Genomic DNA, 57,671 nt, shown 5'->3' with positions numbered 1-57,671 from the left:
GGCTAATAGGCATTAATTCGCCACAAATTTGCGCCGCAAGAGCTTCAGCGGCGAGTGGCCCAGAGCTTAATCCTCGTGAGCCTAATCCACCTAGTACATACAGACCTTGGTGAACAGGGGCGTTATGATTTTGCCAGTAATTACGGCTCTGCGGTGTTAGCTGATGCTGTTGATATAAATCCATGATCGAGTCGAGATCCGGAGCTGGGCCCATCATAGGCGCGTGATCGCGGGTCACCATACGTACGCCAACACGAGCGCTATGGCCTGATACATCAATGTCTTCCACCCAGTCTTGGCCAACATAACTATGCTGAATCTTATGTAAGTTCTCGACCTGCTCATTCGGGCAATAATCGGTATTACCTGCATTTTTAACGTAGCTTGCGCCTAGGCAATGTAAGGCATTATTGCTAGGTGTCATATAGCCGTGGGCGCATAAAACACTGCTGAGTTTTGACAATTTTGTTCGCGAAGGAACATGACTAACCTGACCCCTAAAGCCTGTCGCTTGTAAATATTGTGTCTGTGGAAATTGCGTAATCGATTTGCCGTTTGCAACGACAAGCGCCTTAAAAGGGCCAAATGTCTCAGTGTTGCTATCGAGATACCAGCTACCATCTTTGTAGTGTATGTCGGTAATTTGAGTGTTGAGCTTTAGTGTGGCATCGCTAATCGTCTTAGCCTGATTAAAAGCCGCCTGGGTAAAGTCTTGTGGTGACACCCAGCCACCCATAGGGTAAAAAATACCGCCGTCAGCCACTTTTACACCAGCAATGTTAGTCGCCTGTTCGGCCGTAATCGCTTGAGCGATACTCGGCTGCCAGCTGTGGCCATTAATAATCTTCGCCACTCGCTTACGGCTGCGCTCATCGTGCCCTGTGTGCACTACGCCGCACAGGTCAAAATCAATGGCGTGTCCTTGCGCGGCTAGGCTCTTGAGTCTTTGTAAGCTAAACAGATAAGCTTGCTGAAAATACTGACTTAGGGTGTTGTTATCTGGGGTGAGCAACGGATAGATAGCCCCTTGCTTATTGCCAGAAGCAGCTTGCGCCAAGGCATGATCTTCACAGAAAAGCGTGACGTGTTGTCCTCGTTCGGCTAATGATAAGGCTAAACAAGCACTGGCTACGCCGCCGCCAATGATAGCAATGCTTTGGCTTACATGTGCAGCACTTGCAGTAGAACATATCGGATAAGGAGCTTGTAAGGCTTGGCTTTGCGAACGCATAGCGGCTCTTTCTTGAAAACAGATATCATCGCGGCTCTGTGTATTCTCTACAACGCTGCCGGCAAAGCGTAAAAAACCTACTTGTTTAGCCTGAGAGTAGAGTGATTGGCATTGTTCGGCGCTAAGAACTTCATCCAGGCTCAATAGGGCATCATTTTTACTTAACTTTGCCAACTGCCAAAACAGTGGTTGGGTAATCTGAGTTTGCTCTGCATCACTGTTGATGTGCCAGCCATCAACAAAACCATCGCTAACCATAGGCAAAGCTTGCAGTTGCGTTAGGTATGGCCCTAGATAAAAATCGATAGTGAGTTTGCCATTATTAACGATGACTCGCTGACAGCCTTCAATTGCAGCTAAAGTTACGCTTCCTTGAGGACATAGCAATTCAGATAACTCTTTATCTGTCAGTAGGGTAAGTGATGCCTCGTTTATATCGGCAAATATCTTTAACGTAAGCTTCTCTTGCTGGTGAGCGAGTAGAGTTACCCATTCTTTAAGCTTGGCAATGCTACCTAAACCTATCTGGCCAATGACCAGATTTTTAGTGGTTTTACTGTCGATGATCTGCTTGAGAATTTTACTTACTGTCATGGTTACGTCTTTAATGTTAAATTAAGCACACACAAATATGCTTTATAATCGGTTTTACTTGCGGAAATTGTACATTTTTATGGGCACATTTTGGCAAAGTTTATACGTAAGGTCTCATAATGAGCATTATTTTTGTGTTCCTTATGGAAAGCTGACCACTTAAATGGATGAAAAGCGATACCATTGGTGCAGCAAAATTGGTACTAGATGTACAAAATGGAAAGTTAATAATGAAAAGAGTCGTGATCACTGGACTTGGTGTCGTATCAAGTATCGGTAACAACAAGCAAGAAGTCACTGAATCATTAAAAGCGGGTCGTAGTGGTATTACCCACTCAGATCAGTTTGAAGAAATGAAGCTGCGTAGTCATGTTTGGGGCGACATTAAGATTGACCCATCAGAATATATTGACCGTAAAGCACTGCGCTTTATGGGTAATGCAGCAGCTTATGCACATATCGCAATGCAAGAAGCGATTAAAGATGCTGATTTGACTGAAGAGCAGTATTCAGACCCACGTGTCGGTATTATCGTAGGCACCGGCGGCGCATCTTCAGCAAACCAAGTTCAAGCTGCTGACACACTACGTGAAAAAGGCGTTAAGCGCGTTGGCCCGTATATTGTGCCGCGTATCATGTCGAGCACTGCTAGCGCATGTTTGGCTACGCCGTTTAAGATTAAAGGCATGAACTACTCAATTAGTTCTGCTTGTGCAACCAGTGCACACTGTATCGGCCATGCGGCTGAACTTATCCAAATGGGTAAGCAAGATATGGTATTTGCTGGTGGTTCAGAAGAAGTCGATTGGACGCTAACCATGGGCTTCGATGCTATGGGCGCACTATCGACTAAGTATAACGATGAGCCAACCAAAGCATCACGTACTTATGATGCAGACCGTGATGGTTTTGTTATCTCTGGCGGCGGCGGTATCGTTGTTGTTGAAGAGTTAGAACACGCACTAGCACGTGGCGCAAAAATCTACGCTGAGATCATTGGTTATGGCGCGTCATCTGACGGTTATGATATGGTTGCTCCATCGGGTGAAGGTGCTGTACGTTGTATGCAGATGGCTCTTGCCGATGTCGATACACCTATCGATTACATCAATACTCACGGCACATCAACGCCAGTAGGCGACATGCGCGAGCTTGAAGCACTGCGTGAAACCTTTGGTGATAATCTGCCAGCAATCGCATCGACTAAGTCTTTGACTGGTCACGCGTTAGGCGCTGCAGGTGCTCATGAAGCGATTTACAGCTTGATCATGATGGAAAGCAGTTTTATCGCACCAAGCATCAACATCGATAATGTCGATGAAAAAGCTGCAGGTATGCCGATTGTGACTGAAATGACCGAGAAAGAGCTTAACACTGTGATGAGCAACAGCTTCGGTTTTGGTGGCACAAACGCAACTTTGGTTATGCGTAAGTACAAGTAATACTTACAGCCACTAAAGATAGTATTAAAAAGGAAGCTTAGGCTTCCTTTTTTTGTGCCTGAAGCCTGACGAAGTAGTACACCTAATACCAATCAGTATAAGAAGTTGATCTACTCAGAGCGTTTTTGGCAAACTAATTCAAGACGAATAACTGAAAGAATGGTTGCTCCCTGGTGAAGTTATTTAACGCAGAAGTAGGCAGCCAAAAATGCTCCAGAATGGCGAGTTTTAGTGGCTCTGATACTGCGTTAACAAGCTTAAACGTAGAATAACTATGCTCTGCACTCGTTGCCTTGTCTCAGAGCCGCTAAACTCTCGCTGAGCGACCAAATCTTTATACTAATTGGTATAAAGTTTGTTATATCGTTATCTATTACTTCCAGGGAAGCGGATTGAGCCGTTCTTTTAGTAGTTGAATAAAGCCAGAAATACGCGCCGAACGTTCTTTTTCTGGGCTTGATAATAGCGCGACGATATTAGCGTTTGGCAGAGAATAATCGGCTAATATGCGCACTAGTTCACCGCTGTTGAGCTGCGGCTGCACATCCCACTCTGAGCGCATAATGACGCCTAACCCTGCCATAGCCCAATCTTTAATCACCCGCCCCTCGTTACTTGCCAGTGTCGGCGTGATCCTAACCATTTCAAGATTTTCACTTGCGAGCTTCTCATGTGAAAGCTTCTCAGGTGACAACTTGGTAAACGGCCACAAGGTAACATCCTCGTTGTTTTCCCTTAATGCAATGCAGCGGTGTTTGAGTAGATCTTGGGGCTCTTTTGGCTCGCCCATTTGCTGAAGGTAGGCTGGAGAAGCGCATATAAATCTTTGATTACTTGCCAAAGTGATCATCTTTAGCGAAGAGTCATTGAGCGCACCGATATAAATAATGATGTCCCATTTATGATGACTAGACCAATTGGGGTTATCTGATAATTCAAGTTCTATATCAAGCTGAGGATGCAAGAGCTTGTATTCGCCAAGCAAGGGCGCGATATAATCATTACCAAAACCTAAAGGTGCCAAAACTCTGAGTTTGCCGCAGACATGTTCCCTGAGTTCATCAAGCTGTTCTTGTAGCTCATCAAGCCCTCTTAAAATAGGCAGGCCTTTATCCAATAAAAGTTGTCCTTCTTCGGTAAGGCTTACAACTCTAGAGGGACGTTGGATAAGTTTAATCGATAGCTTTTTTTCAATATGTTGCAATCTAAGTGTCACCGATGGTGGGGTGATATTTAAGGATCTAGCGGCATCGGCTAAGGTTCTATGGCTTGCGATTGTGGTGATAAATCTTAGATCTTCAGTGGTGATCATTTGGTTTGGACTTAATCTATACCTTAATAAGTATTAATGTAAAACAAAACATACTTCTTGGATACTGTTGTTCTACTCACTGGTTTGATCTCGTTCAGTTGCATCAATCCAGAAATGATTTTATAGATGGAACAGGAAAATGTTCATGTTGCTTAGTGAAACCCATAACCCAGAGCTATTAAGTAAGTACCAGAGTCTTGATACACCTTTTTTATCAGTAGATAAGCAAACTGTACTGAAAAACTTAGCCCGGTTACGTAATAAGACAGATGGATTAGGGGCTGAATTAAGACCTCACTTTAAAACGGTAAGAGCAATCGAAGCAGTTGAGCATCTATTACCGCTAAAAACATCTCCAATTACGGTGTCGACGGTAAAAGAAGCCGAGGCGTTGGTAGAAGAGGGCTATAGCAATATCGTTTATGCAGTGGGTATTTCTGAGGGAAAATTACCAAGAATATCTCAGCTTATCGCCAAAGGAGCAGAAGTTCGAGTCCTGCTAGATACCATAGAGCAAGCACAGTTTGTGAGCCTATATAGTGAGCAACATAGCTGCGTGATCCCTGCAATGATAGAGGTTGATTGTGACGGCCATCGAGGCGGTATTCATCCAGATGATCCATTGCTGATTGAAATTGCCAACATATTGCACCAAGGCGCAGCGAGTTTTCATGGCGTACTTGCCCATGCGGGTGAATCTTATCTTTGTTTCGATCCTAAGTCCTTAGCTGAAGCGGCCAAAAATGAAGTTAAAATGACGTTAAAAGCAGCTAATAACCTTCGCGCTGCTGCCGTGCCGTGTGACATTGTTAGTATTGGCTCGACACCAACGGCCCACAGTTATCAAGATCTTACAGGGATCACTGAAGTTAGAGCCGGGGTTTACGGTTTCTTCGATTTAGTGATGGCAGGGATCGGCGTCTGTCAGCTTGAGGACATTGCTGCAAGCGTGGTGACAACGGTTATTGGCCATAACAGAGAAAAGGGCTGGATATTTATTGATGCGGGCTGGATGGCGCTGTCTTTAGATCGCGGCACAGCAGGTCAACCTACAGATTGTGGCTATGGTTTGGTCACACAGAGCGGTGGAATAGTGCTTGATGGGCTACAGGTCATCTCTGTAAACCAAGAGCATGGTATTATTGGCGCGGTAGATAATAGTGACTTGAATCTAGATAACTTCCCAGTGGGCAGTCGATTACATATTTTGCCTAACCATGCCTGCGCCACAGCCTCTATGCATCAACACTACCATGTGTTTGATACAGAGAATGAAACCTATGAGATCTGGAACCGAATCCAAGGCTGGTAACATGCAATATTTAAATGAAACGCAAACCGCAAAACTTATCACTCATCAACTGGCCTATACAGCTGTTAAAGAAGCGTTTATCGCGGCCACTACCGATGAAGCGACACTGTTTCCAGTGGTGAATGCAGCAGGGCCACAAACGGACTCGATGTTTTCAATGAAATCGGCTTCAACTGCGACGCTCGTTGGTTGGAAGACGGGAAGTTACTGGCCGGGTAATCAAGCCAAAAACATGCCGTGCCATGGCACTAATGTATTTCTGTTAAGCCCTGAAACCGGTGAGCTGGTTGCAGTCGTTGCGGCAACACAAGTTAATGCTTTCCGCACCGCGGCTGCAGACGCTGTAGCAGTTAATTATTTAGCACGAAAAGATGCCACCGTATTGGCAGTATTTGGCAGCGGGCATCAAGCTGAATACGAAGTACTCGCTATCGCAGAAGTACGCGACATTTCTAAGGTGATTGTGGTTGGCCGAGATAGGAATCGCTGCGAAGCCTTTATCAAGCGACTAGTGGATAAAGGATTACAAGCAGAGTGTACTGTCGGCAGCGCCCAATATGGCTGTGAAAATGCAGATATTATCGTGACCGCCACCACAGCTACTGCGCCGCTATTTGAGGCTCGCTGGGTTAAAGCGGGAACCCATATCTCAGCCATGGGAGCAGATAAAGTCGGCAAGCAGGAGCTACCAGTGGAGCTGTACCAAGGTGCAAGTTTATTTTGTGACTATCAGGCGCAGTCGTTGGTGATTGGCGAATTTCAGCATTCAGAAAATGTACCAGTGACAGAGATAGGTCACGTTATAACATGCCAATCAGCAGGGCGGTCTAATCATGATGAGATTACTATTTTTGATAGTTCAGGCATCGCTATTCAAGACTTATTTGTTGCAGCTAAACTGCTAGAACTAAGCAATGAGTCTTAGTGAAAAGTCCAAGTAAGAAGTCTAAGTAAGAAGTCTAAGTAAGAAGTCTAAGTAAGAAGTCTAGCTAAAGAGCTAAATGAAGAGCGAAGAGCCAGTAGCAACCGCTGCTGGCTTTTTATTGTTTATGCGCTTAACGTACATCGTTAGCCTTGTCCTTGGATAAGGTGGGGGCATCATCTTTTTTTGCGTTAACAGCCTTTTCCAGTTCGATAACTCTTTCTTCAAGTAAATCAATTCTATCGCTTGACTGCTTGAGAGACCGAATGTCTTCTATTAATTTCTTTGGGTCCATCCAATAATGCATGATTAGCATGAAAACACCGAAAGCTAACATGAATGAGATTAATTCCCACATTGATACTCTCCTATTATCTGATCTTTTGTTATTCGCAGTGAGGTGCTAACTCTTTCTTTAGCCAACAGCGACTATGTTCTTTAGAGTAATTTTCAAGCTTGCCGAATATTTCATAACCTTGTTTTATGTAAAAGTCAGCCGCTTGGTAACTAAAGCTGGTTAAATGAGAGTTGTTACAGCCATTATCGACAGCAGCACTTTCTATTTCATTTAATAGCTGTATGCCAAACCCTTGGCCTCTGACACTTTTTGATACCCATAATGAATCAATCCAAAGCCAACCAAAATTGTCATAATTTCCTTGAACTCCGCCGACAAGTTCACCTTCTTCACCATGTATTAAAAAACATAATTCATGACGACCTGTATCACCAACGATAGGCTGCGTGAAACTTTCAATGCCATCCCAAAGAGCCTGTTGCTCTTCATCTGACAATTTATCCCTACGAACAATATTCAACTTCAAGTGTAGATATCCTTTTGTTTAAAGCTTGTGCCGATGGCTCTTATTGATAGCCCTTGTTGGTTGCTCTTATTAAGGACCTTTTTTGATAGAGTTTGCTTAAAACTGAGCCTTGGTGCGAATTCTAATGACACCTCACTAAATAGGATGCAAAAAGAGGGGTAATCTAATGTCACAAATGATTAACAACTTAGCATTAGGCACTTGGATGAACAACTTAAAGCTGTCACGGTAAGCTTAAAATTAATGACTAATTACAAGTGCGGTGTGTTTTTTGTGGTTATGTAAAACAGACAGGTGACAGGCTTTACTTTGAAAGCTGCTTTAAAGCAGATTACAAGCGAGAATGAGCTTCTATTTTCAATCCTTTGTTTCTAATGGATAGTTCATCTTGCTAGAATGCAGCTCATAATATTCAGTACAATTTCGAGAACTTTGATGAAGATCCTTGCCGATGAGAATATGCCTTATGTTCAGCAGTTATTTGGTGATTTGGGCACGATTGAAACCGTAAACGGCAGGGAGCTAACGTCTGAGCAAGTTAACGATGCCGATGTGTTACTCGTCCGTTCAGTGACTAAGGTTAACCAAGCATTGTTAGCTCAGAATAACCAACTTAAATTTGTTGGTAGCGCCACCATAGGCACAGATCATATCGATTTAGATTACCTCGCAAGTCGCAACATTCCTTTTTCTAACGCCCCGGGTTGTAACGCCACAGCTGTGGGGGAGTTCACCTTTATCGCCATGCTTGAGTTGGCGCAGCGTTATAACAGTCCACTAAAAGGTAAGATGGTGGGGATTGTTGGCGCGGGTAATACGGGCACCGCAGTGGCTAAATGTCTTGAGGCTTATGGGATTGAGTTTGTTTTAAATGATCCTTTGTTAGAGGAAAGTGGCGATCCTCGGGATTTTGTGTCGTTAGAAACCTTAATCGAAAAGTGTGATGTGATTAGCCTACATGTGCCAATTACTAAAACAGGTAAATACAAAACTTGGTATTTGTTCGACCAGGCACGCTTAAATAGCCTAGGAGAGAATACTTGGCTGCTTAACTGTTGCCGTGGCGAGGTGATTGATAATCGCGCCTTAATTAAGTTCAAGCAACAACGTGATGACGTAAAAGTCGTGCTTGATGTATGGGAAGGTGAACCTCACCCTATGGCAGACTTAGTGCCCTATGTTGAGTTCTGCACGCCCCATATCGCTGGCTACTCTCTTGAAGGCAAAGCTCGTGGCACTTATATGCTGTACCAAAAATTGGCCGAGGTACTGGGTATCGAAGCGGATAAACAGATGGAGTCTTTACTGCCAGCCCTTTGGAGTGAGCGGGTTGACGTACAAGAATTCAGCGATGAAAGAGCACTATTACAGCTCGCCAGATTTGTATACGATTTACGCGATGATGACGAATTATTTAGAAAAATGTTTCTAAATAACCAGGGGTTTGATCATATGAGAAAAAATCACACCCATCGCCGCGAATTTAGTGCATTAAAGGTAGGCAATACGGGGCAAACTAATGTAAATTGGTTATCCAATTTAGGGTTTTCAGGAGTCGAGCTGTAATTATGTCGCAGGAATTTAATGTTGTCGTATTAGGTGCATCGGGCGCAGTGGGTCAAACAATGATTGAGATCCTCGAAGAGCGTAACTTTCCGGTTGCTAAATTATTTCCATTAGCCAGCAGTCGCAGCGCCGGTAATACGGTCAGCTTCCACGGTAAACAGGTCGAAATTTTAGATGTAGATACCTTTGACTGGTCACAGGCTCAAATCGGTTTCTTCTCTGCAGGTGGTGACGTATCGGCTAAATGGGCACCCATTGCTGCTGAAAACGGTTGTGTTGTTATTGATAACACCTCTCACTTCAGATACGACATCGACGTACCATTAGTGATCCCAGAGGTAAACCCTGAAGCGATTGCAGATTTCAGAAACCGTAACATCATCGCTAACCCTAACTGTTCAACTATTCAGATGTTGGTTGCGCTTAAGCCAATCTATGACGCATATGGTATTTCACGTATTAACGTGGCAACTTACCAGTCAGTTTCTGGTTCAGGTAAGCAAGCGATTGAAGAATTAGCAGGCCAGTGCGCTAAGCTGCTACAAGGCTTGCCAGTTGAGCCTAAAACTTATCCTAAGCAAATTGCGTTTAACGTATTGCCACAAATTGATAAGTTTATGGACAATGGCTACACCAAAGAAGAAATGAAGATGGTGTGGGAAACGCAAAAGATTTTTGGTGATGATAGCATCGTTGTTAACCCAACGGCTGTGCGCGTCCCTGTATTCTACGGTCACTCAGAAGCGATTCACCTAGAGACATTACAACCTGTTGATGCCGAAGATGTTAAATCGGTATTACGCGGTGCAGAGGGTGTAGAACTGTTCGAAGGTGACGAAGATTACCCTACTGCGATAACAGAAGGCGCAGGAACAGATCCTGTTTATGTTGGCCGTGTGAGAAAAGATATCTCCCATGACAATGGTATAAACCTCTGGGTTGTATCAGATAATATTCGTAAAGGCGCAGCACTTAACAGTGTGCAGATCGCCGAAGTTTTGATTAGAGATTATTATTAATTTTTAGTTAGAACTAAATTAAAGAACTTAAAAGCCCGCTAATTGCGGGCTTTTTATGTTTTAAAGATGTGAACAGTAGCAGGGCAACAGAATCTAGTTTATAGTAATCTCAATAAATACAATTGCCTAAAGCTCGTCACCAGGGTGGTGACTCCAGCGTGCTTTAAAGGGAAGGATTGATGAACTTTCGCACATCGCATCTTGTCGGCTTATTAGCCACGGGGTTAGTGGCTTTTGCTGCCCCTTCGATTAACCCAGTTGTTGCCGAGCCATTAAAAATTACAGGGCCTGATGGTCAGGTAAAGCAAAGCATTCGTCAATACGGCCCAACAACCTCGGCGGATACTTTCTGGAGTATTGCACAGGCTTTAAAGCCTGATAATAGTGTCACCGTTTACCAGGTGATGGCGGCGCTGTATGACGCTAATCCCCACGCATTTTCAAGTAAAAACTACAACAGCTTAGAGCGCGGCATGATTTTGTTAGTGCCGACTAAAGCTGTGATGCAACAGATCTCCAAAACGGATGCCAAAGCACGTGCAGAGCGTAACGATCGTAACTGGTCAACCGCTTCAGCTAAACCTAGCGTGGCAGCAACAAGCGTAGCGGCTAAACCGGTAACTCCAGAGCCTGTAGCGGTAAAGGTTGAAACGCCAAAAGCGACTGTTGCTAAATCGACCGTTGCTTCAAAGTCAAACCCATTGATTACAGAGTTATCAGCACAAGTTGATGCGTTAACGAAACAAGTGGAAGACATCCAAGCGCAAAACTTAGCGCTTACCGATGAACTTGCAAGGGCAAGCGATGAAATAGTGGTCGGCTCATCGGATACCGAGGCGTTTCAGCAAGAAATCGCGGAGCTTAAACAAGAAAACGCGCTTTTAAAGCAGGCATTGCAAGATACTAAATCTGAGAATCAAGCGCTAAACCAAGAAGTACAGCTTAAGCAGCAACAGCTTGGCGCCATCAGTGCCCCTAAGCAAGAGCCAACATCGGATCTTTGGCGAACCTTAATGGATAACCCATTGTTATTGGTGCTTGGTGCAGTTTTACCCGCTTTACTTGTGGTGGCTTTGTTCTGGTTATTTATTCGCCGCAGGAACGATGCTAATTCTGAGCAGGAGAGTGAACAGGCTGCTGAGAAAGAGCTAAGTGGCATGAAAGATGACACTTCCATCGATGAAAAGTCTGACGATGCCGATGGTTTAGCGGTTCATCTAGATACAGACGACGCTGCAGAGCAAGCCCCATTGAAGGAGCTCGCGGTTGTAGGCGCAGCAAGTCTCGCTGAACAAGAAGAGCAAGATATTGTCGTTGAAGACTCTAATGATGAAGGCCAGTCATTAGATGACCTATGGGCTGAAGCCATGGGTGAGCAAGATCAAAATGAAGCCAATGACTTTGATGCATTTGAAAAACAGTCTAAATCAGTTGAAGAAGATGATCTGGATTCATTGCTTGCAGGCTTTGATGATCCTGTCGGGCAAACAGACAATGATTTAACGATTAATGAAAAGCCTTTTGTTGAGCAAGAAACGACTCAAGACGACGATTTAGATACCTTACTCGCGGGTTTTGATGAGCCAGCAGAGCAAACTGAGCAAAACCTTTCATTCAATGAGCAGCCTTTTGTAGCTCAAGACAGCGAACAACAAAGCATTGCAGACGACGATCTTGATGCGCTACTAGCTGGCTTTGATGAGCAGTCGTTTGTTGCTCAAGACACCGACTTAGAAAGCACTCAAGACGAAGACTTAGATGCGTTACTAGCAAGTTTTGATGAACCTGCTGAGCAGACTGCAGAGGCCCCAGCAGATGATATTGATGCTTTGCTTGCAGATTTTGACAGTGCAAATCAGCAGCTAGAGCAAGCTGATGAGCCAGAAGTTAAGGCCGCCGAGGATGACTTAGATGCGTTGCTAGCTGAGCTTGATGATCAAACAGATAACCAAGCCAATACTGCAAAACATACCGTAAACAATACTGAAAGCGATGTTGATGCGCTTTCTGATGAAATGGCAGCAGAACTTGAGCTTGGTTTTGAAATCGCAGCCGAACTTGATTTATCTGACGATGACGCAGGACAAGAAAAGCTTGATAGTGAGCTAGACAGTGAACTTGATGCGCTTTTGGCAGATTTTGATACGCCGATAGATGCTAAAGAGAGCGTGCTGGAACTAGAGCCAGAACCGCAACTAGAGTCAGAGCCGCAAGATGCTATTGCAACTGAGCTTGCTCTAACTGAATCTGCTGCAATCGATGAGACGTTGGATGAACTAAAAGAGACTCCAAAGGTAAGCGCTAAGGATAGCAATAGTTTAGACTTTGATTTGAGTGATTTTGAGCCGAGCAGCGTTAAAGCTAACACTGATGCAGAGCCTAGTAACAATCATGATGAGGAGTTGCTTGAGTTTACACTGCCAGAGCCAGAGCTTGAACAAGAGTTATCTTCAGAGTTAGATCCTCAAGTAATCGAAAAGACTGATAAAGAAAGTGGTTTCTTCGATGACTTAAAAGGAAATAAGAAAGCAGAAGAAAACAGTTTAGACTGGGAAAGCATCGCCGCTCAAAGTGGTAATGACGCCCCTGCAGCACCCAATGCTGAACTTGCCACTGAGTTGGCTTTTTCAGAAGCTGATAAAGTTGAAGTGTCTGATGATGAGCTGTTAAGCGGGTTGGTCTCGAAAGGCTCGGCGCAAGATACAACACTTGACCTTGAAGATGAGACATTCTCACTCGACAATGATAGTAAAATGACCGTTGACGAGGCTCTAGCTGCCTTGGATGCAGAAGAGTTAGGTGGCAAAGAACCGAGTAAAAGCGCGGTTGCTATGCACGACTTAACCAGCTTCCAAAAAGATAACGGCTTTATTGATATCGATAGGTTGTTGAGCGAAGCCGATGAAGATAGCGGCGAAATCGATCTTTATAAAGAACTCGATGTCGACATGGGGGAATTAGACTCTCTAAAGGGCAATACTCCAATGGTTGATGTCGATGATGAAGAAAACTCGGTTAATGCTAAGTTAGATTTAGCTCGTGCCTATATTGAAATCGATGACAGTGACAGTGCACGAGCGCTACTAAAAGAGGTCGAACTTGACGGTAACGATCGTCAACAGGCCGAAGCCTTAGGCTTACTCAAAGAGTTAGTGTAAAAACCTCAACTAAAAACGGCGCCTATGGCGCCTTTTTTATACTTATCGTTTGCCTTGAGTATGCTAGAATCGCCGGCTATTAAAAGATTTTGTCTATCCGACTGCATTGCCTTGAAAACACTGGCAGTCGAATAACAGTTTAACTGAGTTATAGAGGTGTGGAATGCGGGTTGCGCTAGGTATAGAGTACGATGGTAGTCAATATTTCGGATGGCAACGTCAGGCGGAAGTTGACACAGTACAAGAGCGATTAGAGAAAGCGCTCTCTATAGTTGCCAACGAACCTATTGCTGTGCAATGTGCTGGCCGAACTGATGCTGGCGTTCACGCAACAGGACAAGTGGTTCATTTTGAGACCAATGCAGTGCGCAAAGATACAGCTTGGACACTTGGCGTGAATGTGAACCTGCCAGACAATATTGCTGTGCGCTGGGTTAAAGTTGTTGATGATGAATTTCACGCACGCTTTACAGCAACAGCAAGACGTTACCGCTACATGATTTACAACCATCAGCTTCGCCCTGGCATTTTGCGTAGTGGTGTGAGCCATTACCCTGGTGATATCGACGAAACTAAGATGCATCAAGCGGCACAGTCTCTCATTGGCGAACAAGACTTTACCAGTTTTAGAGCCATCCAATGCCAATCTAATACACCTTTTCGCTGTGTTCATGAAGTGAACGTGTCGCGTCAAGGCATGTATATTTGTGTTGATATTAAGGCGAATGCTTTCTTGCATCACATGGTGCGCAATATTGTTGGCTCGCTGCTAGAAGTAGGTTTAGGTAATCAACCGGTCGAGTGGATAGAGCATTTACTGGCACTTAAAGACAGAAATAAAGCTGCAGCAACTGCCAAACCTAACGGCTTGTATTTAGTCGACGTGACTTACCCTGAAAGCTATCAATTGCCTAAGTTGTCACTTGGACCGCTATTCATGTTGGACTAAGCCCAGTTTTATAGTGTTGCTAGATAATCAGCAAAGTTTCAGGTGGTTTAGCGCTTTTTCGGGATGATATTTTTAAGGAACCGTTTAATACGGTTTAAATGGATAACTTGTTTGTGATTGAAAATGACACATTAATGCAAGCAGCACCTGAGTCTGGTGCGGCTTTAAGCACTTGGTTAGAGTTCTTATTGGCGATTCACCCAACCGAAATTGATATGGGTCTTGGACGTGTATCACAGGTTGCTACGCGAATGGGGTTGAACCATTTAGACGCAACTAAAATCGTCACTGTAGCAGGTACTAATGGTAAAGGTACCACCTGCGCTATGCTTGAGGCTGCGTTGCAGTTATCAGGTAAAACGGTTGGTGTTTATAGTTCGCCACATCTTCTGAACTACAATGAGCGCGTGCGGATTAATGGTAATGATGCCACTGACGCTGCTTTAGTTGCTGCCTTCGAAGCCATTGAAGCTGCTCGGGCGGAAATCTCATTAACCTTCTTTGAGTACGCTACATTAGCAGGTCTCTACCTCTTTAAAGCAGCCAAGCTTGATGTGGTATTACTTGAGGTTGGTTTGGGAGGTCGCCTAGATGCAACCAACTTAATCGATGCCGATATCGCGGTAGTAACGTCTATCGATCTTGACCATCAAGAGTACCTTGGTGATACCAGAGAGTTAGTTGGTGCAGAAAAAGCGGGCATATTTAGACAAGGTCGCCCTGCAATTGTGGGAGAGCCTGACTGCCCAAGCTCTTTGATTGACTTGGCTAATGACATTGGAGCATCGCTTTACCGGGTCAATAGTGAGTTCAGCTACCAGTGTAATGACAAAGATTGGCATTATAAGGGTCATCATTTCGATTTATCTCATTTGCCGCTGCCATATCTTCCCCAGCCTAATGCTGCCACCGTTATTGCGGTACTCGAGCATCTTTGCCCGACTATCTCCACTGAGATTATTGCCAAAGCTGTTGGTAACACCCAGCTCGCAGGACGTTTAGAAACACTTAACCAGTCCCCTAGAGTGATAGTAGATGTGGCCCATAATCCTCATGCGGCGCGCTATTTAAAAACACGTTTGGCTGCTATGACAAAAGGGCGCTTGTTTGCACTTTGTGGCATGTTAAAAGATAAAGATGCTCGCTCTGTGCTACTGGAGCTATCCAGTGATGTTGATAAGTGGTTTTTATGTGATTTATCCGTGCCGCGTGGCGCATCTGCAGCTGAGTTAAATCTGTTAATGCCGCAAGGTGTAGCAGCGGCTAGTTATCAGCAGATGAGCGATGCTTGGCAAGCTGTTAAAGCGCAATTGCACAGCGATGATATCGTTATTGTATTTGGCTCATTTTACACAGTTGCCGGTTTTAAAGAGTTGTTTAAGGGAGAGAAACTTGTCTAATCAATTTCAAAACCGCCTTGTTGGTGTCATCGTTATTGTGGCATTAGGGGTGATTTTTTTACCCGATGTATTAGATGGTAAAAAGCAGCGCGAAGAAGAGCAGTTTGCTGAAATTCCTCTAAGACCAGAGATCCAAGATAGCACCTTGCCTGCTCAGAATATTGAAACGGTCGATCTTGGTGTTAATAATGGTTCATTATCTGCTGATAAGGTTTCATCGGCCGATGGTTCCGGTGATGGTGATCGTTCCGGTGATGGCGATCGATCCGGTGATGCCTCCTGGCATATTGCCGAAGAGGCGGGGCAGTCAACAAAACAGCAAGAGCCTAAGCTAGCCAGTTCGTCTAAACCTGTCGTTAAACCAGCAGCTAAACCTGCAGCAAAACAGAAGGGTGCTTGGACGATTCAACTTGGTAGTTTTAATAATGCTGCCAACGTTAGAGGTCTAGTTAAACGCCTTCGAGACAAAGGTTTCACTGCCTATACTTTGCCGACTAAACCTGTAGATGGTCAGTTAACAAAGGTATTTGTTGGTCCTAACGTTTCTAAAGATAAGCTGAGCCGTATGCAAGGCGATATCGAAAAATTGACTCAACTGAAAGGGCGTGTCATCGCCTATAATCCCGTTGAAAAATAATAAATTGTGATTGTCTTTGTTTGAGAAAAAGTTATTTCGCCGCGAAAGCGTGAGAAATAACTCTGTCTCTGTTAGAATCGCGCCGTCTTAAACCCTATGCTGGATTATTTCTTAAATGGTTTGGATTGATTACGCCATCATTATCGTTATCGGACTATCAACATTGATCAGTTTGGTCCGTGGTTTTGTAAAAGAAGCCATGTCTCTCGTCGTTTGGTTTGCCGCATTTTTTATTGCCAGCCAGTTTTATCTCAAGCTCGCTACGCATCTTACCCAGATGCAAGATGAAATGGTTCGAAATGGGGTCGCTATTGCCATTTTGTTCGTTTCAACACTTATCCTCGGCGCACTTGTTAATTACCTAATAGGTCAATTGGTTTCTAAAACCGGATTGTCAGGCACTGATAGAGTGCTCGGCTTGTGTTTTGGTGCGCTTAGAGGCGCATTAATCGTGAGCGCGTTATTGTTTTTTATGGATGCTTTTACCGGAGCACCCAACACAGATTGGTGGCAGGATTCTACACTCGTGCCCGAATTTGGAGTTGTGATCCAGTGGTTTTTTGACTACTTGGAAAACACCTCAAGCTTTGTACCCAAAATATAAAATGCACTAAAGCATTACTTGGCTTTAGACGAATATTTATATTCGTTTAAAGCAAAAATATTAAATAATAGAACATCTTACAATGAGGAAGCTTACCCATGTGTGGTATTGTCGGAATAGTTGGCCAGTCATCGGTTAATCAAACCATTTATGATGCACTGACTGTGCTCCAGCATCGTGGACAGGATGCTGCTGGCATTGTGACCGTCGATGGCAACGCGTTTAGACTGCGTAAAGCCAATGGTTTGGTGAAAGACGTTTTTGAACCAAAGCATATGCAACGTCTGCAAGGCAATGCGGGCATAGGTCACGTTCGTTACCCTACGGCAGGAAGCTCAAGCGCTTCTGAAGCTCAGCCGTTTTATGTTAACTCTCCTTTTGGTATCTCTCTAGCGCATAACGGTAACTTGACCAACACGGTTGAGCTGCACGAGCGTCTAGTGAAGCAGCGCCGTCATGTTAATACCACTTCAGATTCAGAAGTACTACTTAACCTGTTAGCAGATGAGCTTCAGCGTACGACTACTGATGATCTTAATGCTGATGACGTGTTTAATGCCGTTGGCAAGGTGCATGAAATTACTCGTGGTGCCTATGCGGTCGCGGCCATGATTATCGGTCAAGGTCTGGTTGCTTTTAGAGATCCATTTGGTATTCGTCCATTAGTGCTAGGTAAGCATGAAACGGCGACTGGTACTGAATACATGATTGCATCTGAAAGCGTTGCGCTAGATGCGGTAGGTTTCGAGTTTATGCGTGATGTTGCGCCAGGTGAAGCCGTTTATATCACCCTTGACGGCGAGCTTTATACTCGCCAATGTGCCCACTCGCCAAGCTACTCTCCATGTATCTTTGAATTCGTTTATTTTGCTCGTCCAGACTCAACCATAGATAACATTTCTGTTTATAGCAGCCGTGTAAATATGGGAACCATGTTGGGCGAAAAGATTAAGAGAGAATGGGAAGATCATGATATCGATGTGGTGATCCCGATCCCTGAAACCTCTTGTGATATTGCACTCGAAATCGCACGTCATATGGATCTTCCATACCGTCAGGGTTTCGTTAAAAACCGTTATATCGGTCGTACCTTTATCATGCCGGGTCAGCAAGAGCGTAAGAAGTCAGTACGCCGTAAACTCAATGCGATTGGTGCTGAGTTTAAAGGCAAGAACGTATTGCTTGTTGATGACTCTATCGTGCGTGGTACTACCTCTGAGCAGATCATTGAGATGGCACGTGATGCGGGCGCCAATAAAGTGTACTTTGCTTCAGCAGCACCAGAAATTCGTTTCCCGAATGTGTATGGTATTGATATGCCAACCACCAATGAGCTGATCGCTCATGGCCGTGATGTAGAAGAGATCAATGACTTGATTGGCGCTGACGGCATGATTTTCCAATCATTACCGGATTTAATTGAAGCGGTACGTCAAGAAAATCCAAGCATCAAGCGATTTGAAACCTCAGTATTTGATGGCAAGTACGTCACCAATGACGTAGACCAAGAGTATTTAGATTACATTACGCAATTGCGTAACGATGATGCTAAGGCCAATCGTAGCAAAGACATTGGCACTAACTTAGAGATGCATAACGTTTGTCATCCATAAGCCAGCTTTAAGTCTGTCTTGATGTTTTAAAGCCGAGCACTTGCTCGGCTTTTTTGTACGCAAAAATAAAAGCGACTGAGTATTACAGTAGGTGGATAAACCAAACCAGCATCCAGCTGGCAAATAACAAGCTATAAGATCTCTTGTTAAAGTCATGGCCTAACTTAAGACCGAATAAGGTACTGATACAAGTTAGAGGAACCAATACTCCGGCGAGTAACATCGGGGCGTTGATTATTGTTGATTGAATAAATGGAGCAATAATTAGTAGCCATGACGTGATAAGGAGTAAGTGAAAAAGCATGAGTTTATCGAGCCTAATACCTCGATGACTTAAGGTTGCAATCATCATTATTTCTCCACAGTTAAGATTGAAGAATTAAAACACTTAATGAGAATTGTTCTCAACAAAATTTACATTGTCTGAGCAAAACTTACTCATGCAACTAATCATGCTGCTAATTATGCCTTTTGAGTGACGGCTTTCATTTGCACCCTTTAGCGCTTCAATGTACAGTTACTGTTAATTTATACAGTAATCGCAATTTTTCTAAATGATCTTATATATTGCTGAAAAACCAAGTCTTGGTAGAGCCATTGCCGACGTGTTACCTAAACCCTTAAAGAAGGGGGATGGTTTTATTCGCGCCGCCAATGGCGATTGTGTCTCTTGGTGCGTGGGCCACTTACTCGAGCAGGCTGAGCCGGATGCATACTCTCCAGAGTACAAGTCATGGAAATTTGAGCATCTGCCCATAGTGCCAGAAACTTGGAAGATGAAGCCTAAATATAAGATGCGTGGCCAGATAGCGGTGCTTAGAGGCTTAGTCAAGGAGGCTAGTCAGCTTGTAAATGCTGGCGATCCAGACCGCGAAGGGCAGTTGCTGGTCGATGAAATTATTGCTCACCTAGGCGTAAAGGGCACTAAGTTACAACAGGCACAACGTCTACTTATTAGTGATTTAAATCCACAAGCGGTGAAAAGGGCGTTAGGGCAATTACGCTCGAACCGTGACTTTATTCCCTTGTCGACCTCAGCGTTAGCGCGCTCTCGCGCAGATTGGCTCTATGGTATGAACATGACTCGGGCTTACACCATTCAAGGGCGTAAAGTCGGTTATCAGGGCGTGTTATCTGTCGGGCGAGTTCAAACTCCTGTACTTGGGTTAGTGGTTCGTCGCGACGCCGAAATAGCCGGATTTAGCTCTAAGCCTTTCTATGAGGTGTTGGCTCATTTAGCCACCGATGATCAACAGCGATTTAGTGCCAAATGGCAACCTAGTGAGGCTTGCCAACCTTATATGGATGAAGAGGGACGAGTGCTCTCCAAAGGGTTAGCACAGAATGTGGTTGGACGAATTAATGGCCAAAACGGCACTGTAGAAAAGGTAACGGCACAAGATAAGAAACAAAACGCACCTTTGCCCTACAGCCTATCGGCACTACAGATTGATGCGGCTAAACGCTTTGGCATGAGTGCCAAGTCGGTACTCGATACCTGCCAGTCGTTATATGAAAAACATAAGCTTATCACTTACCCTCGTTCAGATAGCCGCTATCTACCTGCTGAACAACATGCTTTGGCTCCAAGTGTTATAGCTGCCGTGCTGAATGGTGCAAGTGAGTTAGTGGCAGGCATCGAGCAGCCTAATGCCAAGCTTAAATCTAAAGCTTGGAATGATAAAAAAGTCGAAGCTCACCACGCGATAGTGCCGACCGAGAAACCAGCTAATTTACAAAACTTGAGTCAGGCAGAAAAACAGTTGTATCTACAAGTTGCCCGGCAATATTTGATGCAGTTTTACCCTGCGTACCTTTATAAAGAAACTCAAGTTGAGATTATCATTGCGGGTGGTTTATTTAAGACGAAGGCTAAACAAGAGGTGGCATTGGGATGGAAGCAGCTTTTAAAGCAAAGCAAAGATAAAGCCAATACTTATGGAAGCAGCGGGCAAGTAACAGATGATGATGAGCACTTAGCTAATATCCCCGCTCTCAAAAAAGGCCAAGTATTACTTTGCGAGCAAGGCGAGTTACTCGAAAAGCAGACCCAGCCACCAAAACATTTTACCGATGCAACTTTGCTCAGCGCTATGACTGGGATCAGCCGTTATGTGACAGATAGCGAGATCCGCAAAATCTTAAAGGACACCGATGGGCTGGGGACTGAAGCAACACGCGCAGGGATCATCGAACTGCTGTTTAAGCGCAACTATTTAACGCGTCAGGGTAAATCAATTGTAGCGACTGAGGTCGGCAAGGGGTTGATAAACAGCTTACCCCAAAGTGCGACTACGCCGGATATGACGGCGCTATGGGAAAATAATCTTGATGCTATTAGCCGTAAAGAGGCGAAGTATCAGAGCTTTATGGAGCCGTTGTTAGCTTCTCTGCAGCAACTAATCGAGCAGGCGGGGGCGCAGTTGCCGACTTCATTGCAAGGTGTTAAATCACCAGATACTGGTTTTAAAAAGCGTCGTTACTCGGGTAAGAAGAGCACGGCTGCAACTAGAACGACATCTAAGACTACAAGCAAGACAACATCTAAAAAGCCCGCTCCAGTGCGAAAAAGTAAGAGCACATAAAGATTCCTAAAAACTCAACCTTAGTTCTTGTTTAGTAACTTTCATTTGTTTAGCTAAGACCTATGGGTTAGCTTGGGAGCTGATCAGTAATCATGGGATGAGACAGATGTTTGAATGGGTTGAGAAGATCTCCTTTAACGAAGCCAGTCCATTAGCGGTGCAAGCTCAAGATACTCAATTTGGCTTGCATCGTAAAAAGCCCGCTGTAATGGCCCATAGCCATTGGCATGGCCATATAGAGATCAATTACCTGTTTGATTGCTCCGCAGATTACCTGATAAATGGACAAGAGATCACTGTACCAGAGGGACGGATGATTATCTTTTGGGCCTCATTTCCCCATCAAATGGTCGCCTCTCGTGGTGACGGCGAGTTGGTTAATATCTATATCCCATTGCAATCTTTTTTAACCTGGATGCTGCCAAGTAGCTTTGTGAGCCAGTTGCTGCATGGTGAGGTTATTGTATCTGACAGCTTATATGCGTGCGATAAAGAGCTGACGCAGATCTGGGAAACTGATATTAAAAGAAATGATCCCTTACTAACCAGCCAGGTAATTAACGAGATCCGCGGCCGTATTCGACGCATGTCGATAGAAGATTACAGTACCTTCGAGCTAGCTAATCGTGTGACTAAACAGGAAGATAAACCTGTGTTTGGAGGCTTAAACCATATTCAAACCATGCTGCGTTATATTGCCGATAATTACGATCAAAAAATTACAATTGAAAATGTTTCAAGCTCAACAGGGCTACATAAAAACTACGCCATGAAGCTGTTTAATCGGGTGATGAAAGTGTCGATTAAGCAATATATCAACCAGCTTAGGCTACAACATGCCCAAGCACTCCTCATTGATACCCAAAGTCCTGTACTCAATATTGCATTAGAAGCGGGCTTTGGCTCGGTTAGTCGCTTCTATGATATTTTTCAGCGAGAGTTTGGTATGTCACCACTCGAGTTCAGACGAAAAGTAAATTGCTGAGGTGATTTTTTAGGAAGGCTTTAGGGCTTTCTAGTAAGAGCACTCATGACTGTTCGTGCTTCAATCAGTTTCAATAAATATATTAGTTTTAATGACCTGTATCGATTAGTCAGGATTATTAACTAACAAGCTGACTCGAATCACGCCAATAATAATGAGAGATCTATGAGAAATCTATTTGTCACCTCTGCCTGCGCCATCGCCATATTATCTGCCTGTTCTAATGACTCTCAATCAGTTGCTCAAGCCGAGCAAGAGCAAGCTAAACAGCTCAAAGCAGAACAAGCTAAGCAATTTTTGAATGGTTTATCCGATACTTTGACTGACCGCTGGCAGCAAACGGGTGCAGGTCTAGTGTGGGATGTTAAAGATAGCCATGAAGATCATATTGAAATGAGCGGTGAACAAACCTCAGCGATTATCTATTACGGCAGTGATGCTAATGGGGCCCTGTCCCTGAGTCGTAAGCTGGTATGGCCGATGCTGCGCACTATTCCAAACGACACTCACGCTAGCCTTATTCATGATTTTCCACTCTCAGTTTCACCTAGTATTAGCGTTAATGGTCAGCCAGTAGAACAAGAGCTGCTAACCCAGGCTCGAATCGATGGCCGACTCTCGCTTATTAGCCAAATTGGTGAGGGGCTCGAACTGACGCGCCTGTTATCGCCAAGCACCACGCAGCCAGTGATGATTGAAGCGCTAAGCTTTAAAAATAACAGTGGCAATAGCCTTGAGGTGACGCTTGGGGAGTTAGATTATCAAGTCGATACGCCTAAAGAGCAGGGCGTGTACGGCAGCTACAAAATTCAAGCAACAAGCGACAGAGCAGGAACCTTTAAATTAGCTCCGAATGAAGTCTTAACGGTTTATCTAGAATTTAAAGCCACCAAGGCGGGACAAGCTAACGAGTTTGATGCGGTTAAAGAGCTGGAGCTGCGTAAAGACTATGTGGCGAGCCTGAATAAAAACCTGCAGTTGGTCACTCCCGATGAGAACATCAACAAGATGTTTGAATTTGCAAAAATTCGTAGTGCGGAATCGATTTTTAGAACTAAGGGCGGTTTGATGCATGCACCTGGTGGCGGGCGCTATTACGCCGCTATTTGGGCAAACGATCAGGCAGAGTATATCAATCCGTTTTTTCCATTTTTAGGCAATGATGTCGGTAATGAGTCGGCAATTAATAGCTTTGAACATTTTGCTCGCTTTATGAATGATGAAGGAAAAGCGATACCGTCTTCAATTATTGCCGAGGGAGATGATATTTGGAACGGCGCGGGCGATAGAGGTGACTGCGCCATGATAGCCTACGGCGCTAGCCGCTTTTCATTGGCTTACGGCGATGAAGCGCAGGCGAAGGCGTTATTGCCTTTAATCGATTGGTGTATCGATTTTAGTTACGCTAAACAAACAGATGAAGGCGTGATTGCCTCTGACAGTGATGAACTAGAAGGTCGATTCCCTGCAGGCGATGTTAATTTAAGTACCAATATGCTGACCTACGGCGCGCTGGTTTCTGCCAGCCACTTGAATAATGAGCTCGGACGAACAGGTATCGCCGCTGAATACCAGCAACGTGCGACTAAGCTTGCTAAAGACATTGAGAGTTATTTTGGCGCCAATGTTCAAGGCTTTGATACTTACCAGTACTATCAAGGCAATGAAAAATTAAGAGCTTGGATTGCGCTGCCATTTTCATTTGGTATTTTTGACCGTAAAGATCAAACTCTTGCAGCGGTTCTATCAGAGCAATTGTGGAGCCCTGAAGGAATTTATAGCGAAGCCGGCAATAAGACCTTTTGGGATAGAGCGACGCTCTATGCGTTTAGAGGCATTTTTGCCGCTCAAGAGACAGATACGGCAATGCGCTACTTCAAGTATTACTCGCGTAAGCGTCTGCTTGGTGAACACGTGCCATACGCGGTGGAAGCTTGGCCAGAAGGTGACCAACGTCATCTATCGGCAGAGAGTGCACTCTATGCTCGAGTGGTTACAGAGGGGATTTTTGGTATCGAGCCAACAGGTTTTAAGCGTTTTGACGTTGCGCCGTATTTACCAACAGGCTGGGACAATATGTGCCTGAAGCATATTCGCGCGTTTGAGAGCAATTTCGATGTTTGTGTGAGCCGCGTACAAGGCGCCGATAAAGGTTTTAAAGTGACTATTGAGCAGGAGCAAGGGGAGCTGCAGCTGATCAACTGGGATGGCCTGTCTCCGATTAGCGTTAGTCTGTAAAGGTACTAAGCATAATAACTCAGAAGAATAACTCAGCAGAGTAGGTTAAGTCGCAACGGCTTAGCTTACTCGCCTGAATTACTCAGCTTAAGATTTAGAAGCCTACCTTTATGCTGTCTTTATGTTCAACGTCGACGCTATTAACTTAAGCTTGCTCGAGAGACCTCTATGAATAACCAAACCCTCAAATTATCGGTACTTTTTCGCTCACCGTTACTTTCATTATTGCGCTCACTATTGCCTTCACTTAGCTGTTTGCTACTGGTGCTATGTGCTCCTGCCCATGGGGCAAATTCGAATGCGGCTAATCTCGCTGCTCCCGCTGACAACACGGCGCTATACACCTTAGCCTCACCTAATGGCCAATTACAGTTAAGTGTTAGCAAAACGGTCGCTCAAGGCATCAACTACTCGTTAAGCGTGTCAGGTAAACAAGTTCTACATAACGCGGTAGCCGATATCACGCTTGAAGGAATGAAGGCGAGTCTGGCCAAAGCCAAGCTTATCGATATTAGTCGCCAGAGTATTGACCGAGAGTTACAGCCTCATGTGCAACAAAAATCTGAGCGCATAGTTGAGCATTATAACCAGCTGACATTGAGTTTTGATAATCAACTGACCTTAGCTTTTCGCCTCTTTGACCAAGGTTTAGCCTATCGCTTTATTACTGAGCAAAGTGGGGACATAGTGGTAAACAATGAAACCGTGGCGATAAACTTTACTGACGATCACTTGGTGTTATTTCCAGAGGAAACCAGTTTCATTAGCCACAATGAGCGGCTCTATTTGCCTAAAAAGCTTGCTGAGATCAGCGCTAAGCAGTTTGCGAGTTTGCCGCTGTTAGTTGATGTTGATGGTATTAAGCTGGTTATTACCGAAACAGGTTTAAGAGATTATCCCGGACTTTGGGTAGAGGGCAGTGACCAGTTGGGGCTTAATAGCCGATTTCCCGCAGTCGTGCTGGGCAGTGAGCTTAAGCAAGACTCAGACAGAAACGAGAATATTCTCAAACGTGCAGACTTTATCGCTCACAGGCCGGCGATAGAAGACGCGCCGCAATCGGGGCAGTTTCCGTGGCGAGTGTTTGCTATTGCTCAAAATGATGCAGAATTACTCACTAATGAATTGTCATACTTGTTAGCTGATGAGTTGGCTATCGATGCAACTTGGGTAAAGCCTGGGCAAGTAGCGTGGGATTGGTGGAACGCTAATAATGTTTTTGGGGTCGATTTTGAGGCTGGGGTCAATACGCAAACTTATAAGTACTACATCGACTTTGCGGCAAAATACGGCATCGAATACATAGTATTAGACGAGGGTTGGCACCATTTAGACAGCGTGCTAAATGTGGTCGATGACATCGATGTGAAAGAGATTATAGCTTACGGCAAAAGTAAAAATGTTGACGTGATCCTCTGGGTGATCTGGAAGACACTCGACAATGAGCTAGCGCAAGCCTTGGCACAATTCGAAGCCTGGGGCGCAGCAGGGATCAAGGTCGACTTTATGCAAAGAGACGATCAAGCCATGGTTAATTATTACTGGAAGATTGCCGAGCAAGCGGCCAAGCACAAGTTATTGGTGGACTTTCATGGCTCGTATAAGCCTGCGGGTTTGCGACGCACCTATCCTAATGTGATAACCCGTGAGGGCGTACGCGGCCTTGAGCACAATAAATGGGCTGACTACATTACCGCGGAGCATAACTTAACCTTACCGTTTATCCGCCAGCTTGCTGGCCCGATGGACTATACCCCTGGAGCTATGATCAACACCCAGCCTGATAACTTTAGGATTAACTTCAATCGTCCAATGAGCAAGACCACTCGGGTGCATCAGATAGCTATGTATGTGGTGTTTGAAAGCCCGCTGCAGATGCTTGCCGATACGCCGTCACATTATCTACGTGAGCATGAAAGCACCGTATTTATTACCAGCGTGCCAACTGTATGGGATGAAACACGGGTGTTATCAGCAAAAATAAGCGACCACATTATTATTGCGAGGCGCTCAGGTGATGACTGGTTTATTGGTGTGATGGGCAATTCTCAAGCTCGTGAATTTACTGTTGATTTGAGCTTTCTTGCTGAGAGTACAAGCAAGTCATATCAAATGGATAGCTTCGCCGATGGTATTAATGCCGATAAATATGCCAGTGATTATCAGACTAGAGCTGAGCAGGTGACATCGGCGGATAAAATCAACATAACCCTTGCTCCTAGTGGTGGTTGGGTGGCGCGCTTGAAGCCGATTTGAAAAGTTATACCAATCAGTATAAGGAGTTGATCTACTCAGAGCATTTTTGGCAAACTAATTCAAGGCGGGTAACTGAAAGAATGGTTGCTCCCTTGTGAGGTTATTCAACGCAGAAGTAGGCAGCCAAAAACGCTCCAGAATGGCGAGTTTTAGCGGCTCTGATACTGCGACTCTTAATAAACAAAGAGGGAGCTTAAACCTAGTTTAACTATGCTCTTCACTCGTTGCGAGCAGCATGGATGCTGCGAATGTCATTAAAGCAGGAGCACTTAATGACCTTGTCTCAGTGCCGCTAAACTCTCGCTGAGCGACCAAATCTTGATACTAATTGGTATTAGCTCTAGGTTTTCGAAGCCTTTAGCATTAACAAAAAAGGAAGCGTTAGTTGTGTCATCCACAAACTAGGCTTCCCTTTTTTATCACTCAGTTAGCTTTACAAGATAAAGGTCGCGACTTTTGAATTAAGGTTATCGGCCCTATCTTTTAGCGCTTGAGCTTGGTTTAAATGGTCCATCGCCGACTCGGTAATATCATCGGTGACATCTTTAATCGCGACGGTGTTTTGGGTGATCTCATTAGTTACCTGAGTTTGCTCTTCTGCAGCAGTCGCAATCTGCCCAGCCATATCTGAAATCACATTAACCGCTTGAGTGATCTCCTCAAGAGCTTTAGCTGCCGCATTGACATCGGTAACACTGTTACTGGCAAGTCCTTGGCTACTTTCCATCAAGTGCACAGCCTTCTTAGTAGTGCTTTGTAAGATCTCTATAGTGGTGTAGATCTCTTGTGTTGAGTCTTGAGTACGACGTGATAACACCCTCACTTCATCGGCAACAACCGCAAAGCCACGGCCCTGTTCACCGGCGCGAGCCGCTTCAATAGCTGCGTTTAATGCCAGCAGGTTAGTTTGTTCCGCGATACCTTGAATGGTGGTTAAAATCCCTGAGATTGCCTGTGCATGAAGATTGAGCTCGCCAATAACATCGGTTGCTTGACCCACTTCATCAGCAAGAGAATTAATAGTGTTACGGGTTTTATCGACTAAGTCTTTACCTTCTTCACTGCTAGCTGCCGATTGCTGGGCAGCGGTCGCTGTATTTTCTGCATTAGCGGCAATTTCATGGGTAGCGCTGGCCATTTCAGTGACGGCGGTAGCCACCATAGTGACCTCTTGCTGTTGACGCTGTAGTTCGTCAACAGTGGTTTGGTTGGTGACTAAGCTGTGTTGAGCATCGCTATCAAGCTCGCCGGCCAGCTGTCGAATATGGCTGATTAATTGGTGCTGGCTGGCCACAAAACGGTTAAAACTTGCTGCTAGCATAGCCACTTCATCTTGGGTGTCGACTTCGATACGTTGAGTTAGATCGCCATTGCCATCAGCAATGTGGGCTAAGGCTTGTGACACTCGGCTTAAAGGGGCAAGCAGGATATTTAAAAACCAGGATATAGCTAAGACACTAAAGACTAAGGCTAGTGCAGATAAGCCTAGCTGGGTAAGCAATAGTTTAGATAACGGGGCTTCTAAGGTTTCTTTATCGAGAACAAAGATAAGCTCCCAATCGGTATTTGGGATCTCTGAGCCCCAAAGTAATTTTTCACGGCCTTCACTTTCAAAATAAAGCGGTAATAGGCTATCTGTCTGACGGCTTCTTGAGGGGATTTGAGCATTAAGTTGGCGATCAATATTTTGTATTGGTCCCATGGATTTAGCATGGTCTTTATAAGCGATAACGGTGCCATCTTTGTGCATCATTATGGCATAGCCCTTAGCAGGTAATTTCATGTGGTTAACATTATCTACCAGGCTGGCAATCGACAAGTCGCCACCCACTACGCCGCCTTTAGCTGGTTGTGCCATCGTCACAACGAGAATATTGTAAGCAACATCAATATAAGGTTTGGTTAGAATTGGAGCTTGCTTGGCAATGGCTTGCTGATACCAGCCGCGACTACGAGGATCGTAACCTGTACGATCAATACTAGGATCAGAATCTAACATTTGCCCCGACTGAGAGCCGAAATAAGACAATTCAAAAGGGCCTGATAGTTGAGCCTGTTGTAGAACACTTTGGCTATCACCATCAACTTTCTCAGCCATTGCGGCTACGATGCGTTGTCGATCCGCCAACCATTCTTGGATCTGTTTTGCTTGTTGCTCACCTAGTTGGCGAACTTGATCGGCACTGCTGTCCATTAACAGTTGTTTTTGGCTCGAATAACTTTGCCATGATAGCAATCCGATGACGACAGAAAAGGCTAGCACAACGGATAGAAGGATCTTTGTCTTGAGCGAATATGAGTTCATTTAGGGTCTAATTTTGGCTTGTAGGTGAAAAGTAGGCTTGTAGCTATAAGGCGACAGAAATTTTTATTAACTTAATTATAAAGTTAATACCTAATTGGTAATATTCTGACATAAAGGCTATCTTCAACAAAGCGGAACGCAGCATTAATTGAGACTTTTATACGTTATTGGGCGCTACGTAGTAATTATTTTACATGTTAGTGGTATTTGTTAGCAAAAGTGAGTTTGTCTGTGCTTGCAGGTGAGTTAAAACTAATCAGTATAAGAAGCTTATCTAGTTAGAGCTTTTTTGGGCAGACTCATTCCACGCAGGATAGGCCGCCAAAATCGCTGCAGAATGGCGAATTTTAGCCACTTTGATGCTGTGTTAACGAGCCTAGCCTTAGATCAAATTCGCTTTCACTCCTCATTCTTACTCATAGTACACCGCAGGCGCTATTATTGAGGCTAATGCTGTAGTCGTTATCGAGAGTATCACAGCAGCCGTTACTGAGGAGCATTTCATTATTTTACCTCACAATCTTGCCTCATAACCGCTCCTCCTCGCTGAGCCACTACACCTTAATACTAATTGGTATAACGAACGACCAAAGTAAAGGGCTTGCAAGTTTAACGACTCGGCAGACAAGCTTTAAGACTTTTTTGTAAAACTTGATACCTTTCTGGCAGTTGACGGTTCCGTTTGCGTACCAGATATATTTGCTCGGTGACCTGACTTTTCGGTTGGTGGATATATAGATTCTTTTTATCTACGAAGCTATCAAACGCACTTTTAGGTAACACGGTAAAGCCAATACCAAGTGAAACAGGCAACAGAATCTGGCTTAGCTGATTGACGTAACTCGCAGTGGGTATTTTATCCACACTAACCTCTGTCAATTCTGCTTGGTTACATTGTTCCAAATATAATGATAAATAGTGAGTAAAATCAGGATGTTTGACCGCACCGGATTGGGTTAACGTTTGGCTAGTGACGACTTTGTCTTGATAGCTTTTATGCATAATAAGACATAAAGGTTCATAACCTATAGGTTCAACAATTAATTCACTCGCACTAGGCTTATGACTTACCAATCCAATATCAATGCTAGTGTCAGAAATATCCTTCAATATTTTATAGTTAGGCGCAGCTTCTAGATGGAAAGATAGTGAAGGGTGCTGCTGCTGTAGTTTAAGTAACTCTGGGTAATACAAAAGAGCTAAAGCGCCTGAACAAGATAAACGGCATTGACCTGAATAAGGATCATCAAAGCTGAGACTTTCTATTAGCTGGGTTTCTTGCACAGCCATCCGTTGAGCGTAACCGTAGACCTGCCTGCCTTGTTCGGTAATTTCAAATTGCTTATTAATACGCTTAATAAGCGAATGACCGCAGGCCTGCTCGAGCTTTTTGATATGCTGGCTCACACCCGGTTGAGTCATATGCAGCTTTTCTGCTGTTTGAGTGAAATGGCCAGTCTCGATAAGCGTTGTAAAGGTCTTTAACCAAATTGGGTTGAGCATAAAATTCTCTGGGCTTGCAGTCCTAAAATAGATAATAACAAAAAATTATTAATAAAATAGAATATCATAATTATTTATTCGTGTTCGTTTTTGTACCGAGTATAAAGTGCCATCGAAAGCAAACATCTTAGGCTAACGACAGGCTTGATCTGGCTAAAGTCAAACTTTACATCTGAACATTAGCCCCTAATGCCTTAGCAAAGCACATTTTGCATATTGGTATGTTGGTTTTTTCTATTTGGCATTGCTTGAGTGGTTTTGATGATAGTTTAGCGGGAGAGATTAGGATGAGAATTTAGGGTGGGAGTTTATGGTGAGAGTTTTATAGGAATTAAAAGCACCTTTTCAGGAATGACTGTTAGGCTCAACTAGCTGAGCATACGGGGTATTCATACTCAGCCTATCAATTATGGTCATGACGCAAATAACTGATGTAAATTTCGATCCCAGTGAGCACTCTCATCGACGCTATAACCCATTAACGTCTGAGTGGGTATTACTCGCTCCCCATAGGGCAAAGCGTCCGTGGCAGGGGCAGGTCGAAGCAGCAGACACCTCTCACTCACCTAGCCATGATAGCAGTTGTTTTTTATGTGCGGGTAACACGCGGGTAAACGGCGAGACTAATCCAGACTATCAATCCACTTTTGTATTTAAAAATGATTTCTCAGCTTTAGTTCCTGATACGCCAGTGTCGAGTGATGACGATCCATTATTTAGATTTAGTACCGAAAGAGGCGAAAGCCGAGTGATCTGCTTCTCCCCCGATCACTCCAAGACGTTACCTTTATTGTCTGTAGCTGAAATAGAGCAGGTGGTTAACACATGGCGAGAACAGAGTGCTGAGCTTGGACGTGATTATTCTTGGGTACAGATTTTTGAGAACAAAGGGGCGGCTATGGGGTGTTCTAACCCTCACCCCCATGGGCAGGTTTGGGCGCAGCAACAACTGCCAAGTTTAGTTGATATTAAGCAAGGTAACTTACTGGCTTACAGCCAAACCCACGGCAGTAACTTACTCGCAGATTACGTGGATAAAGAGCTGGAGCGCCAAGAGCGCATAGTTGTATGTAATGATGACTGGCTGGTGGTAGTACCTTACTGGGCTGCCTGGCCCTTTGAAACCTTGCTGCTACCCCGCTTTGAGATCCAGCGTATGACAGATTTAACTCAAGCAACTCAAAGGTCGTTAGCGGAGATCCTAAAGCAGCTAACGACCAGTTATGACAATTTATTTCAGTGCTCATTCCCTTACTCTATGGGCTGGCAAGGTGCGCCTTATGATGGGCTTAAGCACAGTGAATGGCGCTTACATGCTCATTTTTATCCACCATTACTACGTAGTGCTAGCGTTAAGAAGTTTATGGTCGGTTATGAAATGCTGGCTGAAACGCAGCGAGATATTACGCCGGAGCAGGCCGCTATGCGTCTGCGAGATGCCCGCGGTATTCATTACAAGTTGGAGCAAGAGTGATGGATGAACTGACAATATGTGAAAGGTTCAAGCAGCTCTATCAGCTTGAGGCTGACATAGTGGCCTATGCTCCAGGCCGGGTAAATATTATTGGTGATCATACCGATTATAATGATGGCTTTGTATTGCCCGCCGCCATTGATATGGGTACCTATGTTGTGGCACGAAAGCGTGATGATCTTTGTATTAATGTGATTGCCAGTGATCTCAATAACGCAAGAGTCAGCTTTAGCCTAGAGTCTATTAACTTCGATGAGCGAGTTGGTTGGAGCCACTACGTTAAAGGCGTCATACAATCCATATTAAGTCACTTTGATTCACTTGACGACTCTTCTAAGACACCTTTTGAAAACCCTTTTAACGAGTCAATTGATAGCGCCGACTCGATGCAAGGCTGCGATCTATTGATCAGCGGCAACATTCCACAGGGAGCAGGGTTAAGCTCATCGGCTTCTCTCGAAATCGCGCTGATTAAAGCCATTAGTCAGCTTTATAAGCTACCAATGGATGGTATTGGCGCAGCATTGATTGGTCAGCAAGCCGAGAACGTCTACGTAGGTTGTAACTGCGGCATTATGGATCAGCTTATTTCAGCATTGGGCCAAGATAAACAAGCCATGCTTCTCGATTGTAATGACTTAAGTTATCGCTACGTAACCTTAGATAAATCATTACAAGTGCTGGTGATTAATTCCAATGTGCAACGCCAACTAGTGGGGAGCGAATACAACGATAGGCGTGAGCAGTGTAGTCAAGCGGCGCAGTTTTTTAATCAATCTTCGCTACGTCATGTCAGCATGCAAGACCTAGAGGCGGCAAAAGGGGATCTACCAGAACTGTTATTTAAGCGTGCACGACATGTGATCCAAGAAAGCAGCCGAACCTTACAGGCATTTGAAGCGTTAACCTTAGGCGATATCGCTAAGATGAGTCAGTTAATGCATGACTCCCATGCTTCACTTAGAGATGATTTTGAGGTGACAACAGTAGAGGTCGATTATCTGGTTAACTGTGTATCTAAGGTTATTGGCAGCAATGGCGGGGTGAGAATGACAGGCGGCGGATTTGGCGGATGTATTATCGCTTTGGTACCCCATGGACTGGTTGATGCTGTAAAGACTGTGGTTGAGCGTGATTACCTGAGAGAAACCGGGCTTAAGGCAGATATATATACTTGCTCGGTTAAAGCGGGCGCCTTTAGTTTTTAGGGAATTAGTGCATAAAGCGTTAATGGGGTAAGTGTTTTTGTGTTAGCGAGGCTTATATTGGTTGCAGCTTGGATCATACTCAAATCCGCTAGCAGCCAATTTTTGCTCCAATAACTCACTTGAGATATCTAAATCATAGAACAACGCCTGTTGATCCTTACAGTTTAAACGCAGGTGCTCATTGGCAATGCCGACTAAAATTTCGCCGGGTAGACTGTCGAGTCGATTACTCTTCATCAATATCTCCTTAAGTTAATAATGCGTTCTAAGAATGACTAGCTTTAAGGGCAATGGCTTAAAGAGATTCTTTCAAAGCGGCTCTTTAAAAGCGACTCTTTAAAAACGATTATAAAAAGTATGAGTGGTAAATCGTGGAATTTCCAATACAGATATTGAGGGGGATTTTAGAGCAAAAAAAAGCAAGCCTTGATAAGGCTTGCGAAAGTGATACAGGTGAGGAACAGATTACATAATGTCCTATCAAGCTTAAGAGTTTATTAATTAACGCAGCTTTTCCCCGCGATTAATTGCAATTAATCTATCTAAAATATGCTCGCCATCCATGCGGATCCCGTTATGTTCATACTCGGAGGTTAACCAGTATTTGAGCTTGCCGACTTGTGCCACAGTTTCTAGGCTGTACTGCATCTCAACGAACATATCTTCACTGTATATTGCAGCAGCGACAGGCACCTGATTGTTGGCAAGTTTGTCGACTTGATATAGCTGAGGCCAGTCTTGTTTCTCCGCTAGTGTCTGTGCAGCTTGCTTTAGCGGTTTAAGGTTATTAAACTGCTCGAACATCCACGGGTAGACCATTTCACCGGTAAACAGGAATGGCTTATCGGCTTGATAGTTAAACTCAGAAAACTGCTGCCTAACGCGATGTGCAGCCCAGTTAGACGCCGATTGTTGGCAGTAGATAGACTCATGCAGCATGGCGAATATTGGGTTAGTATTGAAATCGAGCAGTTGGCAAAAGTGCGCCAAGAAAAGAGGGTTAACTTGAGTACCGGACGCCGTTTCGATTAGTGCTTGTTCTAGAAGGTAATAGACGCTTTCTGGACCTTGCTCCATACCTATATTGATCCCAAGCAGCTGTAGCATCTCAACGGTTAAGCGCTCGCCAGTGGCAAGTATCACTTCGTTGCTTTGGATATGGCTTGCTAATGCTTTAACTAAATCATGAGCATCACTAAAACGGTTAAAAAAGTCTTGGTTCTTTGCCAGTACACGTTGGTAAGTTGCTTGATATACATCATCGGCGCTGCGGGTTAGTGACGGAATGCCTCCGGTAATATAGGCTTCAGCAAGTCCTTCAGGCGCATCATTTAAGTATTTGAGTACGCAAAAACCACCAAAGCTTTGTCCAAGAATGGTCCACTTTTCATCGTTAGTGAGCTGTTTACGAATAGACTCGGCATCACGAATGATATTATCAGCTCTAAAGTGGCTTAGGTATTCGGCTTGCTTGCTGGCAGATAAGTGCGCCAAACTGGCAAAATTCACCGGCGTTGACAGTCCTGTGCCGCGTTGATCGAGTAGCAATACTCGATACTCTTTGAGGGCACGCTTTATCCAGCCCCCGTTTGCGGCAGGGCGGACCGCTCCAAATCCTGGGCCACCTTGAAAGAACACAATAAAAGGTAAGGCCTTATGTTGATTTTCAGGACTTGAGATCTCACGTGCTAATACCGAAATGTGCTCGCCATCTGGCTGTTGATAATCAAGGGGTAAACTAAATTGGTGCTTACGGGCAATCATGCCAGAAAAGGTGAGTGATGCAGAAAATTCAGAAGTCATAGAGTCGACCTTTTATTAGGAGTTCTTGTTAGGTTGCAACTTAAGGTTGCGACATCAAACGGGTAAATGCGTACCAGAATGACAGCAAATGAATAACGACGATTCTATAACAATTTTTATAAGCAATGCAGTGTTTATGCTGGTGGAAAGCTATCGCTACAAACCAAGATGGGGCTAGGCAAAAATATAATGCAGATTTTGTGAGCGTTAGATCAAATTATCCTAATTATAGATAGTCGAAGCGGCCAACATGGCGTAATCTTTATCCATTCACAGCGAAATATAGAGCCATAGGTGATTATCGATGAAGTATCAGTTAATACCCGTCACCCCATTCCAGCAAAATTGTAGTTTAATCTGGTGCGAACAAACCATGAAAGCGGCGGTAGTCGACCCAGGTGGTAATATCGAGCGTATTCTAGAAGAAGCTGCCAAAAATAACGTGGTGGTGGAAAAAGTATTACTGACGCACGGTCATATCGATCATGTTGGTGCGGCGAAATCATTAGCCGAGCAAGTCAATGTACCCATTGTAGGCCCTCATAAAGCCGATGAATATTGGCTCGTTAGCTTACCAAAGCAGAGTCAGCATTTTGGTTTTGTGCATTGTGACGCATTTGCGCCAACACAATACCTTGAAGATGGTGATGAAGTTACAGTCGGTAATCAAGTTTTGAAGGTGCTGCATTGCCCTGGTCATACTCCTGGCCACGTAGTGTTTTTTGCTCCATCGGCAAAGTTAGCTTGGGTAGGTGATGTGCTGTTTAGAGGCTCGATCGGTCGAACCGATTTCCCATTATCGAATCATCAAGATTTAATTGACTCTATCACCCAAAAGCTTTGGCCATTAGGCAGTGATGTTCAGTTTATCCCGGGTCACGGTCCACTATCGACCTTTGGCGATGAGCGAGTACAAAATCCTTTCGTAGCGGATCAACTTTTTAGCTAGTCAGTCGCTTATTTAAGCTCGCTGTAACAGCTTTTGTAAGGTTGGCTCTAAAAAAAAATACCTTTAACAGCCTTTTCGCAATGTGAAGAGGCTGTTTTATATTAAAGCGCCGGCTACTCATTACTTTTTAACCCTTTCATTTACACATACTGCACCAAGCTAAAGCTGCACCGCATACACAAAGCTATCGGCTAGGAATGAACGACACTCCCTTCGATTTCACTTTCTGTTAGCGATAATTCTGTTTTTTTACTACAAAAATAGCCGTTTTGTGCGATTTCTCGGCAATCGAGGCCGATAATTGGCTTTAGATCGTGTTTTTTTACATATAAAAAAGGTAATTTAGCTCTCCTGATACTAACTCACTTGCTGTAAGTGAGTTACCGGTAAAGAGGTAAGCTATGGAAAATCGTTGGCAGATTGCTATTTCAGCTGGATTACTCGCTGCAGTATGGGCCGGTGTTGCCGATGCACTTCATCTTGTGACATGGATAGGTTTTCTAAGCTGTAGCACTTTCTTTGCCCAAACCCATTCGGGTATAAAGGGCATGTTGATGGCGATGACGACTAACCTGTCAGGAGTGTTCTGGGGTTGGTTAATCATATCGGGTAGCAGCTTTTTTGTATCGCCAGTGATGGGGTATACCTTTACCGGTATTGCAACAGCAGCAATGTGCTTACAAGCGAGTTACCAGAAACTGGCATTTATTCCAGGTGCCTTTATTGGTTGCTGTATTACATTTGCAATGGGCGGTGATATCGTGGCGATCCTTCCGCCACTGTTAATTGGAGCCGTGCTTGGGTATAGCATGAGCTTACTGACGGGGCAGTTGATTAATCTTACTCAAAAAATGCAGGGAAATTTAGGATCTGAGGTTAAAGAGTCATAGTTTGTTTTATCACTCTTTATTTATATAACCGAGTTTTCAAATCAGTTTTTTAAACCGGTATTTTTAACTAAGTATAAGTTTAATCCGGTGTGTTTTTTATAATAAATAGTTACGCATGCCTGCTACACCTCTGCACTCAAGTTAGGGCTAACCTCAGGCTAATCCCTGATAAAAGTCTGAGCTAACTTATTCCTTAGGCCTAAGGAATAAGCTTAGGCTTTGGTGAGAGCCAAAGTAGTATGCGTAAGGCTAAGCCAAGGAAAAATAATAATGAAACAGATTAGTTTTCGTAAAGTCGATGCTGTACTAATCAAACTTAGCTTGAATGGAAAATTTTGGGTGATTTGTACCATGGTGACAATGATCACCGCCGCTATCGCCACGCTCAATTACAATCATACTCAATCGTTAATTGAATCCTCCTCTTTAAATCGTGCTCAGTCGAGTATTGATGCCTATGCCGCTATCGCTAGATCTCAAGCCTTGACTGGAAGCGCCCTGACCGAGTTTGCTCAACAAGCCGAATTGAGAGTTTCTGGCAGCTTGATTACCGAGCGCCGTAATGACTTACAAACTGTGAGTGCTCAAGTTGGTGATAATGCTTTAACAGCTCAAGTTGATGTAACGAGTTGGGAGCAAGAGGGGCTGGCTCATGCTAATAAAATGCTGTTGTTAGCCTTTGCCGGGTTATTGCCTTTGTTCTTGATAAGTTACTGGGTGTCGACTTCACTCGGTGGCGGCTTATGGGATATGTATATGGCCATTAAGCGTCTGGCTGACGGTGATTTAAGCCAAAGGCTTAACTTCTTTGGTAAAGACGATTTTAGCCTTATTGCCCGTGAAATTGACCGTAGCGCAGATAATATGAGTGAGATGGTGCAGGCGATAAATCGCAATGCACAGACCCTAAATGAGGCGGCGGATGAGTTTACTCAGCAAGCGGGACATAGCGTAGAACTCACCGATTATCAGCATCAATTTCTTGATACGGTTGCGGTCGCCATGGCGCAAATGACGGCAGCGGTGGAAGAAGTCTCACATAGCGCGTCTAATACCTCCGAGCAGACCCAGCAAAATGCGGCGCAGGCAGCCAATAGTCAGACATTAATTACTGAAGCAGTTGCGCGTATTGCGGTGCTAAGTACCAAAATCTCTGAAGCTTCAGTATCGGTGCAAGATCTTTCTCAAGCAGCGTCAGATATTGGCGCGGTAGTGACAACCATTAACAGTATTTCGGAGCAGACCAACTTGCTAGCCCTTAACGCAGCAATTGAGGCCGCTCGTGCAGGAGAGCAGGGCAGAGGCTTTGCCGTTGTCGCCGATGAGGTGAGAACGCTTGCGAGCCGAACCCAGCAAGCGACAGTTGAGATCCAATCTATGATTGAAGGGTTACAATTAGGCACTGGCAAGCTATCTGGCATAACTAATGAGATAGTATCTCAAGCAGACAAGGGCAGAGCGGCTATCGAGTCAGTCGGCCAAGATGTGGAGAGCATGTCAGAGTCTATTAGCATAGTGTTTGATATGAGCTCTCAGATAGCGGCATCATCGGAGGAGCAAAGTGCGGCTTCACGTGAAATTGCAACTCAGTTGAATGATATTCGTGCCCAGGCTGAAACGATTAAACAAACGGCTCAAAGCTCGAGGGATCTAGCGACTAATTTGACTGATTCTTCCAGAGGTTTAGAGCAGATCCTAGGCCAATATAAGCTCAGTTAGTTTAAGACTGTTTTCGACTTAGTCGATAATGAAAAAATGCCAGCAATTGCTGGCATTTTTTATAGCGGCTCGTTTTGAATGAGCTAACTCGAAATCAGCTTAACTAGCTGAATGTGCTCCAAATCGGCGCATGATCTGATGGCTTGTCGATGCCACGTAGATCATAATCAACATCCGACTCGACGAGCCTCTCAGCCAATGACTTGGTAGCCAAGACAACATCAATACGTAGGCCGCGGTTATCAACAAAGCCTTTGCTACGATAATCAAACCAAGAGTAGCGCTCAGTGCGCTCAGGGTGGAGTTCACGGAAAGTGTCGACTAGACCCCAGTCCATCAAGGTTTTTAGCCACTGCCGTTCTTCTGGCTGGAAGCTGCACTTGCCGGTCTTAAGCCAACGTTTAGCGTTAGGTTCACCAATACCTATATCTAAGTCCACTGGAGAGATGTTGATATCGCCGATGATTGCGATATCTTCGTCACTGCTGTGATACTCATTTAGGTAAAGCATCAAGTCTTTGTAGAACTTGCGCTTGGCTGGATACTTAGTCTCATGGCTGATGTTCTCACCTTGAGGGAAGTAGCCGTTAAGGACTGTCAGTGGGCGACCATTTGCCTGCATAAAGGTGCCCATGATCATCCGGCGCTGAGCGTCGTCTTCGTCAGTGGGGAAACCTTTTTGTACCTTAACAGGTTCAAGTTTAGACAGCATTGCAACGCCATAATGTGCCTTACCGCCATGGTAGTGCACCTTATAGCCCATAGCTTCTACATCAGCTAAAGGGAACGCTTCATCATGCACTTTTGTCTCTTGCAGGCCAATAACGTCTGGCTGATGACTATCGATAAGCGCTTGAAGCTGGTGCAATCTTGCTCGCAATCCATTGATATTAAATGAAACAATCTTCACTGCATGGTCCTTCTTAATTACGGTAATACTAGTTTGTAAGGCTTAACAATAACGCTTTCATATACGCCAGCAGCGATATAAGGGTCGGCATCAGCCCAGAGCTGTGCATCTTCAAGCGATGCGAAATCGGCAACAACTAATGAGCCTGTGAAGCCCGCTTCACCTGGGTTTTCACTGTCTATTGCTGGGTGAGGCCCGGCGATGAGCAGTCTGCCTTCATCGGCTAAAAGCTGTAGACGTGCTAAGTGATCGGCACGAACTGATAGACGTTTCTCTAGGCTATTTTCGATATCTTGCGATGAAATCATGTACCACATTATTTGAGTTCCTTACGATCTTCTTCAGACATGTTTTTAAACAGGTAAAGTACGGTTAAAACTGTGTTGATAAGCGTCAAGGCGGTTAAACCAAATACCTTAAAGTTAACCCAAGTTTCTTGAGATAAGCTAAAAGCGACGTAAATGTTGACTAGGCCGCAAACCACGAAAAAGCTGACCCAGTACCAAGTGACGCGTGCCCATATCTTATCTTCTACGACAAGTTCTTTGCCAAGCATGCTCTTGAGTATAGGTTTGTTCATTAATTGGCTAACACCTAGTGCGATGGCAAACAATGCATAAACGATGGTGACCTTCCATTTGATGAATGAGTCATCGTGTAGCACTAAGGTTAATGTGCCAAATACTGTCACCATTACGAATGTAATTAGGTGCATTTTCTCAAGCTTCTTATACAGCAGGTAACTGATGACAAGTTGCAGCGCTGTTGCTGCGATTAACGCACCGCTGGCAACGTAAATATCAAAGAATTTATAGACAGCAAAGAAGATAATAAGCGGTAAAAAGTCGAGCAACTGTTTCATAGGAGAATATTCAGTTTCAGAATTCAAAAAGTGGCACTGAGTGTAGCACGCAAGTATACATGGAAAAAGTGTAAGCCAATGGTAGCGGCTTAGATGAAAACAGGCGTTATTCGCTTTGTCATTTCGTTAAACTGAAATCTTGATTCCAATGATCTGTTTACATGATATCTGTTTACATTATACCTGTTTACATAAGAGCTAGACTGAAGGGGGGGGCTTGGAGGCCCGAAGCGATTAATTGTTGATGGCACAGTCTGTTACCGCTGTGCCTCTGTGCCTCTGTGCCTCTGTGCGATAGTGATTACTCGGCTAACCAATCATCAACCAGTTTTCGTTTCTTCTTTTTTAGATCATGTGAAACTTTGTCAGCAATTTCATCCCTAGGGTCAAGTTTGTCTTTTGCCACCTTTAGTTTATCTGAAGCCTTGTCTTCAATTTTATGTAACTGTTTCTCAGCATAATCCCCCTTTTTTACTGTACTGATATTTGCTTGTACCTTATCCAGTTTACGTTCAGCTTTTTTTACCTGCTTTTTATATTGTTTTTTGGTTTTATTGATATCTCTATTTAGATGCACCGCTTGCTTGACAATATTCTGGGCAAAAACAGGCGTGGTTGTGGCGAGCAACGTCGAGAGTAGGCTCAGGGTAATAATGAAGGTTATATACATAAGATTATTCAGTTATGGGAGTGAAGGGCATTATCTAAGCTGCAGCACAAAGTTTGAATACTGCAATAAGCATAGTGGTTATAAGCAGGGGTAATTAAACGAATAGGCTTATTATATTGTTACTATAAGTGCAAAATTCGTTTTGCTTAAGCACTTGCTTTAAACGGTTTCGGCCATTAAGTTTGCGAGTGCAATAATAAACAAAGGAATGTATATGAAAGTAATAGGATTAGCGATTTTGGTGCTGCTCTTCGTACCGCAAGTGAGTCAGGCTAAAAACATTTACGGTGAAGTTTTACTGACTGATCTCGAGCCGAAAACACAAAAGGTTTGGCATAGAGAAGGCAATAAGTCGCCCCACTATCCAGTTGCACTCGTTCAAGCAAAGTTGCAAGGATGTACCGTATTGTCTTTTGATATTTCAGAAGAGGGATACACTGAAAATGTAGAAGTCGTAAGTTCCATTCCGAATAAACACTTGGGAAAGTACACCAAAAAAGAGATCAAAGGTTGGCGTTGGCAGCAGTTAGAGCCACTGCAAAGCGCGAGCTCTGAAAAGAGAACTCTCAGATTTGATTATTGTCTTGGGCTAGAATCAGCTGAACAGTCTTTAGCGCAATGTCAGCAACAAGCACAATTAAATTGCGGCTAGTCTAAAGCACTCGCTCTTATCACCCCAAACATGGGTTTGGGGTGACAAACTTAATGATTACTTAAGCGCTAACCCTTGGTAAGTTTGGCTCAGGTTCACCATTTCAACCGATGGAACAATCACTTTCTTCTCTAGTAATAGATCCGCAACGCTTTGGTCGAACGAGCGGTAATGGAGCTTAGTCTCAACACTGTAATCAGTTACGCCTGCAGGCAGAGTGAATGGGTACTTAACGGTTTTCGAGCCTTTAGCTGGAATGGTGTTTTGTACCGAGAAACTGGCCACTCTCCATGGTTTGTGTTCAGACTTGCCATGAACATCAACAGCAGTGTCTTGGAAAATAACGGTACCTTCTGGTAACGCATTTTCAGCCGTTAATGTACCAGAACGTAAAAGCTCTTTGCCATTTACGTCACGAACGATAACTTCTAACCAGATCTGACGAATGAAGGTTAAGCTCGTAGGCAAGTCATGACCAGCGCGGCGGTTAAATACGGTAACTTCAAGTACCGGAGCATTTGCAGAACCTGTCACTTTAGCGTCAAGTGCTGCTGCAGATTTCAAGCGTTTAACCGCTTCATCAGCATGAGCTTGACCATTTTTAACACCTAACAGCGGAGCGATAACGGCATTACCACCCACAAAACCGTGGTCGTGCACTAAGCTACGAACTGGGCCGCCACGTGCAGCTTTGCCGCCTAAGCGGTGTTCTTCAAGCTTTTTAGCGGGTAGCATTTCGTCTGCAACGCGCATTGCTGTTTCAACTGGCACCATGTGACAGTCTTGGCACTGAATATCTGCTGCAGCGTAGGGTGACTTCTTCCACTCGTCATAAGTATGTTCTAGGGCAAAGTTGTCATGCACTGGGTTAAATACGTTGTGGCAGTTAGCGCAGAACTCAGACTTAGTGTGCAGCTCCGAGTATTCAGCCTTATGGCCGCGCGGCTTTGCATCATCAAATGGGCCACGTTTAACTTTATCATTAGCAATTTCAAGTGAAGCATTACCATGCTCACCCATAGCAGTATGCTGCATGTTGGTATCTACAACACTATGGCAGACTTCGCACGACACGCCTTGGTTAGCAATTGCTTGAGTGGTGAAACCACCAAACTTGCCTGACTCAGACTTAAACTCAACAGTTTGAGTAACAGTACCTAGTACAGTGTGGCAACCACCACAAAGGTTTTTAGCTGCGCCTTTGGTTTCTTTCTCACCCATAGCCCATTCAGCTTGGAACACTGGATCGATAAAGGCGATGGAGTGCATTGAACCCTGCCAGCCGTTCCATTGACGAGGGTGACAGCCTTTACAAGAGTTTGAGTCGCGCCATTGTTTTAACTCAGGCTTTTTATCACCTTCAACACTTAGGTACGACGGTGCAAATTTCATCTCTTTTTCGGCATGTGCTAGCAAAGGCATCGCGGCTATTAAAACTAATGCTAGGTATGTCTTTTTCATTATATTTTTTACTCGGTAACAAAGGGGAACATTCAATAGCCTCTGCGTAATAAGTCATTATTCGCAGGACTTGATATATGCCGTTCAGGCGCACGCATAATAAGTAATTCTTTGTAATCAGTCTGCCGTGAATCCGGCATAAACTTATTGAATTCACATGAATTTGTTGCGTTTGTTCAAGGAATTGAATAAATGAAATTACTTAATTAGTGAAGTGGATATGTAGGCTGTAGCTGATTGAAAACGGCCATTTAAAAAGCATGTTTCACTAGGCTTAATATTGTAAGTCTTATCTGTGGTAATGCTTTGTTTATCATTTTTTAGCGAGTTGATATTGCTTAAAAGCTGATATCAGTTCGAGCAGTGAACTAAGAGTAAATTGCTAAAAACCGGATTAAAATCACCTTTCATCGATAAACTCAAGTATCATATGCCCATGAACGATGAAAATATCACAGACTTTAAATTGGTTGATTTACATAGCCACACGACCGCATCCGACGGTCAACTTACCCCGTCACAACTCATTGACCGCGCAATAGGTAAAGGCGTGCAGGTGTTTGCCATTACCGATCATGACACCACCGATGGCCTTAAAGAAGCACATGAGTTTAATCAAGCTCATGAGACCCCACTAGAGCTGATTAATGGTGTTGAGATCTCTACTCGATGGAATAATTTCGATATTCATATCGTTGCGCTTAATCTTGATATCGATAATGTCGAGTTGGCCGCATTTTTAGTTAATCAACGTGAGTTACGATCGAGTCGAGCCAAAGAAATTGGCGAGCGACTAGCGAAGGCAGGTATCGAGGGCGCCTATGAAGGCGCTAAAGGCTTTGCTGGCGAGGCCGCTATTAGCCGTGGACACTATGCTCGTTGGTTAGCAGAGCAAGGTTACGCCACCACTACGGCCAATGTGTTTAAGAAATATTTGGCGCGAGGTAAGACTGGTTATGTTCCTAATAATTGGGGAGACATGACCAGTGCTATTGAAATTATCCATAAAGCGGGTGGTGTTGCTGTGCTTGCACATCCAAGCGGTTATAAGTTATCTGCAAAGTGGCTCAAGCGTTTAGTTCGCGAGTTTAAAGAGTCGGGCGGCGATGCGATGGAAGTGGTACTGGGTCAACAAACGATAGACGATCGTAATAACCTGATCTCGCTCAGCATTAATAACGGCCTGACTTGCTCGTTAGGTAGCGATTTTCATTTCCCGAGTAGCTGGATTGAGATCGGTAAAAATATGTTCCAACCCCAAGGAGTGGATTGGGTTTGGCAGTCAGATAAATGGAAGGTAGTACAATGAGTCAGTTTTTTTATATGCATGAGGAGAATCCTCAAGTACGCTTAATTAGCCAGGCCGTAAACGTGATTAAAACCGGCGGAGTAATTGTTTACCCGACCGATTCTGGCTATGCATTAGGCTGCTTGATTGGCGATAAAGATGCGATGAGTAAAATTGCTCGTATTAGACAGATCGACAACGACCATAACTTCTCGCTTATGTGCCGTGATCAGTCAGAACTTGCGACCTATGCCCGTGTCGATAATCAAGCTTATCGTTTGCTGAAGCAAAATACCCCAGGCGCCTATACGTTTATTTTTAAAGCTTCGAAAGAGGTCCCTAAGCGTTTGCAGAATCCGAAGAAAAAGACTATCGGTATTCGTGTGCCAGACAACGTGATTGCGTTGGCACTGTTAGAAGCCCTAGGCGAGCCTTTGATGTCTACCAGCCTTATATTACCAGGCCAGGAGTTTACTGAGTCTGATCCTGAGCACATTCGTGACATCCTTGAGCATCAAGTAGACTTGATTATTCATGGTGGTTACTTAGGTGAGAAACCAACAACAGTTATCGACCTTTCAGATGGCGAAATAGAAGTCATTCGTGAAGGTGCAGGTGACGTGACTCCCTTCCTCTAGAGCGCCCGCCGCTGTTATCAATAAATGGCAGCGGCAATAGCTTTAATCAAATAGCATTTACAGGTATAATCGCGCGTTTGCGAAAATAGAGGGTGTTACGGATGGAGGGCGTTCAGCAAAAATTGCCTTTAGCCGTTGTTCGAGGCGAACCGTTTAAGGTGATGCCGAAAGACCTTTTTATTCCTCCAGAAGCGCTGGAGGTTTTTCTTGAGTCTTTTGAAGGACCATTAGATCTTCTTCTTTATTTAATCCGCAAACAGAAGCTTGATGTTGTTGATTTACCAATTTTTTCTGTGACGCAACAATACCTTGAATACGTTAACCTGCTTCAGGGGGCACGTGTTGAGCTTGCAGCTGATTACCTAGTAATGGCAGCTACCTTAGCTGAGATTAAGTCTCGCTTGTTACTGCCAAGACCCGAGATTGAGCATGAAGATGAGGAAGATCCTCGGGCGCAGCTAATCCGTCAGCTAAAAGCTTATGAGGTGATTAAAGAAGCGCAGGAAAAGTTAGATGAGCTGCCTAGGATGGAGCGAGACCTGTTTCAGGCCAAAGCCATTCCAGCCGACAACATTAAACCAGAGCTATTACCTCCAGAGGTATCGCTTACTGAGATTGCTAGAGCATTTTCGTCAGTATTAAAGCGCATTGAAGCAACCGAAAGTCATCATGTGGTACGAGAAGTCTTATCGACTCGTGAGCGTATGACGCAGATTTTGGCTAAACTCAACGCCGAAACTTACCTGCCATTTGAGGCCCTATTTGATTTTGAAGAGGGGCGAAGTGGTGTGGTAGTGAGTTTCTTAGCATTGATGGAGCTGGTTAAGGAATTGCTGGTTGAGCTTGTACAAGCTGAGCCGTTTTCAACTATACATGTTAGGGCGTACTGATTGTCTCAGATAAATCCAGATCAGCTTAAGCAGTTAATTGAGGCTAGCCTATTTGTGCTAGCCAAGCCGATGACGATAAAGGCATTAAAAGAGACGGTATTGTCTAACTTTAATGTGTCGCGGGTTAAAATTAAGGCATGTATTGAAGAGTTACAGCTCGATTATGACAATCGAGGTGTACAATTAGTTAAGGTTGCTGGAGGGTACCGATTTCAGACATTGGCTGAATTGAGTCCTTTTTTACAACCGCTATGGCAAGAGAAAGCACCGAAATATTCGCGTGCGACTTTAGAAACCTTGGCGGTGATTGCCTACCGTCAACCTGTCACCCGCGGTGACATAGAGTTTGTTCGTGGGGTTGCGATTAGCAGCCACATTATCAAAAGTTTAAACGATAGAAATTGGATTAAAGTCGTTGGCCATAAAGAGGTTCCGGGAAGACCGGCACTTTATGCAACCACTACCGAGTTTCTAGCTTATTTTGGCATTGACAGCATAGCGGATCTTCCGCCTCTGACAGATGCCAAATCATTGGATGCGTTGTTCCATGTTGAGAGCAGCGTGACCGAAAAAACAGAAGAGTCTACTAATGAGTGAAAAATTGCAGAAAGTCTTGGCCCGTGCAGGCCATGGCTCCCGTCGTGAGATGGAGGCATGGATTGCTGCAGGTCGAGTTAGTGTTGACGGCGAAATTGCAAGCCTAGGTGATCGCGTTGAATCTGACGCAAAGATCCGTATCGATGGCCGTACAGTTTCAATTCGTTCTGAAGAAGATGTGGTTTGCCGTGTTATTGCATACCACAAACCTGAAGGTGAAATTTGTAGTCGTAAAGACCCTGAAGGACGCCCAACGGTATTTGACCGTCTACCAAAAACCCGCGATTCACGCTGGGTTGCTGTAGGACGCTTGGATATCAACACATCAGGTCTATTGTTGTTTACCTCTGATGGTGAACTAGCAAACCGCCTAATGCACCCGTCAAATGAAGTGGAGCGTGAGTACGCTGTACGTACGTTTGGTGAAGTGACAGACGCTTGTATTCAACGTTTACGCATGGGCGTAACCTTAGAAGATGGCCCTGCAAACTTTGACAAAGTTAAAGCTGCTGGTGGCGAAGGCATGAATAAGTGGTGGCACGTCAGCTTAGCTGAAGGCCGTAACCGTGAAGTTCGTCGTCTATGGGAATCTCAGGAAGTTCAGGTAAGCCGTCTTATCCGTATTCGTTACGGTATGATTGAACTGCCTAAAGCTCTGCCACGTGGTGGTTGGATTGAGTTGCCAATTGAAGAAGTGAACTACTTACGTAAAACAGCGGGTATGGACGAAGAGACTCGTACATTGCTGGGCACTGATAAACACAGTGTTGCGCGTAATAAAGTACGTAGTGCAAAAATTAAGCGCGCTGTACATAAGCATAAAGTGGCTACAGGTAAGCCAAAGCCAACGCGTCAGCGTAGCTAATTAATCGGCTTGCCGTTTATCGATAAAAAAGGCCGCTATTTAGCGGCCTTTTTGTTTTCTGTTATGGGCAATAACGCCTTATTGAGCGTTTAACTGCTGGCCATTCACTTCTTTTGAGTCTTCACCCATTAAGTACAAATAGGTTGCCATGATCTCATCTGGTGCTTTTAGTGTTTGCGGATTCTCAGCAGGGTAGGCATTAGCGCGCATGCCTGTGCGTGTGGCGCCAGGGTTGATGCTGTTGACACGAACATTCGTTCCTTCATATTCGTGAGCAAGAGACTGCATCATGCCTTCTGTGGCAAATTTTGAAATCGCATACTCGCCCCAGTATGCGCGGCCTTGGCGGCCAACACTGCTAGAGGTAAACAGCAGTGATGCGCTCGGTGATTTACGCATTACAGGCAGCATAGCCTTAGTCAACATGATCTCAGCAATCACATTAACCTGCATGACTTCATTTACCGTCGTCATTGTCATATGCTCAAACGGACCCAATACACCCAATACGCTGGCGTTATGTAACAGACCGTCTAGCTGACCAAACTGTTCTTCTATGGTGTCGGCCATATCTTTATAGTTTTGTTCAGTAGCGCCTTTTAAATCGAGTGGAACAATTGCAGGAGTCGGGTAACCCGCTTGTTCAATTTGGTCATATACAGCTTCTAATTTCTTTACTGTCTTGCCGAGTAAAATAACTGTCGCACCATGTTTTGCAAAATTGATTGCCGCGGCCTTACCTATGCCGTCTCCTGCGCCAGTGACTAAAATGGTTTTGTCTTTTAATAGATCTTTTGCTGCTTGATATTCCAACATGAGTTAATACTTCCTCAGAGCTCAAACGCCCGTCACTTCTAGAGTCGCTGATATGATAAACAGCCGTTTAAAACAAACGATTAATTTTTACTCGCTCAATCGATGGTCGGTTGTAACAAAATTGTAGCTAAGTCAATAATTTTACGTTAACTTGAACTCAGTTAAGGACTAACAATAAGTCCTATTGGTTATACATTGTCGACTATTGTGACCAATTTCTAAATGAAAACAAAATTATTACAACAAGATTTGGGGAAAAAAGATGAAAAAACTCTTTTTGGGCGTAGCAATCACCTCTGCATTGGGTTTAACCGCTTGTAGTGAAGACAGTTATAATGAATTAGTGGATAAAACTGAGCCATTGGTTCCTCAGTCAGTTATCGTTTTTGATCCGGGGGCAGGTGAACTCCCACTACCGAATGATATTCTTTTTAGTGGTACAACTGACGGTACCATTAATATTCCTAAAAGTGATGATCCAGACGCGCCAAGTGAAGAAAATGGTGATTACACCGATCCAACTATCGCTCTTGGCGCGCTAGACGGTTGGTCGACAACCGCCCCAATCAGTATCGCAGTGGCACCTGCCATGGATAACGATGGCGCGATGCTGACATTAAGCAAAGCATCGGTTGAGCAACCAGGTGCGGTAAAGATGTTTGAAGCCACAGTTGGTGGCGGCTTATCATCGGATCCAGAGTGTAAAGCACTGCCAGATATTACAGCCTGTAAGGTTGGCGCAGAGCTGCAGTTCGGTGTTGATTTCGTGACGACAACCTCTGGTAACTCTATTGTCATTGTTCCATTAAAGCCACTTAAAGCCAACCAATCCTATATCTATGCCACCACTGATTTAATTCAAGATTCAGCGGGCCGCTCTATTGCTGGCTCTTCAACTTATGGCTTACTAAAGCTTGATATTGAAACTAAGCCACTGCAAACACCCGAGCAGTTAGCACTGCAAGCGGCTGTAAACAGTTATGAGAAAGGCATGGCTGGAGCTGGTGTTGATACTGACTCTGTTAGCTATTCAGGCCTGTTTACGACTCAGTCTGTTGCTGATGTGTATGAAGTCTCTAAACTGTTGATTGCTGGCCAACCTGGCTATATGCCAGAGTTCGTTCAAGCGCCAACGGACAGCGGCCATACATTGGCACAAGCCTTGATGATGCCACCAGAGCACCCCGCCTATGAAGGTGCCAGTAAGGTAAATGTCTGGACCGCTGCGATAAAGTTACCGATTTATGGCGATTGTTCATCAACCAACTGTTTAGATGCTGAAGGTAATGCAACGATTAACGGTATTTGGTCAGCGGCTTATGACAGTCCTGTTTCGGTATTAAAGGCGCTTGAAAGCGGCAGCTTGAGCCAAGAGAACTATTTTGCTCAAGCAATAGAAAATGGAATTGAAGACCCTGTAGCCGCGCTGAGCGATCCTTCACAACTTGCGGGTAAGCTTTGGATGTTAGATGATGGCACCGCGGTTGATAAGGCGAGACATTTAACCAAGTTTAACCCAATTCCACAGATTAAAAATTACGAAGTGGTACCTGTACAAATGACAGTGCCAAACTTCGCACCAGCGCCTGCTACTGGCTGGCCAGTAACTATTGCTATGCATGGTTTAGGCGGTGGTAAGGAGATGGCGTTCGCTTTTGCGGGCACTTATGGTGAGCTTGGCGTGGCGACAATCGCAATCGATATGCCACTTCACGGCGCACGCTCATTTGGTAAGGGCTTGCTGGTTCCTGGTGCTTATACCGTTTCGGCAACGGATCCAGCCTATGGTGCAGTGATTGGTGATGATGTTCTATTTTCAATGGGCGATCCGTTAGCTTTTATTAATATTGGTAGTACATTGACAGTACGTGATAACTTCCGTCAGGCTACATTCGATCATTTAGCCCTTCGCGCAGCGTTTACTGGCTATGCAGGCAAGCTAATGGCGTTACAAGCGCCTCAACTATTCGATGTTAATCAATTTAGTGCACAAGGTCTGAGTCTAGGCGCTATCGTTGGTACTAACTTTGCGACTTACGCTAGCACTGGTCTTACTCATCCATCTGGAGCTGATTTAAGCCACGTTTATAAACTTAATGCTACGTCACTCGTCGCCCCATCGGGTGGATTTGCTGGAACCTTTATCGGCTCTGCTACATTTGGTCCTATGCTGTTTGAAAACATCGTGACGACAGAAGCATTTATGGCGTTAGTCGATGAAGCGAACAAAGATTTAGGTTATCTACCTGATACGCCTGAATACGATGCGTTAGTTAAGTCAGTTTATGATGCGTTCTTACCTACATTTGCATTTGCCGTTCAAACGGCTGTTGATAGTGCCGATCCGATTAACCATGCAGCTATGCTTAAGGCTACTGGACTTCCACTTCACTTAATTGAAGTTGTCGGTGATGGAGCAAACAGTCTTCCTGATCAGACACTACCTAATAGTGTTGCAGGTTTCCCTACTTCAGGTACAGAACCTTTGATTGCAAACCTAGGGCTTGCATGTATTGATAGCACAACTGTTGGCTCAGGAGCTGTTCGTTTCTCTAAAGGCCACCACAGCTCGCTAGTCGACCCATCGCCAGTAGAGGGGGTAACAGACGGTTTTGAAGATATTGCAACGGTAGAGATGCAAACTCAGGCTGCGTTCTTCTCATACAGTGCAGGTCTTCCACAGGCCGATAGCCCGACTATCTTCTTAGGTCTAGTGACCGGCGAAGCTGCACAATATGTAGTGGCCCCCTGCGCACAATAAGACGGACTATCGTACGCACAACAAAACCTATAATTGTGTAAAAAAAGACCCAGCGAAAGCTGGGTTTTTTATTGCCATGTTTTATTGCTAAATAGGCTGCTAGAATAGCTGCAAATTGAAGAGTGAATTGGTCTAGCTGGAGAGTATTTTGGAATTCCTGTACGAATATGGTTTGTTTTTGGCCAAAGCGGTTACTATTGTTGCGGCGATAATTGCGGTAGTGATTGTTGTCCTAGCGTCTTCTATGAAGCAGAAAGCTGAAAAGGGCGAGCTTAAGTTAACCAACCTAAGCGAAAACCTAGCATTATTGAAGCATGACTTAAAAGAAGAGTTATTATCTAAAAAAGCATTCAAAGCCTATGAGAAGCAATTAAAGGCTGACGAGAAAGCCAAAGAGAAAGAGCAAAAGGATCAGGTTGAAGAAGCTGAGCCTAAAGTGTTTGTTGTTGACTTTAAGGGCAGTATCGACGCCGGTGAAGTGGCGTCACTGCGTGAAGAGATCAGCGCTATCTTAGCTATCGCAGAGAAAGGCGATGAAGTGATTGTTAATGTTGAGAGTGGTGGTGGCATGGTTCACGGCTATGGTTTAGCCTCTAGCCAGCTTGACCGTTTAAGACAAGCAGAGATCCCTTTGAGCATCTGTGTTGACAAAGTGGCTGCCAGTGGCGGTTATATGATGGCCTGTGTTGCTAACAAGGTTTATTCAGCTCCATTTGCTATCGTAGGTTCAATCGGTGTGGTAGCTCAAGTGCCTAACTTTAATCGTTTATTGAAAAAGCACGATATTGATTACGAACAGCACACTGCAGGCGACTTTAAACGTACTCTGACTATCTTTGGTGAAAACACTGATGAAGGACGTGAAAAGTTCCAAAAAGAGCTGGAAGAGACTCATGTGCTCTTTAAAGCGTTTATTGCCAAATACCGCCCTGATTTAGATCTTGAGAAAGTGGCAACAGGTGAGCATTGGTATGGTCAACAAGCGATTGAGCTTGGTTTAGTTGATGAAATCGCCACTAGTGATGATGTCATCATGAAACTTGCCAATGAGCGCACTGTGATTAAGGTACAGTATCAGCTTAAGAAGAAGCTATCAGACAAAATCGCTCATGGCGCTTCTTTGTCTTTCAATGCCATTTTTAATAAGTTTGCAGAGAAAAACCAGCCGCTTAAGTAATTGAGCCTTGGTTTTAGCATCAGAAAAAACCTGCACTGTGCAGGTTTTTTATGCTTAGAATTAAGTGGGTTAATTAGCTATGCCATTACACTAGAACCATAACTCGTTATTGGACAAAAGCTATTCACCACGGCGAATATGGCGAAGCCATGCGCTAATAAGCGAAAGCGAGGGATAGCGAACTGGCCGTTAAACACGGATGTTATTAGAAGACTGAGGATACGAAGAAAGGCTACAGTTCGCAGTCAGCTCATATGTCACTACTTCTGTGGGACGCTATAAAGCCATCCATGGCCGCTCTGCGGTTTCATCCTTGAAACCTAAGCCCACAGCCGTACCGACATCTGAATCATCATCCTTCCGAATTAGTTATCTCAGATGTTTGTCATTACTAGGGGAAATTGACGGGATAAATACCAGTCAAAATTGTCGTAGTAGTACAGTCTACCCCCACCACTAATAATTTGCATCACACATCGATATTCAATGCTTGCGACCTCTTGAGTCGGAGCGCCTTAGTATTAAGCTGTTCTCTCTTCCAAATGTTTTGAATAGTAGAGCTACTAACGCTGATGTCATGCTCTTGTTTGAGACTTTTCATTAGTTGCAAAGCATTGGAATGCGGATCTTCTAGTGTCAGTTCGATTATTTTGTTCTCTGTGCTTTCTGGGATACTATTTTTACTGCGCTTTAAGGGTTTATTGATCCGCTTTAAACCAATCGGCCCTTCAGCTTCTAATACCTGTTGGTAGGTATAAATACTTTGACGTGAACAACCGATAATCCTGGCTGCTTTAGCAATGCTACCCAATTGCTGAGCAAGCTCTACAGCCTCGATTTTTCGTTGAACCTCCATCCCATACTCATGAGTTTTTCGTGGTTCAACAAGCTCCGTGATATCTAGTCTACGGTGGCCGAAATATGCTGAGAAGGTTCCATCAAACTGACAGCGGATTTCTACTTTCTGATTTTCTATGGAATAGCGAATTGGGGAGTCGATAACATACATTTTGTTGTCGAAGCTAAAGGTATGGTCACGTCGTATTGTGCGATATTCTTTCTGCACGCAAATCGCATTTAAGTCTAACTCTGGAGGTAATGGTTTGAAGGCAGAGCTAATCGTTTTGGATTGAACCGTGATATTTTTATCCCAATAGTTAGGAATAAACGTCCCTTGTAAGTAACTATTCGCAGCGTCCATATCTGTAATGCCGTGTAGCCTGAGTTCGGGAACAAGACGGTCTTGAAAGGTATCGAAGGAACGTTCAATTCGTCCTTTTCCCTGTGGAGAGTTAGCAAAGATAATTTCAATACCGAGCTCTTCACAGGCACGCTGCATTTGCGAAAAATTACTGCGTTTAGGGCCGCCAAAAATACCCGCCCTGTCGACATATAAGGTTTTAAAGATCCCGCGCTTTTCGATATAAGCTTTCATAACTCTCATACAGCCCTCAGTTGTTTCAGAAGGGAAAAACTCGGCATGTATATCACTGGTAGCGTCATCTACCATAGCGATTAAACAGGACTTTTCTTCCCCAAACCAGCGATGAGGGCTACCATCCATTTGAAGCATTAGACCTGGTGATTCCATACGTGGTCGGTACTTTCTGACACGGCTTCTACGACGTTTAGCGCGTTTCACATGATGAATATCATGTGCCCACGAACGTAAGGTCTCACGCTTGATAGAAATGCCTTCATTCTTCTCCAGCAACTCAGCTAAGTGCTGTAAATTGAAATCGTAATACTTGGTTTGTATAAGATTTTGAACTTCTTCTTTGAGCGAGTTAGCAATTTTATGAACTGGAGAGCGGCCTTTATTACCATGAATAACAAATCGAATACCTTCTTTACGGTAGCGATTTAGATATCTTTCGACCGTCCTTCTAGACTTATTGAGCAGTGTAGTAGCACTAGTAATGCTGATCCTTCCATCGATAACCTTACAAATAATATCGACAGTGAATTGGGATTGGGAGTCCATGTAAAACATCCTTAGTGCCCTCTGAATTTTGAATTTATTTATTCAGAAGACACAAAAAAAGAGTTACGTCAATTTCCCTTGGTAGTTACAGCAATGACAAAGTTGCTTGGTAATTAAGATACGACAGAATTGCTTGGTGATCACAGATAGTTCCATCGTTCGCTAGCTCATTTTTGGACAGAATTTAGTTAGAGTCAAAGCTCTTAAAGTGATGACTCTTATTAGGGAAAGTATGGAAAGTGGATATACGGTAACGCTAGTAACAGCGGGCTAGCCTGATTACTCTTGTTAGTTTCCATTACGCCGTGCTCGAGCTTGTTTAAGGTTGAGAATATCAATTAAGTTGAACGAGCTAAGGGCGAACCTAGAACTACCAAATGACTCTGCCTCAACAATAATACTTCTACGATACTGCTCTTTTGTTTTCATCGATAAAGCAGAGTGGAACTGGTCTGCATTTGGAGAAATCAAAGTAAACACAAATGTGTGATTTTCCCCATGGCTAAATGCGGAGGTATCTGCCGTAAACATGAACTCCTTAATCTCACCTGGAGTTAGTAGTACTTTGACATCTGAAGGCAGGGAGTCTGATGAAACAATGTCTGTATCTCCTTTATTAAGATAAACCTTATCGATATAGATGTTCTGATTTCCAGAGCATGAAAGGATGAACTTGCATTCACACTGATCTCGATTATCTTTTTCGCTCCATTTAAATGAAAGCATCCTTGCATTAAAAACCATTGAGAACCAAACATTCGTGCGAATAAAAGTTATCAAAGATAAACTGAAGGCAAGTATAGATATGAGTAATGCCCAGATTTTGACATCCATGTTTTACCTCTTTTGGGAAACTAACGCCGCATTAAGCAGACTAAAATAGTGGGTTAAAATGTGTAGCAAAGCGAAACGTAACCCACCGTTTTAGTTCGATTTAAACACCTTGCTATATTTTTTGTACTACATAATTAGGAACATCTATTTTCTCGCCACCTTTTGTAAAATGAGCATCAAAAGCGTATGCCATTTTCTCTAAAGGTGCTTCGTGATATCCCGAAGTTTGAATTTCAGTTATATAGCGCTCCATAAATGGTATTGCACCTAAATGCCCCCATTGTGCAACATGGACAAGTTCGTGAAAATGTAAGCGCAAATCCGATGCCAGCTGAGGAAGAACATAATAAGTGTTTTTGTACGTAATTCCGTGCACTTCCATATCTATAAAGTCACCTAACCCCATTTGGCGTAACTCAGGAAAGTTAGGCTTGGGGATAGTATCGACAATCACAAAATATGATTGCTGAAGGAACTCTAAAGGATAAAAACCTTTGAATTCATCAAAGAATTTAGAGCACGAAATCCTTTGTTCTTGGTACTCAATGTTCGTCTGATCAATCCACTTTTCAATTTGATGCAACATACGGGACTCCAGAAAAATATAACATTTGTAAAGTACGCATGCGCGTATATTTGGGAAAACGCGCATGCACATTTAATAAACCTATTATTTAATTTTTGCTGCAGAAAAGCTATTGATTTATCAGTACTCTACAAAAGTATTGCTGGATAAACGCTCACAGAAATGAGCAAAGTTAGCATTGGTATTGATGTTGAATCAAAGCGATCAATGACTGCCATTTATCGATTAGTAAAAGTAGGCCAACTGACTCTTCACAGTTCTTTCCTGCTTATTGCCTGTAACTAATAAAGGGGCATTTCCGTGTTAGGTACCAACAATACAAATCTAAATAAGTACACCAATTATCGAGTGCAGATACGGCTGAAGCCGTCGAAAACAGGGATGTTTTCGTTGAGCCTACACGGAGGTACTAGCGGCGAGCTTCAGCAGTGTCTGCACATCCCCCGCTGGAGGCGATTGATAGCGATAAATCATCAAGACTGAACATACTTACCCAAAGCCACAGTTCAGAAAAAATGTAACCAGCCTTCATTCAAAGGCTTGATCACTTTGTGGTATTGCCAATTAAGTTAAAGCAGCAATTACCCAATACAACGTCTCGCAGCAGTGTCTGCACATCCCCCCGCTGCAGGCGATGGATAACTACGAAGCTACAAGTTCAAACACTCTACTTGGTAACACCAACCCTAAAATAAATGTAATCAGCCTTCATTCCAAGGCTAATTCACTTTGTTGTACTTAGTGAAAGTCTAGCGCTTCGTGGTAGAGTTAGCTTGTTGCTGAATATGTAAACAATTCAGTGTTTAAGAAATTAGGGCTTACCTGTGAGTAAAGCAACCTTTGTGCTACGAAAGAGAACATGATGACTTCTATATCTCTCAGCATGCCACGGACGGTCAAACTACACCTAAAGGTGCATTATCGAAGAGGGGATCTAATGAAGAAGCATATTCACAGGCTGTTTGTTACCAATAAGGCTTAGATTTGCCAAAGGGGTTTAACTTATGTGGTTTGTTTGGTATATTTTATACAATAAGCCCTGTATGATGTAATTTTTAATAAAAAGGTAATATGATGGAAACAAATAACACAGATTGGCGCTATACGGTTATGCCGGCCGTGTTTACATGGCTAAAAGAGTCAGAATCCGGTGCCGTTGAAATAGACCTTGAAGCAACCCAAAAATACGCTGCAGATATTTTGAAAGTTCAAGGCAAAGGCGGAAGCAGAATGGGTGGACTTGTCGGCTCAGGCACTCTGGGTGAGAATAGCTACCTAAGCTCTGCACAGCGTCTTGCTTTACTTAAAGCCCTTTCTGATGTTGCTAAACAATATAATGTTCCATTAATCAGTGGCGCTGCGGCAGAAACTAAAGAAGAGCTTGCCACGATAGTTACAGAACTTGCGACAGTTGGTGTGGATACCGTGATGGTGATGCCACCCAAAACGAAGGAAGTTCCTTCTGATGAAGAAATGTATGCCTACTATGAGCTTTCTGCAATAGCTGCAAAAGAAGCTGGCATTACCATTATGCCTTACAACAACCCAGATGCTGCCGGATATCATGCGCTTTCAACTGATATTCTTAGAAGACTTGCTGCTCTACCTGAAGTAACGGCTCTTAAAATATCAACGACAGATGTTTCAACTATTGAAACGCTGATGCTAGAGAACAAAGATTTAAAAATTCTGGCAGGTGTTGACACTGTAACTGTACATGCAGGACTTGCTGGCGCATGCGGTGGTATTACCGGTGTAGGTTGTATATTCCCAAAAGCTAGTGTTTCTATGCAAGAGTATGTCAATAATGGCGACTGGGCTGAGGCAAACAAAATTTCTCAGGCTATGAATTCTATCTCATATCTTGATGCTCAGCCGCTGCTTATGGAATACCTTAAGTTTGCTTATGGTATTCACCATAATGACGCTGATGGCGGTCTTCGTACCCTTGGTAAGAAGTTAACTCAAGAGCAAATTGAAGATGTCCGCGCAAGATATCTTCTAGCGAAAGAAAGACTTGAAGTTCTGGGTTTAGCTGAATAATCCTTTCAAATCTTTAAAAAGAAAAGCTCCGTTTTTACGGGGCTTTTTTGTTTGCCTTCGGAATTAAAAAGCATGCTTAATTTGGAGGGGTTTTCAAGATATTCCTTTTTTAACATCTCGTAGCCTTCATTCGAAGGTA

General features: G+C 44.0%; 47 protein-coding genes (1 of these 47 running past the window's edge). 29 read left to right on the top strand and 18 right to left on the bottom strand.

Features of this window, described 5'->3' with window-relative positions; genetic code table 11:
• A protein-coding gene (gene mnmC, locus K5Q73_RS16645; protein WP_220759508.1) for an FAD-dependent 5-carboxymethylaminomethyl-2-thiouridine(34) oxidoreductase MnmC crosses the window boundary here: on the bottom strand, positions 1 to 1,825 show its 5' portion. The gene continues 89 nt to the left of window position 1, outside the view; the window shows 1,825 of its 1,914 coding nt (coding positions 1–1,825); its start codon is at positions 1,823 to 1,825; its stop codon lies beyond the left edge, outside the window.
• Between the two features lie 230 nt (positions 1,826 to 2,055).
• On the opposite strand from mnmC, the gene fabB reads away from it, so the two are divergent.
• Positions 2,056 to 3,267 (top strand): beta-ketoacyl-ACP synthase I, encoded by a 1,212-nt coding sequence (fabB, locus tag K5Q73_RS16640; RefSeq protein WP_220759509.1) that lies wholly within the window; start codon positions 2,056 to 2,058, stop codon positions 3,265 to 3,267.
• A gap of 373 nt (positions 3,268 to 3,640) precedes the next feature.
• On the opposite strand, the gene K5Q73_RS16635 is transcribed toward fabB, so the two are convergent.
• A complete protein-coding gene (locus K5Q73_RS16635) occupies positions 3,641 to 4,579 on the bottom strand; it encodes a LysR substrate-binding domain-containing protein (RefSeq protein WP_220759510.1) in 939 nt (312 codons plus the stop codon).
• 145 nt (positions 4,580 to 4,724) lie between these two features.
• Here K5Q73_RS16635 and K5Q73_RS16630 point away from each other — a divergent pair, with 145 nt between their 5' ends.
• Positions 4,725 to 5,891, top strand: a complete 1,167-nt coding sequence (locus K5Q73_RS16630; protein ID WP_220759649.1) for a DSD1 family PLP-dependent enzyme — start codon at positions 4,725 to 4,727, stop codon at positions 5,889 to 5,891.
• Position 5,892: 1 nt separating this feature from the next.
• A complete protein-coding gene (locus K5Q73_RS16625; RefSeq protein ID WP_220759511.1) occupies positions 5,893 to 6,816 on the top strand; it encodes an ornithine cyclodeaminase family protein in 924 nt (307 codons plus the stop codon).
• Between the two features lie 130 nt (positions 6,817 to 6,946).
• Here the strand turns inward: K5Q73_RS16625 and K5Q73_RS16620 are convergent, their stop codons facing one another.
• Together K5Q73_RS16620 and K5Q73_RS16615 are read right to left on the bottom strand one after the other, a co-directional pair.
• Positions 6,947 to 7,171 (bottom strand): hypothetical protein, encoded by a 225-nt coding sequence (locus K5Q73_RS16620; RefSeq protein ID WP_220759512.1) that lies wholly within the window; start codon positions 7,169 to 7,171, stop codon positions 6,947 to 6,949.
• 28 nt (positions 7,172 to 7,199) lie between these two features.
• A complete protein-coding gene (locus K5Q73_RS16615; RefSeq protein ID WP_259650708.1) occupies positions 7,200 to 7,637 on the bottom strand; it encodes a GNAT family N-acetyltransferase in 438 nt (145 codons plus the stop codon).
• A gap of 435 nt (positions 7,638 to 8,072) precedes the next feature.
• Between K5Q73_RS16615 and K5Q73_RS16610 the strand changes: the two genes are divergently transcribed.
• The 8 genes from K5Q73_RS16610 to purF all read left to right on the top strand — a co-directional run bounded on the left by K5Q73_RS16610 (position 8,073) and on the right by purF (position 18,583).
• The gene (locus K5Q73_RS16610; RefSeq protein ID WP_220759513.1) at positions 8,073 to 9,203 is read left to right on the top strand and encodes a 4-phosphoerythronate dehydrogenase; all 1,131 of its coding nucleotides are present in this window, start codon (positions 8,073 to 8,075) and stop codon (positions 9,201 to 9,203) included.
• 2 nt (positions 9,204 to 9,205) lie between these two features.
• Positions 9,206 to 10,222 carry an aspartate-semialdehyde dehydrogenase gene (locus tag K5Q73_RS16605; RefSeq protein WP_220759514.1) on the top strand — a complete coding sequence of 339 codons (1,017 nt, stop codon included), beginning with the start codon at positions 9,206 to 9,208 and terminating at the stop codon, positions 10,220 to 10,222.
• A gap of 179 nt (positions 10,223 to 10,401) precedes the next feature.
• Entirely contained in the window at positions 10,402 to 13,380 is a 2,979-nt protein-coding gene (locus K5Q73_RS16600) for a FimV/HubP family polar landmark protein (protein WP_220759515.1), read from the top strand.
• 163 nt (positions 13,381 to 13,543) lie between these two features.
• The gene (truA, locus tag K5Q73_RS16595; protein ID WP_220759516.1) at positions 13,544 to 14,329 is read left to right on the top strand and encodes a tRNA pseudouridine(38-40) synthase TruA; all 786 of its coding nucleotides are present in this window, start codon (positions 13,544 to 13,546) and stop codon (positions 14,327 to 14,329) included.
• Between the two features lie 134 nt (positions 14,330 to 14,463).
• On the top strand, positions 14,464 to 15,729 hold the full coding sequence (gene folC / locus K5Q73_RS16590; protein ID WP_220759653.1) for a bifunctional tetrahydrofolate synthase/dihydrofolate synthase: 1,266 nt from the start codon (positions 14,464 to 14,466) through the stop codon (positions 15,727 to 15,729).
• Positions 15,722 to 16,366, top strand: coding sequence for a cell division protein DedD (gene dedD, locus K5Q73_RS16585; RefSeq protein WP_220759517.1), 645 nt, complete (start codon positions 15,722 to 15,724; stop codon positions 16,364 to 16,366). Before folC ends, dedD begins: the two co-directional genes overlap by 8 nt.
• 115 nt (positions 16,367 to 16,481) lie before the next feature.
• The gene (locus K5Q73_RS16580; RefSeq protein WP_202721415.1) at positions 16,482 to 16,970 is read left to right on the top strand and encodes a CvpA family protein; all 489 of its coding nucleotides are present in this window, start codon (positions 16,482 to 16,484) and stop codon (positions 16,968 to 16,970) included.
• A 98-nt stretch (positions 16,971 to 17,068) separates the two neighbouring features.
• Positions 17,069 to 18,583, top strand: a complete 1,515-nt coding sequence (purF, locus tag K5Q73_RS16575; RefSeq protein ID WP_220759518.1) for an amidophosphoribosyltransferase — start codon at positions 17,069 to 17,071, stop codon at positions 18,581 to 18,583.
• Positions 18,584 to 18,665: 82 nt separating this feature from the next.
• Here purF and K5Q73_RS16570 read toward each other — a convergent pair whose 3' ends face one another.
• The gene (locus K5Q73_RS16570) at positions 18,666 to 18,935 is read right to left on the bottom strand and encodes a hypothetical protein (protein WP_220759519.1); all 270 of its coding nucleotides are present in this window, start codon (positions 18,933 to 18,935) and stop codon (positions 18,666 to 18,668) included.
• A 202-nt stretch (positions 18,936 to 19,137) separates the two neighbouring features.
• Between K5Q73_RS16570 and K5Q73_RS16565 the strand changes: the two genes are divergently transcribed.
• From K5Q73_RS16565 to K5Q73_RS16550, 4 genes are all read left to right on the top strand, one after another.
• Complete coding sequence (locus K5Q73_RS16565; RefSeq protein ID WP_220759520.1) at positions 19,138 to 21,168, top strand: DNA topoisomerase III; 2,031 nt, start codon at positions 19,138 to 19,140, stop codon at positions 21,166 to 21,168.
• Between the two features lie 106 nt (positions 21,169 to 21,274).
• Positions 21,275 to 22,153, top strand: coding sequence for a helix-turn-helix domain-containing protein (locus K5Q73_RS16560; protein ID WP_220759521.1), 879 nt, complete (start codon positions 21,275 to 21,277; stop codon positions 22,151 to 22,153).
• A 165-nt stretch (positions 22,154 to 22,318) separates the two neighbouring features.
• A complete protein-coding gene (locus K5Q73_RS16555; protein WP_220759522.1) occupies positions 22,319 to 24,391 on the top strand; it encodes a hypothetical protein in 2,073 nt (690 codons plus the stop codon).
• A gap of 168 nt (positions 24,392 to 24,559) precedes the next feature.
• Entirely contained in the window at positions 24,560 to 26,647 is a 2,088-nt protein-coding gene (locus K5Q73_RS16550; protein WP_220759523.1) for a glycoside hydrolase family 97 protein, read from the top strand.
• 433 nt (positions 26,648 to 27,080) lie between these two features.
• Here the strand turns inward: K5Q73_RS16550 and K5Q73_RS16545 are convergent, their stop codons facing one another.
• Both K5Q73_RS16545 and K5Q73_RS16540 read right to left on the bottom strand, forming a co-directional pair.
• On the bottom strand, positions 27,081 to 28,952 hold the full coding sequence (locus tag K5Q73_RS16545) for a methyl-accepting chemotaxis protein (protein ID WP_220759524.1): 1,872 nt from the start codon (positions 28,950 to 28,952) through the stop codon (positions 27,081 to 27,083).
• A 609-nt stretch (positions 28,953 to 29,561) separates the two neighbouring features.
• Positions 29,562 to 30,455, bottom strand: a complete 894-nt coding sequence (locus K5Q73_RS16540; protein ID WP_220759525.1) for a LysR family transcriptional regulator — start codon at positions 30,453 to 30,455, stop codon at positions 29,562 to 29,564.
• Positions 30,456 to 30,864: 409 nt separating this feature from the next.
• Here K5Q73_RS16540 and K5Q73_RS16535 point away from each other — a divergent pair, with 409 nt between their 5' ends.
• A complete protein-coding gene (locus K5Q73_RS16535) occupies positions 30,865 to 31,929 on the top strand; it encodes a UDP-glucose--hexose-1-phosphate uridylyltransferase (RefSeq protein WP_374706869.1) in 1,065 nt (354 codons plus the stop codon).
• Complete coding sequence (gene galK, locus K5Q73_RS16530) at positions 31,929 to 33,137, top strand: galactokinase (RefSeq protein ID WP_220759527.1); 1,209 nt, start codon at positions 31,929 to 31,931, stop codon at positions 33,135 to 33,137. The genes K5Q73_RS16535 and galK overlap by 1 nt, the downstream gene beginning before the upstream one ends.
• Positions 33,138 to 33,179: 42 nt before the next feature.
• Here galK and K5Q73_RS16525 read toward each other — a convergent pair whose 3' ends face one another.
• Together K5Q73_RS16525 and K5Q73_RS16520 are read right to left on the bottom strand one after the other, a co-directional pair.
• Entirely contained in the window at positions 33,180 to 33,374 is a 195-nt protein-coding gene (locus K5Q73_RS16525; RefSeq protein WP_220759528.1) for a DUF4250 domain-containing protein, read from the bottom strand.
• A 264-nt stretch (positions 33,375 to 33,638) separates the two neighbouring features.
• The gene (locus K5Q73_RS16520; protein ID WP_220759529.1) at positions 33,639 to 34,940 is read right to left on the bottom strand and encodes an alpha/beta fold hydrolase; all 1,302 of its coding nucleotides are present in this window, start codon (positions 34,938 to 34,940) and stop codon (positions 33,639 to 33,641) included.
• A gap of 304 nt (positions 34,941 to 35,244) precedes the next feature.
• On the opposite strand from K5Q73_RS16520, the gene K5Q73_RS16515 reads away from it, so the two are divergent.
• From K5Q73_RS16515 to K5Q73_RS16505, 3 genes are all read left to right on the top strand, one after another.
• Positions 35,245 to 35,889, top strand: coding sequence for an MBL fold metallo-hydrolase (locus tag K5Q73_RS16515; RefSeq protein ID WP_220759530.1), 645 nt, complete (start codon positions 35,245 to 35,247; stop codon positions 35,887 to 35,889).
• Between the two features lie 401 nt (positions 35,890 to 36,290).
• The gene (locus K5Q73_RS16510) at positions 36,291 to 36,779 is read left to right on the top strand and encodes a DUF1097 domain-containing protein (protein WP_220759531.1); all 489 of its coding nucleotides are present in this window, start codon (positions 36,291 to 36,293) and stop codon (positions 36,777 to 36,779) included.
• A gap of 270 nt (positions 36,780 to 37,049) precedes the next feature.
• Entirely contained in the window at positions 37,050 to 38,498 is a 1,449-nt protein-coding gene (locus tag K5Q73_RS16505; RefSeq protein ID WP_220759532.1) for a methyl-accepting chemotaxis protein, read from the top strand.
• A 103-nt stretch (positions 38,499 to 38,601) separates the two neighbouring features.
• Here K5Q73_RS16505 and xthA read toward each other — a convergent pair whose 3' ends face one another.
• From xthA to K5Q73_RS16485, 4 genes are all read right to left on the bottom strand, one after another.
• Entirely contained in the window at positions 38,602 to 39,408 is an 807-nt protein-coding gene (xthA, locus tag K5Q73_RS16500) for an exodeoxyribonuclease III (protein ID WP_220759533.1), read from the bottom strand.
• Positions 39,409 to 39,425: 17 nt separating this feature from the next.
• Positions 39,426 to 39,725, bottom strand: a complete 300-nt coding sequence (locus tag K5Q73_RS16495) for a YciI family protein (RefSeq protein ID WP_220759534.1) — start codon at positions 39,723 to 39,725, stop codon at positions 39,426 to 39,428.
• Positions 39,725 to 40,270, bottom strand: a complete 546-nt coding sequence (locus K5Q73_RS16490; RefSeq protein WP_220759535.1) for a septation protein A — start codon at positions 40,268 to 40,270, stop codon at positions 39,725 to 39,727. The genes K5Q73_RS16495 and K5Q73_RS16490 overlap by 1 nt, the downstream gene beginning before the upstream one ends.
• Before the next feature lie 301 nt (positions 40,271 to 40,571).
• Positions 40,572 to 40,940, bottom strand: a complete 369-nt coding sequence (locus K5Q73_RS16485) for a hypothetical protein (protein WP_220759536.1) — start codon at positions 40,938 to 40,940, stop codon at positions 40,572 to 40,574.
• A gap of 214 nt (positions 40,941 to 41,154) precedes the next feature.
• Here K5Q73_RS16485 and K5Q73_RS16480 point away from each other — a divergent pair, with 214 nt between their 5' ends.
• A complete protein-coding gene (locus K5Q73_RS16480) occupies positions 41,155 to 41,592 on the top strand; it encodes an energy transducer TonB (protein ID WP_220759537.1) in 438 nt (145 codons plus the stop codon).
• 57 nt (positions 41,593 to 41,649) lie between these two features.
• On the opposite strand, the gene K5Q73_RS16475 is transcribed toward K5Q73_RS16480, so the two are convergent.
• Positions 41,650 to 43,053, bottom strand: a complete 1,404-nt coding sequence (locus K5Q73_RS16475; RefSeq protein WP_220759538.1) for a multiheme c-type cytochrome — start codon at positions 43,051 to 43,053, stop codon at positions 41,650 to 41,652.
• Positions 43,054 to 43,483: 430 nt separating this feature from the next.
• On the opposite strand from K5Q73_RS16475, the gene K5Q73_RS16470 reads away from it, so the two are divergent.
• The 5 genes from K5Q73_RS16470 (at position 43,484) to rluB (ending at position 47,331) form a co-directional block, all read left to right on the top strand.
• Complete coding sequence (locus tag K5Q73_RS16470; RefSeq protein ID WP_374706870.1) at positions 43,484 to 44,362, top strand: PHP domain-containing protein; 879 nt, start codon at positions 43,484 to 43,486, stop codon at positions 44,360 to 44,362.
• Positions 44,359 to 44,979, top strand: a complete 621-nt coding sequence (locus tag K5Q73_RS16465; protein WP_220759540.1) for an L-threonylcarbamoyladenylate synthase — start codon at positions 44,359 to 44,361, stop codon at positions 44,977 to 44,979. The genes K5Q73_RS16470 and K5Q73_RS16465 overlap by 4 nt, the downstream gene beginning before the upstream one ends.
• A 101-nt stretch (positions 44,980 to 45,080) precedes the next feature.
• Positions 45,081 to 45,869 carry a ScpA family protein gene (locus tag K5Q73_RS16460; RefSeq protein WP_220759541.1) on the top strand — a complete coding sequence of 263 codons (789 nt, stop codon included), beginning with the start codon at positions 45,081 to 45,083 and terminating at the stop codon, positions 45,867 to 45,869.
• On the top strand, positions 45,870 to 46,466 hold the full coding sequence (gene scpB, locus K5Q73_RS16455) for an SMC-Scp complex subunit ScpB (protein WP_220759542.1): 597 nt from the start codon (positions 45,870 to 45,872) through the stop codon (positions 46,464 to 46,466).
• Positions 46,459 to 47,331, top strand: a complete 873-nt coding sequence (gene rluB / locus K5Q73_RS16450; RefSeq protein WP_220759543.1) for a 23S rRNA pseudouridine(2605) synthase RluB — start codon at positions 46,459 to 46,461, stop codon at positions 47,329 to 47,331. The genes scpB and rluB overlap by 8 nt, the downstream gene beginning before the upstream one ends.
• 78 nt (positions 47,332 to 47,409) lie before the next feature.
• On the opposite strand, the gene K5Q73_RS16445 is transcribed toward rluB, so the two are convergent.
• The gene (locus K5Q73_RS16445) at positions 47,410 to 48,147 is read right to left on the bottom strand and encodes a YciK family oxidoreductase (protein ID WP_220759544.1); all 738 of its coding nucleotides are present in this window, start codon (positions 48,145 to 48,147) and stop codon (positions 47,410 to 47,412) included.
• A 262-nt stretch (positions 48,148 to 48,409) separates the two neighbouring features.
• Between K5Q73_RS16445 and K5Q73_RS16440 the strand changes: the two genes are divergently transcribed.
• Complete coding sequence (locus K5Q73_RS16440) at positions 48,410 to 50,908, top strand: VolA/Pla-1 family phospholipase (protein WP_220759545.1); 2,499 nt, start codon at positions 48,410 to 48,412, stop codon at positions 50,906 to 50,908.
• A gap of 148 nt (positions 50,909 to 51,056) precedes the next feature.
• Entirely contained in the window at positions 51,057 to 52,085 is a 1,029-nt protein-coding gene (gene sohB, locus K5Q73_RS16435) for a protease SohB (RefSeq protein WP_220759546.1), read from the top strand.
• 469 nt (positions 52,086 to 52,554) lie between these two features.
• Here the strand turns inward: sohB and K5Q73_RS16430 are convergent, their stop codons facing one another.
• The 3 genes from K5Q73_RS16430 to K5Q73_RS16420 form a co-directional block, all read right to left on the bottom strand.
• Positions 52,555 to 54,078: an ISNCY family transposase gene (locus tag K5Q73_RS16430; protein ID WP_220759547.1), complete on the bottom strand. Its 1,524-nt coding sequence runs from the start codon at positions 54,076 to 54,078 to the stop codon at positions 52,555 to 52,557.
• Positions 54,079 to 54,357: 279 nt separating this feature from the next.
• Positions 54,358 to 54,903 (bottom strand): hypothetical protein, encoded by a 546-nt coding sequence (locus K5Q73_RS16425; protein ID WP_220759548.1) that lies wholly within the window; start codon positions 54,901 to 54,903, stop codon positions 54,358 to 54,360.
• Between the two features lie 112 nt (positions 54,904 to 55,015).
• Positions 55,016 to 55,489, bottom strand: a complete 474-nt coding sequence (locus K5Q73_RS16420; protein WP_220759549.1) for a hypothetical protein — start codon at positions 55,487 to 55,489, stop codon at positions 55,016 to 55,018.
• Positions 55,490 to 56,563: 1,074 nt separating this feature from the next.
• Here K5Q73_RS16420 and K5Q73_RS16415 point away from each other — a divergent pair.
• On the top strand, positions 56,564 to 57,532 hold the full coding sequence (locus K5Q73_RS16415; protein WP_220759551.1) for a dihydrodipicolinate synthase family protein: 969 nt from the start codon (positions 56,564 to 56,566) through the stop codon (positions 57,530 to 57,532).
• Positions 57,533 to 57,671 lie beyond the last annotated feature (139 nt).

Origin of the sequence: Shewanella sp. MBTL60-112-B2 (assembly GCF_019655055.1) — a bacterium.
Classification (GTDB): Bacteria; Pseudomonadota; Gammaproteobacteria; order Enterobacterales; family Shewanellaceae; genus Shewanella.
This window is presented reverse-complemented; position numbering and strand designations above follow the sequence as displayed.

Bases quoted from the DNA above. Each gene is read 5' to 3' on its own strand.
- K5Q73_RS16490 (WP_220759535.1), bottom strand. From the start codon at position 40,270: ATGAAACAGTTGCTCGACTTTTTACCGCTTATTATCTTCTTTGCTGTC.
- K5Q73_RS16515 (WP_220759530.1), top strand. From the start codon at position 35,245: ATGAAGTATCAGTTAATACCCGTCACCCCATTCCAGCAAAATTGTAGT.
- K5Q73_RS16605 (WP_220759514.1), top strand. From the start codon at position 9,206: ATGTCGCAGGAATTTAATGTTGTCGTATTAGGTGCATCGGGCGCAGTG.
- K5Q73_RS16480 (WP_220759537.1), top strand. From the start codon at position 41,155: ATGAAAGTAATAGGATTAGCGATTTTGGTGCTGCTCTTCGTACCGCAA.
- K5Q73_RS16560 (WP_220759521.1), top strand. From the start codon at position 21,275: ATGTTTGAATGGGTTGAGAAGATCTCCTTTAACGAAGCCAGTCCATTA.
- K5Q73_RS16420 (WP_220759549.1), bottom strand. From the start codon at position 55,489: ATGTTGCATCAAATTGAAAAGTGGATTGATCAGACGAACATTGAGTAC.
- K5Q73_RS16550 (WP_220759523.1), top strand. From the start codon at position 24,560: ATGAATAACCAAACCCTCAAATTATCGGTACTTTTTCGCTCACCGTTA.
- K5Q73_RS16565 (WP_220759520.1), top strand. From the start codon at position 19,138: ATGATCTTATATATTGCTGAAAAACCAAGTCTTGGTAGAGCCATTGCC.
- K5Q73_RS16535 (WP_374706869.1), top strand. From the start codon at position 30,865: ATGGTCATGACGCAAATAACTGATGTAAATTTCGATCCCAGTGAGCAC.
- K5Q73_RS16580 (WP_202721415.1), top strand. From the start codon at position 16,482: ATGGTTTGGATTGATTACGCCATCATTATCGTTATCGGACTATCAACA.
- K5Q73_RS16465 (WP_220759540.1), top strand. From the start codon at position 44,359: ATGAGTCAGTTTTTTTATATGCATGAGGAGAATCCTCAAGTACGCTTA.
- K5Q73_RS16460 (WP_220759541.1), top strand. From the start codon at position 45,081: ATGGAGGGCGTTCAGCAAAAATTGCCTTTAGCCGTTGTTCGAGGCGAA.
- K5Q73_RS16630 (WP_220759649.1), top strand. From the start codon at position 4,725: ATGTTGCTTAGTGAAACCCATAACCCAGAGCTATTAAGTAAGTACCAG.
- galK (WP_220759527.1), top strand. From the start codon at position 31,929: ATGGATGAACTGACAATATGTGAAAGGTTCAAGCAGCTCTATCAGCTT.
- K5Q73_RS16445 (WP_220759544.1), bottom strand. From the start codon at position 48,147: ATGTTGGAATATCAAGCAGCAAAAGATCTATTAAAAGACAAAACCATT.
- K5Q73_RS16555 (WP_220759522.1), top strand. From the start codon at position 22,319: ATGAGAAATCTATTTGTCACCTCTGCCTGCGCCATCGCCATATTATCT.
- K5Q73_RS16430 (WP_220759547.1), bottom strand. From the start codon at position 54,078: ATGTTTTACATGGACTCCCAATCCCAATTCACTGTCGATATTATTTGT.
- K5Q73_RS16475 (WP_220759538.1), bottom strand. From the start codon at position 43,053: ATGAAAAAGACATACCTAGCATTAGTTTTAATAGCCGCGATGCCTTTG.
- K5Q73_RS16625 (WP_220759511.1), top strand. From the start codon at position 5,893: ATGCAATATTTAAATGAAACGCAAACCGCAAAACTTATCACTCATCAA.
- K5Q73_RS16425 (WP_220759548.1), bottom strand. From the start codon at position 54,903: ATGGATGTCAAAATCTGGGCATTACTCATATCTATACTTGCCTTCAGT.
- K5Q73_RS16600 (WP_220759515.1), top strand. From the start codon at position 10,402: ATGAACTTTCGCACATCGCATCTTGTCGGCTTATTAGCCACGGGGTTA.
- K5Q73_RS16620 (WP_220759512.1), bottom strand. From the start codon at position 7,171: ATGTGGGAATTAATCTCATTCATGTTAGCTTTCGGTGTTTTCATGCTA.
- purF (WP_220759518.1), top strand. From the start codon at position 17,069: ATGTGTGGTATTGTCGGAATAGTTGGCCAGTCATCGGTTAATCAAACC.
- truA (WP_220759516.1), top strand. From the start codon at position 13,544: ATGCGGGTTGCGCTAGGTATAGAGTACGATGGTAGTCAATATTTCGGA.
- K5Q73_RS16545 (WP_220759524.1), bottom strand. From the start codon at position 28,952: ATGAACTCATATTCGCTCAAGACAAAGATCCTTCTATCCGTTGTGCTA.
- K5Q73_RS16470 (WP_374706870.1), top strand. From the start codon at position 43,484: ATGCCCATGAACGATGAAAATATCACAGACTTTAAATTGGTTGATTTA.
- folC (WP_220759653.1), top strand. From the start codon at position 14,464: ATGCAAGCAGCACCTGAGTCTGGTGCGGCTTTAAGCACTTGGTTAGAG.
- K5Q73_RS16540 (WP_220759525.1), bottom strand. From the start codon at position 30,455: ATGCTCAACCCAATTTGGTTAAAGACCTTTACAACGCTTATCGAGACT.
- K5Q73_RS16525 (WP_220759528.1), bottom strand. From the start codon at position 33,374: ATGAAGAGTAATCGACTCGACAGTCTACCCGGCGAAATTTTAGTCGGC.
- K5Q73_RS16610 (WP_220759513.1), top strand. From the start codon at position 8,073: ATGAAGATCCTTGCCGATGAGAATATGCCTTATGTTCAGCAGTTATTT.
- K5Q73_RS16415 (WP_220759551.1), top strand. From the start codon at position 56,564: ATGGAAACAAATAACACAGATTGGCGCTATACGGTTATGCCGGCCGTG.
- K5Q73_RS16505 (WP_220759532.1), top strand. From the start codon at position 37,050: ATGAAACAGATTAGTTTTCGTAAAGTCGATGCTGTACTAATCAAACTT.
- K5Q73_RS16570 (WP_220759519.1), bottom strand. From the start codon at position 18,935: ATGATGATTGCAACCTTAAGTCATCGAGGTATTAGGCTCGATAAACTC.
- K5Q73_RS16485 (WP_220759536.1), bottom strand. From the start codon at position 40,940: ATGTATATAACCTTCATTATTACCCTGAGCCTACTCTCGACGTTGCTC.
- fabB (WP_220759509.1), top strand. From the start codon at position 2,056: ATGAAAAGAGTCGTGATCACTGGACTTGGTGTCGTATCAAGTATCGGT.
- K5Q73_RS16635 (WP_220759510.1), bottom strand. From the start codon at position 4,579: ATGATCACCACTGAAGATCTAAGATTTATCACCACAATCGCAAGCCAT.
- K5Q73_RS16510 (WP_220759531.1), top strand. From the start codon at position 36,291: ATGGAAAATCGTTGGCAGATTGCTATTTCAGCTGGATTACTCGCTGCA.
- K5Q73_RS16440 (WP_220759545.1), top strand. From the start codon at position 48,410: ATGAAAAAACTCTTTTTGGGCGTAGCAATCACCTCTGCATTGGGTTTA.
- K5Q73_RS16495 (WP_220759534.1), bottom strand. From the start codon at position 39,725: ATGTGGTACATGATTTCATCGCAAGATATCGAAAATAGCCTAGAGAAA.
- rluB (WP_220759543.1), top strand. From the start codon at position 46,459: ATGAGTGAAAAATTGCAGAAAGTCTTGGCCCGTGCAGGCCATGGCTCC.
- K5Q73_RS16520 (WP_220759529.1), bottom strand. From the start codon at position 34,940: ATGACTTCTGAATTTTCTGCATCACTCACCTTTTCTGGCATGATTGCC.